49 protein-coding genes and 2 pseudogenes (1 of these 51 running past the window's edge) are annotated in these 57,671 nt (G+C 44.9%); 28 read left to right on the forward strand and 23 right to left on the reverse strand.

The window, feature by feature from the left end; all coding sequences use genetic code 11:
- Window positions 1-511: 511 nt before the first annotated feature.
- The 4 genes from ilvD (at window position 512) to FTU69_RS07400 (ending at window position 4,450) form a co-directional block, all read left to right on the forward strand.
- Complete coding sequence (gene ilvD / locus FTU69_RS07385) at window positions 512-2,197, forward strand: dihydroxy-acid dehydratase (RefSeq protein WP_104487868.1); 1,686 nt, start codon at window positions 512-514, stop codon at window positions 2,195-2,197.
- Window positions 2,198-2,276: 79 nt separating this feature from the next.
- The gene (locus tag FTU69_RS07390; RefSeq protein WP_180090443.1) at window positions 2,277-3,599 is read left to right on the forward strand and encodes a hypothetical protein; all 1,323 of its coding nucleotides are present in this window, start codon (window positions 2,277-2,279) and stop codon (window positions 3,597-3,599) included.
- Window positions 3,580-3,867 (forward strand): chorismate mutase, encoded by a 288-nt coding sequence (locus FTU69_RS07395; protein WP_075167674.1) that lies wholly within the window; start codon window positions 3,580-3,582, stop codon window positions 3,865-3,867. The genes FTU69_RS07390 and FTU69_RS07395 overlap by 20 nt, the downstream gene beginning before the upstream one ends.
- 406 nt (window positions 3,868-4,273) lie before the next feature.
- Complete coding sequence (locus FTU69_RS07400; protein ID WP_180090445.1) at window positions 4,274-4,450, forward strand: hypothetical protein; 177 nt, start codon at window positions 4,274-4,276, stop codon at window positions 4,448-4,450.
- A 242-nt stretch (window positions 4,451-4,692) separates the two neighbouring features.
- On the opposite strand, the gene FTU69_RS07405 is transcribed toward FTU69_RS07400, so the two are convergent.
- From FTU69_RS07405 to FTU69_RS07415, 3 genes are all read right to left on the reverse strand, one after another.
- The gene (locus FTU69_RS07405) at window positions 4,693-6,003 is read right to left on the reverse strand and encodes a solute carrier family 23 protein (RefSeq protein WP_005181189.1); all 1,311 of its coding nucleotides are present in this window, start codon (window positions 6,001-6,003) and stop codon (window positions 4,693-4,695) included.
- A gap of 299 nt (window positions 6,004-6,302) precedes the next feature.
- Window positions 6,303-8,987: a phosphoenolpyruvate carboxylase gene (ppc, locus tag FTU69_RS07410; RefSeq protein ID WP_104490027.1), complete on the reverse strand. Its 2,685-nt coding sequence runs from the start codon at window positions 8,985-8,987 to the stop codon at window positions 6,303-6,305.
- 127 nt (window positions 8,988-9,114) lie between these two features.
- Complete coding sequence (locus FTU69_RS07415) at window positions 9,115-9,738, reverse strand: TetR/AcrR family transcriptional regulator (protein WP_180103655.1); 624 nt, start codon at window positions 9,736-9,738, stop codon at window positions 9,115-9,117.
- Window positions 9,739-9,891: 153 nt separating this feature from the next.
- Here FTU69_RS07415 and FTU69_RS07420 point away from each other — a divergent pair, with 153 nt between their 5' ends.
- The 4 genes from FTU69_RS07420 to dnaJ all read left to right on the forward strand — a co-directional run bounded on the left by FTU69_RS07420 (window position 9,892) and on the right by dnaJ (window position 15,866).
- Window positions 9,892-10,992, forward strand: a complete 1,101-nt coding sequence (locus tag FTU69_RS07420; protein ID WP_180103656.1) for an efflux RND transporter periplasmic adaptor subunit — start codon at window positions 9,892-9,894, stop codon at window positions 10,990-10,992.
- 2 nt (window positions 10,993-10,994) lie between these two features.
- Window positions 10,995-14,141, forward strand: a complete 3,147-nt coding sequence (locus FTU69_RS07425; RefSeq protein ID WP_180103657.1) for an efflux RND transporter permease subunit — start codon at window positions 10,995-10,997, stop codon at window positions 14,139-14,141.
- A gap of 131 nt (window positions 14,142-14,272) precedes the next feature.
- Window positions 14,273-14,650 (forward strand): hypothetical protein, encoded by a 378-nt coding sequence (locus FTU69_RS07430; protein ID WP_005181203.1) that lies wholly within the window; start codon window positions 14,273-14,275, stop codon window positions 14,648-14,650.
- A gap of 106 nt (window positions 14,651-14,756) precedes the next feature.
- Window positions 14,757-15,866: a molecular chaperone DnaJ gene (gene dnaJ, locus FTU69_RS07435; protein ID WP_104472330.1), complete on the forward strand. Its 1,110-nt coding sequence runs from the start codon at window positions 14,757-14,759 to the stop codon at window positions 15,864-15,866.
- Window positions 15,867-15,938: 72 nt separating this feature from the next.
- Here the strand turns inward: dnaJ and FTU69_RS07440 are convergent, their stop codons facing one another.
- Window positions 15,939-16,211: a hypothetical protein gene (locus tag FTU69_RS07440; RefSeq protein WP_180103658.1), complete on the reverse strand. Its 273-nt coding sequence runs from the start codon at window positions 16,209-16,211 to the stop codon at window positions 15,939-15,941.
- A gap of 248 nt (window positions 16,212-16,459) precedes the next feature.
- Between FTU69_RS07440 and dapB the strand changes: the two genes are divergently transcribed.
- Window positions 16,460-17,281: a 4-hydroxy-tetrahydrodipicolinate reductase gene (gene dapB, locus FTU69_RS07445; protein ID WP_016658892.1), complete on the forward strand. Its 822-nt coding sequence runs from the start codon at window positions 16,460-16,462 to the stop codon at window positions 17,279-17,281.
- Between the two features lie 56 nt (window positions 17,282-17,337).
- Entirely contained in the window at window positions 17,338-17,982 is a 645-nt protein-coding gene (locus FTU69_RS07450; protein ID WP_005181209.1) for an START domain-containing protein, read from the forward strand.
- A 99-nt stretch (window positions 17,983-18,081) separates the two neighbouring features.
- Here FTU69_RS07450 and FTU69_RS07455 read toward each other — a convergent pair whose 3' ends face one another.
- The 4 genes from FTU69_RS07455 to FTU69_RS07470 all read right to left on the reverse strand — a co-directional run bounded on the left by FTU69_RS07455 (window position 18,082) and on the right by FTU69_RS07470 (window position 23,417).
- Complete coding sequence (locus FTU69_RS07455; RefSeq protein ID WP_180103659.1) at window positions 18,082-19,536, reverse strand: capsule assembly Wzi family protein; 1,455 nt, start codon at window positions 19,534-19,536, stop codon at window positions 18,082-18,084.
- 145 nt (window positions 19,537-19,681) lie between these two features.
- Complete coding sequence (locus FTU69_RS07460) at window positions 19,682-21,868, reverse strand: polysaccharide biosynthesis tyrosine autokinase (RefSeq protein ID WP_180103660.1); 2,187 nt, start codon at window positions 21,866-21,868, stop codon at window positions 19,682-19,684.
- A 17-nt stretch (window positions 21,869-21,885) separates the two neighbouring features.
- Window positions 21,886-22,314 (reverse strand): low molecular weight protein-tyrosine-phosphatase, encoded by a 429-nt coding sequence (locus FTU69_RS07465; protein WP_005181218.1) that lies wholly within the window; start codon window positions 22,312-22,314, stop codon window positions 21,886-21,888.
- The gene (locus FTU69_RS07470; RefSeq protein WP_168415523.1) at window positions 22,314-23,417 is read right to left on the reverse strand and encodes a polysaccharide biosynthesis/export family protein; all 1,104 of its coding nucleotides are present in this window, start codon (window positions 23,415-23,417) and stop codon (window positions 22,314-22,316) included. The genes FTU69_RS07465 and FTU69_RS07470 overlap by 1 nt, the downstream gene beginning before the upstream one ends.
- A 317-nt stretch (window positions 23,418-23,734) precedes the next feature.
- Here FTU69_RS07470 and tviB point away from each other — a divergent pair, with 317 nt between their 5' ends.
- From tviB to pgi, 17 genes are all read left to right on the forward strand, one after another.
- The gene (gene tviB / locus FTU69_RS07475) at window positions 23,735-25,033 is read left to right on the forward strand and encodes a Vi polysaccharide biosynthesis UDP-N-acetylglucosamine C-6 dehydrogenase TviB (RefSeq protein ID WP_180103661.1); all 1,299 of its coding nucleotides are present in this window, start codon (window positions 23,735-23,737) and stop codon (window positions 25,031-25,033) included.
- A gap of 28 nt (window positions 25,034-25,061) precedes the next feature.
- Window positions 25,062-26,006, forward strand: coding sequence for a Gfo/Idh/MocA family protein (locus tag FTU69_RS07480; protein WP_104490019.1), 945 nt, complete (start codon window positions 25,062-25,064; stop codon window positions 26,004-26,006).
- Window positions 26,007-26,020: 14 nt separating this feature from the next.
- Window positions 26,021-26,608, forward strand: a complete 588-nt coding sequence (gene wbpD / locus FTU69_RS07485; RefSeq protein ID WP_180103662.1) for a UDP-2-acetamido-3-amino-2,3-dideoxy-D-glucuronate N-acetyltransferase — start codon at window positions 26,021-26,023, stop codon at window positions 26,606-26,608.
- Window positions 26,605-27,690, forward strand: a complete 1,086-nt coding sequence (locus FTU69_RS07490; RefSeq protein WP_180103663.1) for a DegT/DnrJ/EryC1/StrS aminotransferase family protein — start codon at window positions 26,605-26,607, stop codon at window positions 27,688-27,690. The genes wbpD and FTU69_RS07490 overlap by 4 nt, the downstream gene beginning before the upstream one ends.
- Before the next feature lie 3 nt (window positions 27,691-27,693).
- Window positions 27,694-28,971, forward strand: coding sequence for an oligosaccharide flippase family protein (locus tag FTU69_RS07495; protein WP_180103664.1), 1,278 nt, complete (start codon window positions 27,694-27,696; stop codon window positions 28,969-28,971).
- Between the two features lie 120 nt (window positions 28,972-29,091).
- Window positions 29,092-30,273: an O-antigen ligase gene (locus tag FTU69_RS07500; protein WP_180103665.1), complete on the forward strand. Its 1,182-nt coding sequence runs from the start codon at window positions 29,092-29,094 to the stop codon at window positions 30,271-30,273.
- Window positions 30,270-31,349 (forward strand): hypothetical protein, encoded by a 1,080-nt coding sequence (locus FTU69_RS07505; RefSeq protein WP_180103666.1) that lies wholly within the window; start codon window positions 30,270-30,272, stop codon window positions 31,347-31,349. The genes FTU69_RS07500 and FTU69_RS07505 overlap by 4 nt, the downstream gene beginning before the upstream one ends.
- 9 nt (window positions 31,350-31,358) lie before the next feature.
- Complete coding sequence (locus FTU69_RS07510; RefSeq protein ID WP_180103667.1) at window positions 31,359-32,462, forward strand: glycosyltransferase; 1,104 nt, start codon at window positions 31,359-31,361, stop codon at window positions 32,460-32,462.
- Window positions 32,463-32,467: 5 nt separating this feature from the next.
- Window positions 32,468-33,538 (forward strand): non-hydrolyzing UDP-N-acetylglucosamine 2-epimerase, encoded by a 1,071-nt coding sequence (wecB, locus tag FTU69_RS07515; protein WP_218946415.1) that lies wholly within the window; start codon window positions 32,468-32,470, stop codon window positions 33,536-33,538.
- A gap of 6 nt (window positions 33,539-33,544) precedes the next feature.
- The gene (locus FTU69_RS07520) at window positions 33,545-34,780 is read left to right on the forward strand and encodes a glycosyltransferase family 4 protein (protein ID WP_180103668.1); all 1,236 of its coding nucleotides are present in this window, start codon (window positions 33,545-33,547) and stop codon (window positions 34,778-34,780) included.
- Window positions 34,781-34,809: 29 nt separating this feature from the next.
- Window positions 34,810-35,754: an NAD-dependent epimerase/dehydratase family protein gene (locus tag FTU69_RS07525; protein ID WP_180103669.1), complete on the forward strand. Its 945-nt coding sequence runs from the start codon at window positions 34,810-34,812 to the stop codon at window positions 35,752-35,754.
- A 7-nt stretch (window positions 35,755-35,761) separates the two neighbouring features.
- On the forward strand, window positions 35,762-36,775 hold the full coding sequence (locus FTU69_RS07530) for a glycosyltransferase family 4 protein (protein ID WP_180103670.1): 1,014 nt from the start codon (window positions 35,762-35,764) through the stop codon (window positions 36,773-36,775).
- On the forward strand, window positions 36,768-37,298 hold the full coding sequence (locus FTU69_RS07535; RefSeq protein WP_156188687.1) for an acetyltransferase: 531 nt from the start codon (window positions 36,768-36,770) through the stop codon (window positions 37,296-37,298). Before FTU69_RS07530 ends, FTU69_RS07535 begins: the two co-directional genes overlap by 8 nt.
- A 43-nt stretch (window positions 37,299-37,341) precedes the next feature.
- Complete coding sequence (locus tag FTU69_RS07540) at window positions 37,342-39,216, forward strand: nucleoside-diphosphate sugar epimerase/dehydratase (RefSeq protein WP_180103671.1); 1,875 nt, start codon at window positions 37,342-37,344, stop codon at window positions 39,214-39,216.
- Between the two features lie 24 nt (window positions 39,217-39,240).
- On the forward strand, window positions 39,241-40,116 hold the full coding sequence (gene galU / locus FTU69_RS07545; RefSeq protein ID WP_180103672.1) for a UTP--glucose-1-phosphate uridylyltransferase GalU: 876 nt from the start codon (window positions 39,241-39,243) through the stop codon (window positions 40,114-40,116).
- Between the two features lie 18 nt (window positions 40,117-40,134).
- A complete protein-coding gene (locus tag FTU69_RS07550) occupies window positions 40,135-41,391 on the forward strand; it encodes a nucleotide sugar dehydrogenase (RefSeq protein WP_104487822.1) in 1,257 nt (418 codons plus the stop codon).
- Window positions 41,391-43,067 carry a glucose-6-phosphate isomerase gene (gene pgi, locus FTU69_RS07555; RefSeq protein ID WP_180103673.1) on the forward strand — a complete coding sequence of 559 codons (1,677 nt, stop codon included), beginning with the start codon at window positions 41,391-41,393 and terminating at the stop codon, window positions 43,065-43,067. Before FTU69_RS07550 ends, pgi begins: the two co-directional genes overlap by 1 nt.
- Before the next feature lie 49 nt (window positions 43,068-43,116).
- Here the strand turns inward: pgi and FTU69_RS07560 are convergent, their stop codons facing one another.
- From FTU69_RS07560 to FTU69_RS07610, 11 genes and pseudogenes are all read right to left on the reverse strand, one after another.
- The gene (locus FTU69_RS07560) at window positions 43,117-44,487 is read right to left on the reverse strand and encodes a phosphomannomutase CpsG (protein WP_180103674.1); all 1,371 of its coding nucleotides are present in this window, start codon (window positions 44,485-44,487) and stop codon (window positions 43,117-43,119) included.
- Window positions 44,488-44,544: 57 nt separating this feature from the next.
- Complete coding sequence (gene glmS, locus FTU69_RS07565; protein WP_168407438.1) at window positions 44,545-46,383, reverse strand: glutamine--fructose-6-phosphate transaminase (isomerizing); 1,839 nt, start codon at window positions 46,381-46,383, stop codon at window positions 44,545-44,547.
- Between the two features lie 12 nt (window positions 46,384-46,395).
- Window positions 46,396-47,760: a bifunctional UDP-N-acetylglucosamine diphosphorylase/glucosamine-1-phosphate N-acetyltransferase GlmU gene (gene glmU / locus FTU69_RS07570; RefSeq protein ID WP_045795572.1), complete on the reverse strand. Its 1,365-nt coding sequence runs from the start codon at window positions 47,758-47,760 to the stop codon at window positions 46,396-46,398.
- A gap of 18 nt (window positions 47,761-47,778) precedes the next feature.
- Complete coding sequence (locus tag FTU69_RS07575) at window positions 47,779-48,255, reverse strand: phosphatidylglycerophosphatase A (protein ID WP_162182857.1); 477 nt, start codon at window positions 48,253-48,255, stop codon at window positions 47,779-47,781.
- 22 nt (window positions 48,256-48,277) lie between these two features.
- A complete protein-coding gene (gene thiL / locus FTU69_RS07580; protein WP_104472365.1) occupies window positions 48,278-49,195 on the reverse strand; it encodes a thiamine-phosphate kinase in 918 nt (305 codons plus the stop codon).
- Window positions 49,196-49,211: 16 nt separating this feature from the next.
- The gene (gene nusB / locus FTU69_RS07585; RefSeq protein WP_005181335.1) at window positions 49,212-49,661 is read right to left on the reverse strand and encodes a transcription antitermination factor NusB; all 450 of its coding nucleotides are present in this window, start codon (window positions 49,659-49,661) and stop codon (window positions 49,212-49,214) included.
- Between the two features lie 4 nt (window positions 49,662-49,665).
- Window positions 49,666-50,136, reverse strand: a complete 471-nt coding sequence (ribE, locus tag FTU69_RS07590) for a 6,7-dimethyl-8-ribityllumazine synthase (RefSeq protein ID WP_005181338.1) — start codon at window positions 50,134-50,136, stop codon at window positions 49,666-49,668.
- A 19-nt stretch (window positions 50,137-50,155) separates the two neighbouring features.
- A complete protein-coding gene (ribBA, locus tag FTU69_RS07595) occupies window positions 50,156-51,271 on the reverse strand; it encodes a bifunctional 3,4-dihydroxy-2-butanone-4-phosphate synthase/GTP cyclohydrolase II (protein WP_104505832.1) in 1,116 nt (371 codons plus the stop codon).
- Window positions 51,272-51,936: 665 nt separating this feature from the next.
- Window positions 51,937-52,173 carry a VF530 family DNA-binding protein gene (locus tag FTU69_RS07600; RefSeq protein ID WP_002058193.1) on the reverse strand — a complete coding sequence of 79 codons (237 nt, stop codon included), beginning with the start codon at window positions 52,171-52,173 and terminating at the stop codon, window positions 51,937-51,939.
- 115 nt (window positions 52,174-52,288) lie between these two features.
- Window positions 52,289-52,537, reverse strand: a pseudogene (locus FTU69_RS07605) (type II toxin-antitoxin system HipA family toxin); the annotation flags it as partial.
- Window positions 52,538-52,541: 4 nt separating this feature from the next.
- Window positions 52,542-52,844 (reverse strand): helix-turn-helix transcriptional regulator, encoded by a 303-nt coding sequence (locus FTU69_RS07610; RefSeq protein ID WP_180103675.1) that lies wholly within the window; start codon window positions 52,842-52,844, stop codon window positions 52,542-52,544.
- 189 nt (window positions 52,845-53,033) lie between these two features.
- Between FTU69_RS07610 and FTU69_RS07615 the strand changes: the two genes are divergently transcribed.
- Window positions 53,034-54,125: a hypothetical protein gene (locus tag FTU69_RS07615; protein ID WP_180103676.1), complete on the forward strand. Its 1,092-nt coding sequence runs from the start codon at window positions 53,034-53,036 to the stop codon at window positions 54,123-54,125.
- Window positions 54,126-54,189: 64 nt separating this feature from the next.
- Here FTU69_RS07615 and FTU69_RS07620 read toward each other — a convergent pair.
- The 4 genes and pseudogenes from FTU69_RS07620 to FTU69_RS07635 all read right to left on the reverse strand — a co-directional run.
- Window positions 54,190-54,645, reverse strand: a pseudogene (locus FTU69_RS07620) (IS3 family transposase); the annotation flags it as partial.
- Window positions 54,646-54,776: 131 nt separating this feature from the next.
- Window positions 54,777-56,273 (reverse strand): succinate CoA transferase, encoded by a 1,497-nt coding sequence (locus FTU69_RS07625; RefSeq protein ID WP_180103677.1) that lies wholly within the window; start codon window positions 56,271-56,273, stop codon window positions 54,777-54,779.
- Window positions 56,274-56,390: 117 nt separating this feature from the next.
- A complete protein-coding gene (locus FTU69_RS07630; protein ID WP_171062587.1) occupies window positions 56,391-57,566 on the reverse strand; it encodes a thiolase family protein in 1,176 nt (391 codons plus the stop codon).
- Window positions 57,567-57,645: 79 nt separating this feature from the next.
- Window positions 57,646-57,671, reverse strand: the final stretch of a protein-coding gene (locus tag FTU69_RS07635; protein ID WP_180046500.1) for an acyl-CoA dehydrogenase C-terminal domain-containing protein. 1,756 nt of this gene lie beyond the right edge of the window; only the last 26 of its 1,782 coding nucleotides appear in the window; its start codon lies off the right edge, out of view; its stop codon occupies window positions 57,646-57,648.

Here is a 57,671-nt window from a genome sequence, read left to right on the forward strand (position 1 = left end):
TGATGGGAGAGCATGTTCAAGAGTGGATTCTAAATGTTCAGATAAAGACATAAAAAAATGAGCGTATTTACATACACTCATTTTTACTACATTTTTCTAATATTTGCTTAACTGACTGGCATTACTCCTGATGGGGTGCTTTTTTATGTGAGAAGCTAAGTTTGAAATGGATCGCTTCCGCACGACACCGTCTTAAAGAGAAGGATTTGATAATGGTTGATTAGCTTTGGTTCGACCGACCTTGCGAAATATATTGCTCATTGGGCAAAAGGAGGCAAAACCATTTTCATCTGCAAAACTCGTTCAGTACCCGCAGGTTTCACTGATATCGCAAAACCATTGAATATGAATTGTAGTCCTGTCTCGGACTGTTGCAGATGACTTGGGTATAGATCAAATGTTCGAGAAACCGCTGAAAGCTATATTGTACGGATTTAATTCTATACAATAATCGTAGAATAAATTGCCAAACACTGTGACTTCATTACAGTAATCGCCAAGGAAGAAACCAATGAGTAAAGATAATATCCGCGAACATTCCGCCCCGGTCTATGAGGGCATTGAAAATGCACCGGCACGTTCCATGATGCGCGCCACCGGCTTTCAGGATGAGGATTTTACGCGTCCTTTTATCGGGATTGCCTCAACCTGGGCCAATGTCACGCCGTGTAATATGCATATTGATGGGCTGGCGCGTGAAGCCGAAGCCGGGGTCAATGCCGCTGGCGGTAAGGGGATTATCTTTAACACCATCACTATTTCTGACGGGATTTCAAACGGCACCGAGGGCATGAAATATTCGCTGCTGACCCGCGAAATTATTGCCGATTCGATTGAAGCCGTGGTCGGCTGTCAGGCCTATGATGGGGTGATTGCCATTGGCGGCTGCGATAAAAACATGCCAGGCTGTATTATGGGGCTGGCGCGTCTCAACCGTCCGGGGTTGTTTGTCTATGGTGGCACCATCAAGCCGGGCGCCGGCCATACTGACATGATTTCGGTATTTGAGGCCGTGGGGCAGCATGCCAAGGGTGAAATTAACGAAATTCAGGTCAAACAGATTGAAGAAGTGGCCTTGCCGGGACCAGGTTCCTGTGGTGGCATGTACACCGCCAACTCGATGGCCTCGGCGATTGAAGCCTTGGGCATGAGTTTACCGGGTTCATCGGCGCAGGAAGCGGTGTCTGAAGACAAAAAAATTGACTGTCAGCGTGCCGGTGAAGCGGTAATGAACCTGCTGCGTCTGGACATTAAACCGCGCGACATTATGACCAAAGCCGCGTTTGAAAATGCCATTAAAGTGCTGATTGCCCTGGGCGGTTCGACCAATGGCGTGCTGCATTTACTGGCGATGGCGCATACGGCCGGGGTCGAGCTGAGCCTGGATGATTTTGTCCGCATTGGTCAGGATATTCCGGTGGTGGCTGATGTACGTCCATCCGGTCAATACCTGATGTCTGAACTGATCGCAATTGGCGGGATTCAGCCGCTGATGAAACGGATGCTGGATGCCGGCATGCTCGATGGTTCCTGCCTGACCGTGACCGGTAAAACACTGGCCGAAAACCTGGCGGATGTTGAAGACTATCCGGAAGGCCAGCAGATTATCCTGCCATTTGATGCACCGGTGAAAAAAGATTCGCATCTGGTGATTTTAAAAGGCAACCTGTCGCCAACCGGTGCGGTGGCAAAAATTACCGGTAAAGAAGGGCTGTATTTTGAAGGCCCGGCACGGGTGTTTGAAGGTGAAATTAGTGCCATGCGCGGTATTCTTGACGGTCAGGTGCAGCCGGGTGAAGTGGTGGTGATTCGCGGTGTTGGTCCAAAAGGCGGACCGGGCATGCCTGAAATGCTAAAACCGACCTCAGCGATTATTGGTAAAGGCCTGGGCGATGCTGTGGCCCTGATTACCGATGGCCGTTTCTCCGGCGGCAGTCATGGCTTTGTGATTGGCCATGTGACCCCGGAAGCCTATGAAGGTGGGCCAATTGGTTTGGTGAAAAATGGCGATAAAATCTCCATCAATGCCGAAACCCGTGAAATGACCTGGCATGTGTCTGAACAGGAAATTGCCGCGCGTCAGGCGGCCTGGGTCAAGCCAAAACCAAATTATACGCATGGTGCACTGGCCAAATTTGCCCGACTGACCTCAGGGGCAGAGACCGGCGCTGTGACCGATTTAAATTTGGATGTGTAATTGATCATTTAAGATCAAATTGTTATAAACCGGTGTAGTATCTTTTATTCCGCCGTTTAATCCTTTAGAGGCTCAGCTCATGTCACTGTTACGCCGTTGGTTTGATCCAATCCGATCGAGTTGGTTTTATCAAAAACCGTCTCGTCAAGCGGTGTTACCGATTGAGCAGGGCCTCAGTATTCATCTGCGTTTAGATGATGTGTATAGCTATCTGGCAGTGCAGGAACTGCCACAGCTTGAAGAAATTCTCTCCGATGCCTTAAAGCCGTTAAAGGTAATTATTTCCAGTGGCAGTGCAGAGCCGCCGAACCAGATGTCGGCGCTGGAATGGCAGAACTATTGCCTGAATGATGCACAGATCCTGTCCAAGCAGCATCGTTTCAGTTTTCATGACACCCCGGAACAGCCGACCCCGGAAGCCTTGGCGCAAGCTGAAACCATCTTGCGGCATACGCCTTTGCGTGGTCAGGATTTTCTGTATTTGCTGGAAGATGTATTCCATATGCTCTGGCAAAAGCAGTATGGCAAATTGCGCACCCTGTATGCCATGGCCAGTCGCCATCATCAGGAACAGCATTTTCCGGAACGGATTTTTAATCAGGACGCCATCCTTGCCAGCTATTTTGAGTTTGGTGGCCGCCAGTATCATGCGGTAGATGACTTGTTGCGCCTGACCCGGCGCCTAAAACAGCAGAAGCTGCTGACCGGTAATCCAATTTTCCTGATCAATCATATTGAATGGCGTGAGCATTTAATTAATGATGCCGAAGCCTTAAATGAAATTCAGCGTATGGACCCGGAGCTGGATTTATATATCGCGCTGGAAGATCCGATTTCCTGGCTGCTACTGGCCTATATTCAGGAAGAGCTGGCCAATTATTATAATATTCATTTGAATGTCTATCCGCTCAGTTATCAGGGCCGTGACCTGTTTGACTGGAGTCTGGCCACCCGTTTATCCAAACGCACCGAAGTCGCCTTTACCCCTTTTTGCCGGCCGACCCAGGATGCCACCTATCAGATGGCGCGACTGTTTTGTAGCGTGCCGGAAGAACAGCGTATGCAGGCCATTCACCGAATTTTGCAGGCGGTGTGGACTCAGGGCAAAGACCTGTCTTTTAAAGCCCATTTCGAGCAGTTACGCCGTGAGCTGAACATTGTTGAACTGAGCAGTGCCGATATTGAACAGTATCTGAAAGACAATGACATGCTCTGTGAAATGAAGTCTCAGCCGAATTTACCGGTGCTGGAGCTGCGGATTGACGGGCAAAGTTATGTGTTTAATAGCCTTTATCGCGTCTGGATGATTGAAAGTATTTTCAGTAATGTGTTAGAAGAAAAGTACAAAAGTGAAAACGAAGCTGAAAATGACATCTTACAACATGAAAAAAGAGAAAGTTGAGTCGCTGGAACAGGCTCGCGCACAGATTGATGTGATTGATAGTGCTTTGGTGGAGCTGATTGCAGCGCGTCAATATTATGTTGATCAGACCACCCGTTTTAAAAAATCAGAAACCGATATGCAGACCCCGGAACGCCAGGCCCAGATTCTGGAGCGTTTGCGTAGCCAGGCCACCAGCTTGGGGCTCGATGCTCAGCTAATTGAACAGCTGTACCAGACCATGTTCCAGCACTTTATTCAGCGTGAACTGAAACAGTTTAGACCTTAAAACCGATAACAATTAAAAACGCGCTGGCACTCTGTTTTTATCACAGTAGGCCGGAATGATCTTCCTGGTGTGGCCAGCGCTTTATTTACTTGTCTTTAATCGTCAGCCAGAACCATAGAAATCCGCACTCAGCAGGTGAGATGAATCTGGGAGGTTATTTCGCTTCAAGATCAAGGTTGGTTGAAAAACAAGCGAATCATCTAACTTTAATTTAAAAATAAACCGATGGCGGCGTTCTGCGCAAAGCTAGAGCCCGGCAGGCTTTGCGCGCGTCTATAGTTTTTTGGTAAACTAAATCTATTGATTTTATTACATATTTTAACACGATAGATTTGACTTAATTGAAAATGTATATATATTGTATATACATCTTTTTGTTAAAGCGTCTTTATTTTGGAGTGAAGCAATGAGCGAGCAAATCAAAAAAATAAAGACAGGCAAAAAAGATGGACAACTTTTAATTCGTATTAATAGTGCTGAACGCGATGAATTTATTCATTTGTGTGAAGAACTGGATACTAGTGCTGCTCGTGAATTAAGAAAATTTATTCGTGGCTTTGTGAAACAGCACAAGCGCGAATAGCCTTACTAGGGAGTAATACCATGGCGAAGCAAGTTAAATCGTTAAAGCAAAAAATCAAAGCACGTTTGAAAAAGATTTCAAAACATCAGGGCAAATTGAAACAGCTGCAAAAAGCCCTGAAAAAGCAAAAATAATTTAATTTTGCCTTGAAACCTGACTGCTAGCGTTTAGGTTTCAGATAAAAAACCGAAGCCGGTACTGATCATACCGGCTTCGGTTTTTTTGTATATTAGTCAGGGCAGTTATACTTTTTCTGATTTTTCGCCCAGGCTAAAGAACAGGTTCAGTAACAGCGCAGCAAAGGTCGCCGTACCAATGCCCCCCAGGTTAAAGCTGCCGAACTGCAGGGCAAAGTCACCGGTACCTAAAATAATGGTCACTGCCGCCACCATCAGGTTTTTGTTTTTCGAGAAGTCGACTTTGTTTTCAATCCAGATTTTCGCTCCAGCAATGGTAATCAGACCAAACACCACAATTGAAGCACCGGTTAAAATCGCGCTTGGAATGGTATGAATAATGGCACCAAACTTAGGCGATAAACCAAGGAAAATGGCAAATACACCCGCAACTGCAAAAATAATGGTCGAGTAGACACGTGTCACTGCCATCACGCCAATATTTTCACCATAGGTGGTCATGCCTGGCGCACCGACACCACCGGCTAAAGTGGTGGCCACACCATCGGCAACAAAGGCTTTACCAATGTGCGGGTCCAGGTTTTCACCGGTCATGGCACTCACCGCTTTAATATGACCGAGGTTTTCTGCCACCAGAATCAGCGCTACCGGGGCAATGATCAGCATGGCATTGACTTCAAATTCCGGGCCATGGAAGGTTGGCAGGCCAAACCACGCCGCCTGCTGGATTGGGGCAAAGTTAATTGGCGTGCCATAACCCATGACATTACTGACAATAAAGTAAACCAGATAGGCCAGCAGCAGACCAACCAGGAGCAACAGACGCTGTAACAGTCCTTTGGTAAATACCGCAATCGAACCCATACACAGCACTGTAACCAGCGCCATCCACATATTAAATGGATTACCGGCTACACCTTTGACGGTGACTGGTGCCAGGTTCAGACCAATGATCATCACCACTGCACCCGTGACCACAGGTGGCATTAGTTTTTCAATCCAGCGCGTGCCGGTGGCCATGACCAGAAAGCCGAGCAGGGCATATAAAATACCGCAGGCAATAATCCCGCCGGCTGCCACCGCAATATTCGGGTTGGGTCCGCCCGTGCCGGATGCGGCATAACCGGTCGCAGCAATTACCACCCCAATAAAGGCAAAGCTGGAACCTAAATAACTAGGAACGCGACCACCGGTCATAATAAAGAACAGGATGGTACAGATCCCGGACATCAGAATGGCCAGGTTTGGGTCAAAGCCCATCAGGAAAGGTGCAAGTACCGTCGCACCAAACATAGCAAACGCGTGCTGAACCCCCAGGACCACGGTTTGCGCAGGTGGAAGATACTCATTGGTACCTACAGGACGTGCATCGATACTGCCTTGATACGGGCGCCATTTGGGAAACCAATTGGACATATTTTGAGCACTCTAAAGACAAATTGTGCCAATCATACTCCTGTTTTTTAAAAGATTTAATCGGAGATACAAAATTTTTGTTCAAATTAATTCTATGACTTTGCTTTGTTTTTTACCGCAGGGTAAAAATTTTTAAATATAAAAATAGTATGAAATCAGTAGATTAATTCATCGACTTTGGCTGGAAGGAATGTATAAATAATAATTATTTTATTCATAAAAAAAGAAATGACAGCTTTATGACTGCTTAAAAATACAGCACATGCAAAACATGTGCTGTATGTTTTTGCCAATTTGACTTAGCCGGTGTTGCGTAATCCGGCGGCAATACCGGCAATGGTGACCATTAAGGCATGATCTACCGGACTATGTTCGGCCTGCTGGCTGTTGAGATACTGGCGGCGGCGTTTCATCAGTTCGGCCTGCAGCAGATGTAGCGGCAGCAAATATGGTTTACGCACTTTCATCGACTGATCCAGCACATCATTGCTGCTGAGTAGCTGTGACTCACCTTTCAGTGTCAGCAAGGTCTGGACTGCATCTTTCAGGCGTTGACGCAGCTCGGCCCCTAGGGCTTTCAGTTCTTCATCTTCGGTCAGATGTGCCTCATAGTAGAGTGCAATATGCCCATCGGCCTTGGACAGAACCATCTCCAGCATATCCACCAAGGTCTGGAAATAGGGCCATTCGCGCAGCATTTCTTCCAGCAGCGCCTGCTGGTCTTGGGCAATCACCTGGTTAATAGCCGCACCGGTGCCCAGCCAGGCCGGTAGCATCAGACGGATCTGGGTCCAGGCAAACACCCAGGGAATGGCACGTAGCGATTCAATGCCGCCGCTGACTTTACGTTTGGCCGGACGTGAACCAAGCGGCAGCATTTGCAGCTCCAGTTCCGGGGTCACGGTACGCAGGTATTTCACAAAATGCGGATTTTCCCGCACAGTCTGGCGATAGACCTGCACCGACAGGTCAGTCATGCTGTGCATTAACTGGCGCCATTCCTGTTTTGGTACCGGCGGTGGCAGCAAGGTCGCTTCCAGCGTCGCGGCGGTATAGATTTCCAGATTCTGTAAGGCAATTTCTTCCAGACCAAACTTGAAGCGGATCATTTCGCCCTGTTCGGTGACGCGAATCGCCCCGGAAATTGAACCTGGTGGTTGTGAGAACAGGGCTTGCTGGGTCGGTGCGCCGCCACGGCTGATAGAACCGCCACGGCCATGGAACAGGGTCAGCTGAACCCCGTGCTGCTGCGCCACAGCAGTCAGTTCTTCCTGGGCACGATACTGGGCCCAGTTGGCCGACATAAAGCCAGCATCTTTGGCCGAGTCGGAATAGCCAATCATCACTTCATGTTTGCCCTGAATATGCTGCTTGTACCAGTGCATGCCAAACAGGGTGTGCATGGTGTCGGCTGCGCCGTCCAGATCTTTCAGGGTTTCAAACAGCGGCACCACGCGTAGCGGCGTTTGAATACCGGCTTCTTTTTGCAGCAATAACACCGCTAACACATCACTTGGATATTCGGCCATGGAAATAATATAGGCACCCAGTGATTCCGATGGCTGTTCGGCCAGAGTCCGCATGGTGGCAAATACTTCCTGCACATCCGGATGTTCAATCAGGCTCTGTTTTGGTTCCTGCAGGTATTTGGGTAATAGCGGACGTTTGCTTTGCAGTTCCTGCAGCAGGAAATTCTGCCGCGCCTGTTCGGTCCAGGTTTCAAAATTGCCCAGCCCAAGATATTCGGTAATTGCCGAAATGGCCTGACGATGACGACCAGATTCCTGACGGATATCCAGTTTGAGCAGTTCAATTCCGAAACAGTTGACCCGGCGAATGAAATCCAGCAGCTTGCCATTGGCAATTTCTGGCATGTTGCAGGCCATTAACGAGCGGTGACACAGCAATAACGGGGTCAGCAGTTCCTGTTTGCTTTTAATCACCTGGCTGTCATCGGCATCCAGTCCTTGCAGCTTTTGCGCCAGCCAGTCACGGGTGGCCGTTAAACGCTGGCGGGTTTCGCGTAAATATTCACGATACGGTTCAGGATGCGGCGTACCAATGGCAGCCAGCAGCTCCGGACTGCATTGCTGGATCGACAGTTCCCAGCGCAAATCTTCAATATCGCGCAGGTACAAATCGGCAGCTTTCCAGCGCGAGAGCCACAGCACTTCCTGAGTCACCTGATGGGTCACATTCGGGTTGCCATCGCGGTCACCGCCCATCCAGGAGGCAAAGCGCAGCGGTGCAATTTCCAGCGGCAGCTGCTGGCCACACTGGGCCTGCACCATGCTGTCCAGTTCCCGGATAAATTTAGGCACTGCATTCCACAGTGTCTGTTCAATGGTGGTAAAGCCCCATTTGGCTTCATCAATCGGGGTCGGGCGATGCTGACGAATTTCATCAGTCTGCCAGGCCGAGCTGATCAGCTGTTTCAGTTCTTCCAGTACGGCCTGACGTTCACGCGGGGTCAGTTTCTGCTGGTCAAAAGCCGACAGGCAGGCATTGATGCCATCATATTTCTGAATGAGGGTGCGGCGGCTGACTTCGGTCGGATGCGCGGTTAAGACCAGTTCAATATTCAGCTCGCAAATCTGCTGGAACAAGGTCTCGGCAGAAATATCGTGCTGCTGGAATTTCTGAAACAGATGATCGAGTGGATTCGGGGAGGGCGCGCTATCATCAAATTCGCTCTGGCGGCGGCTACGCACCACATGATACTGCTCGGCAATATTGGCAAAATTTAAAAAGTGGGTAAAGGCACGGGTCAGCGGCAGAATTTCTTCATCTTCCAGACTGGACAGCAGTTGTTCGAGTTGTTTTTCTGCTTCAATCTGGCCATCACGGGCGCCTTTGGCCAGCGCACGAATCTGTTCGACCTGATTAAACAAATCTTGTCCGGCGTGCTGTTTCAGGGTATCGCCCAGTAAATTTCCCAGCAGACGCACATCTTCGCGTAATGGAGCAGCAATTTGTTGAATCATTTTTTTCCCTCTCCAGAGTTCCTGTTTCGACTATACCCGGAATTCATGATAATCCAAGCCAACACCAGGCGAAAGTCGGATAATTTTTATCCAGAAGCGCTGCAAAAAAGCCGGTTTTGTTCAAGGCTTAGGCAGCCGGCCACTCGGAGATGGCTTGCAGGAACAGCTGGATACTAGACTGGATTAGCTGCTGCTGTTCCTCGGCGGCCGGAATCGGGCGGATTCCGAGCAGAATTTCATGGTGGCGCTGACCGAGCAACAGTGACAGCATCAACTGAATCAATTGTTCTAGCGGCCTGTTGGGGATGAAATCTAACGCGATGGCCTGCTGGAAAAAGTGCTGCCAGACCTGGTTCAGCTTCTGATGCGAAGCCTGATAAAACTGCTGTAACAGCGGACTTTGCTGTGAGGCCAAATCGAGCAGCAGATATTCCAGCTTGATGGCTTCCGGTAAATAGACAATTTCCAGAGACAGCGCACATAGCTGCGCCAGCGCCTGCTGGAAATTGCTGTCGGCACTGAGCTGCGGCGGACGCGCCATGATCAGGGCTTCACAGGTATCTTCAATGGCACAGGTAAACAAGGTGGCCTTGTCCTGAAAATGATTATAGACCGTCAGTTTGGTCACGCCGGCATCGCGGGCAATTTCATTCATGCTCGAACCATGATAGCCCTGCTTTAAAAACAAGGATTTAGCCGATTCCAGAATGCGCTGGCGTTTTTCGAGATCTTTGGGACGTCCGACGTTCATTTGCTGAAAATATCCTAAATAAAATAAAAACAGTCATTGTGTTTTGCTGTTTCTTGCAATTAATGTACTCATCGGTATATTAATTAAAAATTGATCATTTTTAATATATTGCTATTTTGCCTGAAAAACATCTGACAAATAAGAGTCAACCGCATGAGCACGATTAACACGGTAGTTCTCAGCCTGATCCTGGTGTGTAGCACCTTGGTCGGTTGCAGCAAGGACAGCGCCAGCACTGAACAGAATATTCCCTATGTGATGGTGGCCCAGCCCACCTCCAGTCATCAGGCACAAAAAAGCTATGCCGGTGAGGTGCAGGCGCGTCAGCAGACCGCGTTGGCCTTTCGGCTGGGTGGTCAGGTGGTGGAACGCTATGTTGATGTGGGCGATCAGGTCAAGGTCGGGCAGGTGCTGGCACGTTTAGATGTAAAAGATGCTCAGTTACAGCTAAATGCAGCGCGCGCCCAGCTCGACAGTGCCCAGTCGGCCGCCAAAATTGCCCAAGATGAACTGCAACGTTTTCAGCAGTTGTTGCCAATGAACGCGGTTAGCCGCTCGCAATACGATGCCATCGACAATCAGTACAAATCTGCCGTGGCGGCGCTGAAACAGGCGCAGTCCAATTATGCGGTGGCGCAGAACCAGACCGTCTATAACCGGCTGGTGGCCAATAAAAACGGGGTGATTACCGCACGCAATATTGAAGTGGGGCAAGTGGTTGCGGCCGGTCAGGCGGCGTATCAGCTGGCAATTTCTGGTGAGCGTGAAGTGGTGATTGGCATACCGGAGCAGGTCATGAGCCAGATTAAAGTCGGCCAGCCGGCCACAGTCACCTTATGGTCACAGCCGGATCAGCGCTTTGAGGCTTATGTCCGGGAGATTTCACCGGCAGCTGACCAGTCACGTACTTTTAGTGTCAAGGTGGCGCTACGTGCTGCCAATCCGGCCATCCAGCTGGGACAAAGTGCGCGGGTGTTTTTAAATGGTAATGCACAGCAGCAGCTGACTGTGCCGCTGTCCAGCGTCTCGGCCAATGGTCAGCAGGCCTATGTCCTGGTGGTGGACGCCAATCATCAGCTGCGTAAGGTAGATGTGCAGCTGGGCGCCTATGGCCGTGACAGCGTACCGGTGTTGAGTGGTCTAAAGCCAACAGACTATGTGGTGGTGGGTGGGGTGCATCTGCTACGCGATCAGCAAAAAATCCACCCAATTGACGGGGAAAACCGTGCCGTCAAGATTCAGGCAGGGGGTTAAGCATGAGCGCACCGCTAAACTTTAACCTGTCGGAATGGGCCTTAAAAAACAAGGGTCTGATTCTGTATTTCATGCTGCTGCTCGGCATTATCGGCATGTATTCCTATTCCAAGCTATCGCAGAGTGAAGACCCGCCGTTTACCTTTAAGGTGATGGTGGTGCAGACCTACTGGCCGGGTGCCACCGCCAAGGAAGTCTCCTTGCAGGTCACCGACCGGATTGAAAAAGAGCTGATGACCACCGGGCAGTACGAGCGGATTCTGGCCTATTCGCGTCCGGGGGAATCAATGGTGACCTTTATTGCCAAAGATTCGCTGCGTTCCGGGCAAATTCCGGATATCTGGTATACGGTGCGCAAGAAAATCAATGATATCCGGCATGAGCTGCCCCAAGGCGTGCAGGGGCCGTTTTTTAACGATGAATTTGGCGATACCTTCGGCAATATTTATGTGCTGACCGGCGAAGATTTTGACTATGCCACCTTAAAAGAATATGCCGACCGCCTGCAGCTGCAATTGCAACGGGTCAAGGATGTCAGCAAGGTCGAACTGATTGGCCTGCAAGACCAGAAAATCTGGATTGAATTGTCCAATACCAAAGCGGCCCAGCTCGGTATTCCGGTTACTGCCATTCAGCAGGTGTTGCAGCAGCAGAACAGTATGGCCAGTGCCGGTTTTTTTGAAACCGAAACTGACCGGATTCAGGTTCGGGTCAGCGGTCAGCTGAACAGTGTTGAAGCCTTGCAGCAGATGCCGCTGCTGGTCAATGGCACCACCATTCAACTGGGTGATGTCGCCGAAATTTACCGCGGTTTTAGCGATCCGGCCCAGCCACGGATGCGTTTTATGGGCGAAAACGGGATTGGGATTGCCGTATCCATGCGTAAAGGCGGTGACATTCTGGCGCTGGGTGAAAATCTGGCCACTGAATTCCAGCGGCTACAGCAGACCTTGCCGCTGGGCATGCAGCTGCAAAAAGTCTCCGATCAGCCGGTGGCAGTCAAGCACAGTGTCAATGAGTTTATGAAGGTACTGGCCGAGGCGGTGATTATTGTGCTGCTGGTCAGCTTTTTCTCGCTCGGGTTTCGTACCGGTCTGGTGGTGGCTTTTTCGATTCCGCTGGTGCTGGCGATGACTTTTGCCGGCATGAACTTATTTGATGTCGGCCTGCACAAGATTTCCCTCGGTGCCCTGATTCTGGCGCTGGGCTTGCTGGTGGATGATGCCATTATTGCGGTAGAGATGATGGCCATTAAAATGGAGCAGGGCTATAGCCGGCTTCAGGCGGCCGGTTTTACCTGGAAAACCACCGCTTTCCCAATGCTGACCGGTACGCTGATTACCGCGGCCGGCTTTTTACCGATTGCCACGGCCGCGTCCAGTACCGGCGAATATACCCGCTCCATCTTCCAGGTGGTGACCATTGCCTTGGTGGTGTCCTGGTTTGCCGCGGTGCTGTTTGTGCCGTACCTGGGCGATAAACTGCTGCCCGATTTTAATCAGCAGCCACAACAGACCAGCTGGTATCAGCGGCTTTGGGCACGCCTGCGCAAGCAGCCCGCTCCAGCGCCTGTGGTGCATCATGTCGGTGAGCAGCATGATCCGTATCAGACCCGTTTTTATCAGGGCTTTCGCCGCTGGGTCAATACTTGTGTGACTTACCGCAAAACCGTGATTGCCGCTACGGTAGGCATTTTTGTGCTGTCGATTTTGATGTTCAAGCTGGTACCGCAGCAGTTTTTCCCACCCTCAAACCGGGCCGAAATTCTGGTCGATCTGAAACTTGAAGAAGGCGCTTCGTTAACAGCCACCGAAGCCGCAGTACAAAAGGTCGAGCAGTTCCTGGCCAAGCAGGAGGGGATTGATAACTATGTGGCCTATGTCGGCACTGGCTCGCCGCGTTTTTATTTACCGCTGGATCAGCAGTTACCGCAAACCAGTTTTGCCCAGTTTGTGGTGCTGGCCTCATCGCTAGAAGACCGGGATGAAATTCGCCGTTCGCTGGATGAGCAGATTCGTAAATTATTACCGGAAGCGCGTACCCGGGTGTCGCTGCTGGAAAATGGTCCGCCGGTTGGCTATCCACTGCAGTTCAGAGTTTCTGGTGAAGATCTGGCTCAGGTGCGGCAATGGGCGCAGCAGGTCGCAGCTCAGCTCGATGACAATCCAAACACCACCAATGTGCATCTGGACTGGGGTGAGCCAAGCAAGGTGATTCATCTACAGATTGATCAGGACCGGGCGCGACAAATGGGCGTCAGCAGTGTTGATCTGGCTAATTTCCTCAACAGTTCCATTCTCGGCAGCGCAATTGACCAGTACCGGGAAAAACGTGAGCTGATTGAAATCCGCCTGCGCGGTGATGCAGCCGAGCGGGTTGATGTCGGTTCGCTCAGCAGCCTGGCAGTGCCGACTGCACAGGGCAGTAGTGTGCCATTGGCCCAGATTGCCCAGATTGAATACCGCTTTGAAGAAGGCCTGATCTGGCACCGTAACCGTTTACCGACCATTACCGTACGGGCTGACATCAGCAGCGGTTTACAGCCAGCCACGGTGGTGGGGGAGCTAAGCGAACCCTTACAGCAGATTCGCAGCCAGTTGCCAAACGGCTACCTGCTGGAAGTCGGCGGGACGGTGGAAGAATCGGCGCGTGGACAAAGCTCGGTCAATGCCGGTATGCCACTGTTTTTGGCGGTAGTGTTTACCCTGTTAATGCTACAGCTAAAAAGCATATCACGGGCCTGTATCGTGTTTTTAACCGCACCGCTTGGCATTATTGGGGTGGTGCTGTTCCTGCTACTGTTCAATAAACCTTTTGGTTTTGTGGCCATGCTCGGCACCATTGCGCTGTCCGGGATGATCATGCGTAACTCGCTGATTCTGATTGACCAGATCGAGCAGGATATTCAGGCCGGTGAAGCGCCGTGGGATGCGATTATCAATGCCACGGTGCGCCGCTGCCGTCCAATTGTGCTGACGGCACTGGCCGCCGTGCTGGCCATGATTCCACTGTCGCGCAGTATTTTCTTTGGTCCGATGGCGGTGGCCATCATGGGCGGATTGATTATTGCGACGCTGCTCACTTTATTCTTTTTGCCGGCCCTGTATGCGCAGTGGTTTAAAGTGAAAAAAAATCAGAATATGGCCTGATTTTGTGTCAATATAAGGTGCGAAAGCTTGAAAATTTCAATATAGTAGCACCTTCATTTTTACAATTTTCAATAGGTAAATTTACTGCATATTATAAAACCAAACATGCAGTAAATGGGGTTGAAGCACACATGCAGCAAGATAGCTTAGCCAAGTTACGTCGTTCGATTGCTCTTTCTTACGTCTTCATGTTTTTCGCCCTGTTTACCTTAATTAGCGCCATTTTTGCCTACTGGCTGGCCCGTAAAGTGGTGATGGTCGATCAGACCGAAGTCTGGTTACAGGCCCAGGCACTCTGGGTCATGCGCAATGTCATGATCTACTCCATTTTGGCGGTATTTGCTGCCCTATGGTTTATTCCGCTATTTTTCTATGCCTGGAATGATGCCACCTGGGTCACTGCGACCACCATTGCCGGTGTGGTGTTTAGCGCCATTGCCTTCTTATATTTACTCAATGCCTGGATCAAAGGCTTAAGTAAATTCATGAAAAACAAGGCGGTGTTTTAAGCAGCCTAAATTTTTTTCGCTGCCTGCCCTTGTAAATCTGGGATAAACCCCAATTTCAGACCTCAGTTGAGTCTTAAATAAAATTCCGTGAGGAGCATCGCCAGACATGGCTAAACGTGATTATTATGAGGTTTTGGGTGTTGCTAAAACCGCTAGTGATGATGAAATTAAAAAAGCCTACCGTAAGTTGGCGATGAAATATCATCCGGACCGTAACCCAGATAACCCGGAAGCTGAAGAAAAATTTAAAGAAGCTTCAGAAGCTTATGAAGTACTGTCGGACAGCGAAAAACGCAGCATGTACGACCGTATGGGCCATCAGGCCTTTGAAGGCGGCATGGGCGGTGGTGGCTTCGGCGGCGGCTTTAGTGCTGAAGATATCTTTAGCCAGTTCGGCGATATTTTTGGGGGTGCCTTTGGGGGCGGTGGCCGTCAGCAACGTGCGCGCCGTGGTTCGGACCTGCGCTATGTGATGGAACTGACCCTGGAAGAAGCGGTTAAAGGGGTGAAAAAAACCATCAGCTTTACCGCACCTGCACCGTGTGATGCCTGTGATGGTAAAGGTTCGCAAAATCCGAATGATGTCGAAACCTGTAAAACCTGTCATGGTGCCGGTCAGGTACGTATGCAGCAAGGTTTCTTCTCGGTGCAGCAGACCTGTAGCACTTGTCGTGGCCAGGGTAAAATCATCAAGAACCCATGTAACAAATGTCATGGTTCAGGGGTATCTGACCGTCAGCAGACTTTGGAAGTTACCATTCCAGCCGGTGTCGACAATGGCGACCGGGTACGTTTAACCGGTAAAGGTGAAGCGATCCGTGATGGTCAGGCCGGTGACCTGTACGTAGAAGTGGTGGTGCGTGAGCATGAAATCTTCCAGCGTGATGGTGCCGATCTGTATATGGATGTGCCGGTTTCGATTGCTGATGCTGCCCTCGGTAAAGAAATTGAAATTCCGACGCTGGATGGCCGGGTGAGCCTGAAAATTCCGGAAGGTACCCAAACCGGTAAACTGTTCCGCCTGCGCGGTAAAGGCGTGAAACCGGTACGTACCAGCATGGTCGGTGATCTGCTGTGCCGTATTGTGGTGGAAACCCCGGTGAACCTGACCTCTCGTCAGCGTGAATTACTGAAAGAACTGCAAGCGACGCTGGATGGCGATAACAACAATTCGTCACCAAAGAAAAAATCATTCTTTGACCGTCTGTTTGACTAAGCCAGTTTAAACAGCGCGCTCAAACACAAAGGGAGATGAACATGATCTCCCTTTTTTATGGCGAATAAAAAATTAAACCCCTTCTACCGGGTCAATTTCTGCCACCAGCGCATCTTCCTGAGATACAGCCATCTCTGTGGTCTGTTCGCTTTGCTGTTCTTCAATTGCATCAATTAACGCCACTTGTGCTGCTTCTTCTGCCGATACTGCTGGCTGTAAAGTGGTGGTAATGCGGACTTGAGACAGGCTTTCCAAGGTATCACCCGGTTGTAATGGTGGTTCTGCCCAAGCCGAGCTCATCAGTAGCCCCATACACACTGCCATCCCCAGTTGTTTCGAATGCATGCTTGATCTCCTTATAATCTCTATTCTATTCATTCGTGACGGCTAGTCTGCTGTAGCAATTTTGCACTTTTGTGAAAAAACGCGAGAAATCAGAACTTTCTTTTCAATTTCTATTTTTAAATTACCGGGTGCGCGGGTTACGGTTGAGCCATCTTAGTTTTTTTCGGCTTTTTTAGACTGCCGGCTTAGTCTGGGCAGGGAGTTTTGATATAGTAAGGACAATTTCGAATCAACATCAGGAATATGTTATGTCAGCAACTCCACGCATTGGTGTATTAGGTGCCGGTGGCCGTATGGGACGCATCCTTATTCAAGCCGTTGAGCAGGCCGGTTATCAACTTGCAGCTGCGGTGGAACGTCCGGAAAGTAGCTTAATCGGTGCAGATGCAGGCGAGCTTGCGGGCATTGGTAGCCTGGGTGTAAAAGTGGTTGGCAGTCTGGAAGAGGTGGTAAAGCAGTGTGACGTGGTCATCGACTTTACTGCACCGGCAGCTACTGTGAACCATCTGAAAATTTGTCGTGAAGCAGGCGTGGCGATTGTGATTGGCACTACCGGCATGAATGATGAACAGAAAGCCTATCTGGATGAATCGGCAACGCAAACTCCGGTGGTCTATGCAGCCAACTATTCAGTGGGTGTGAATGTTTCAATTAAGCTTTTAGAACTTGCTTCTAAAGTATTTGGCGATACGGTAGATATTGAAGTGATTGAAGCGCACCATCGTCATAAAGTCGATGCGCCATCAGGTACTGCTTTAATGATGGGTGAAGCAATTGCAGAAACCCTGGGCCGTGACCTGAAAAAAGATGCGGTCTATCATCGTGAAGGACATACCGGTCCGCGTGAGCGTCAAAGTATTGGTTTCCAGACCATTCGTGGCGGCGATATTGTCGGTGAACACACCGCCATGTTTATTGGTGAAGGCGAGCGCGTAGAAATTACCCACAAAGCCACCAACCGGATGAACTTTGCTGCCGGTGCCGTGCGTGCTGCTGCCTGGGTCGTCGGTCGTGATGCGCGTAAATATGACATGAAAGATGTCTTGGGTTTTAACGATATTCAAGTTTAAAACCGCTGTAAAATCCGTTATAACAACACTAAAACTAAAATAAGATGAACAATGGAATGAAAAAATGGATTGTATTGGCCGGTGCACTCGCCATGGCGGCGAGTGTACCCGCTCAGAATTTGCAGAATGCCAAACTCAATATTCATAAAAATAATATTAAGGTCTGGACCTATCAGCATCCGCAAAACCCGGTATTTTTGTACAAGGCAGAAACCACTTTTCCGGTCTCGATTGAAAAAGCCGCCGGCCTGATTCTAGATGTGGAACATGCCATCAGCTGGGTGCCATATATGGGCAGCGTTAAGGTACTGTCGCGTGATGACCAGAAAGGTGAGTTCCTGCTGTATATGGTGCTGGATTTTCCTTTTCCGCTAAAAGACCGCGATCTGGTGGTCAAAGGCAGAATGTTTAAAGATGCCCAAGGCGTGATTCATATTCAGAACAAGGCGGTCAGTCAGGGTTATCCCTTAAACCCGAGCTATGTGCGTTTAACCCATTATGAAGGCGACTGGACCTTTCAAAAACTGGGGGCCAACCGGGTTAAGGTGTCTACCTATGGCTATGCCGATCCGGCCGGTTCGATTCCAACCAGTTTTGTGAATATGTTTGTGCAGCAGCAGCCTTATCAGATGCTGCAAAAAATGAAACTTGAGCTGAGTTTGCTGGGCCGCGAGCGACCCTTACCGGCGATTTTAAGATAAAAAATACCCGTCTGGTGCTAGACGGGTCAGGCATTAGCAGACTCAGACAGCGTATTGAAATACCGCTGATCTGAGTCTTTAAAACGAGATTTAACTGCCTTAGTAGCTAAACAGTCCTTTTTCCAGCGGGAATTCAATCCCGATTGAGGCACCGCCATCTTTACCGTGCAGGTCTGAATCCCCCAGCCAGCCATTCAGTTTAAGTGGAATATCCGGACGTAGATAATGTGTCCAGGTGATATCTAAAGCTGTTAGCTCATCTTGCTCAGGAAAAGCATAGTTTGTTTGACGGCTACCTGGTCGATTGGCTGCTTGATCAAATTTAGCAAACAGCACCCGGCCATGCAGACGGTTTAAAGGATCAAAACGGATATCACCGCCGACAGCAATCATCTGGCCATCGCCGCCCATTGCATGGGCCAATGAATAACCATGCTGATAGAAACCATCGGTATAAACACTATGATTATAGGAAATCCCTTGTGCCTTGCCATTGGTACGCGTGTCAGCCCATTCGCTATACAGCTGGTAGGGCATATTCTGGTAGCTAGATGAATAATCCACCCCGGCCAGATACATTTTTTTCGCGGGCAGGCCACCGGCTTCATCTTCACCGACATACTGGGCATAGACCCCTAGCGGCATCTGCACTAAAGGTTGCAGGTTTAAACGCGCATCAAAACCAGCAATCTGGTTGGATGGATTGACTGTATCCCCATAGACATTATCTTTACCAATGATTGCATCCCATAAAGAATCAAAGTTCTCCGGACGTCCTTCACCACCCCACTGAATGGCGCGTGAAGCCCCCAGTTCCAGATAGGGAAGCGGTTGAGCAGTAACACGCAGCCCAATCAGTTTGGCATCCGGGACCGCATCATAATGGTCCAGTTGACCGGCAAAGGCCTGATATTGCCATGGCCCAATCCAGGACAGCCATTTGCTGCTAAAAGCAGTCTGTTCTGCCCGCTGTGCAGTAATACCATAGACTGGGCGGCTGGCATCGCCACGAATCAGACTCCCCTCATGACCTGGTCCCCAATAGGTCGGAATCTGGCCGGCAATCAGCCACTGATTCCAGAGTTTCCCGGCAATATAAGAGCCTTCAACATTCACATCCTGATCATGATCAATCTGAGGGTCTTTTTCAGCATTGACCCGTAACCGGGCATCCCATTGGCTACCGCCAGCATTCAGTTCCAGACCAGCCTGATATTGTGATTTTTCCTGATCACCAAAGGCTTGAGGCAGATACTTATGATCAGTTTCTGCAAATAGCGCAGCTTTCAAGAGCTGATTATCGGCATTTAAATGGGTGAGGACAGCATCCACCACTTTTTGCTGGACAGAATTACTGATTTTCGCCTGAGACAGGGCGCGCTGAATTTCATCGCCACTCATGGGCCAAGTGGAGGTACTGATCTGAATCACCCCTTGCTGATTCAGCCAATTCAGGTCGGTACGCAGGTTCTGGTCATTCAGCACAATCCCTTGAGCAAAGGTCAGGGATGAGCTGAGGGCAAGGGTCGCAAGCAATATTTTTGATAGACGCATTTTTGATTCTCAGGAGTTTTTTGCTCTCCACACCATAGGCGGACGAGTTTATTTTTTCAATGCAAACTGTTGAGTAGAGTTGTAATCTGGGAAGATTAAAAATCCCGCCGTAGCGAGATTTTTAAAGCAATCGGTCACTGCAAAATTAGTCATTATCCTTGTTGGCTTTATAGGCATAGGAATAGTTATAGCCATAACCATAGCCTGCACTCGAGCGCTGAATATCATTCAGGATAATACCATTGACTTTCACGCCCGCCTGTTCAAAACGGTTGATGGTCAATTCCAGCTCTTTCATTTGTGTCTTGGCATAGCGTGCAATCACCAGATTCACTCCGGCATGCTGGGAAATAATAATCCCGTCTGTGACCGCCAGAATTGGTGGAGTATCAATCAGAATATGATCATACTGTTCTGACAGCTGATTCAGCATCGTCGCAAATTGTGTGGTGCTGAGCAGTTCAGACGGGTTGGCCGGACTCTTGCCACGGGCAATCACATCCAGACCGGATACTTCCGTAGCTTTAATGACCTGGCTTAACTCGGTCTGACCATTTAAGTAGTCTGCCAGACCCGGTTGAGCTTGCTGATTAAAATATTTATGCAAATAACCGCGGCGCAAGTCCGCATCAATAATCAGTACCCGTTTCTGGCTTTGCGCCAGAATGGTGGCCAGGTTGGTTGAAATAAAGGATTTACCGACTTCCGGTGCAGGACCAGAAACCATAATAATATTGTTCTTGGCACTGCTTAAGGCAAAATGAATGGCAGTACGCATGCTGCGTAGGCTTTCAATGGCAATATCATCATTATGCTTGACCGCGAGAATTGGAATATTCTTTTTCTTCTTCAGCAGTTTAATCCGGCTTTCCTGTACAGGCGAACGCGGCACAGTGGCATACACCGGCAAGTCCAGTTCATTTTCAATTTGGGTAGAATCTTTAACACCACTACGCAGCATATTACGTAATAAGGCCAGCAGTGTTCCGAGGAAACCACCGAGGAAAATCGACAGAATCAGGATCTGTAATTTCTTTGGCTTAATCGGTTCAATCGGTTCCACCGCGGTATCGACAATACGCACATTGCCAATTTCACCGGCTTTGGCAATACGTAACTGCTGATAAGAATTAAGCAGGCCGGTATACAGCTGTTGCTTCACTTCCACTTCGCGGAACAGTTGCAGATACTGGCGTTGCAATTCTGGTAAGCGCCTTAAAGTTCCATCTAGCTCATTAATCTTTTTATTAATGGCTGTTAATTGCGCATTCATTTGCTGCATGATTGGGTGTTCGGCCGTATATTTGGCTGAGGCTTCAGCCACTTTCTGCTCTAGCTCGGCTTTTTGGGTTTCCAGGGTCACGCTTTGGGTCAGATACAGCTCTGATTCCTTGGTGACATCGACCGTATTGTACTGCTGGCGGAAACGGTTAAATTCACGTTCAGCGACATCCAGTTGTTGCTTCAGTTCAGGTAGCTGATCTTCCAGGAATTTTAAGGTTTGTGCGGTTTCAGCCGAGCGACGTTCAATATTCTGTTGACTATAGGCCGCTAAAATAGCATTGAGCACCTGGGTAATATGCTGCTTGTCAGTACCCTGGTAGTTGAGGCCCAGTACACCGGTCATTTTGCCTTTTTCGGCCACCGAATAGTCAGCGAGCAAGCTGCGAACCGCGGCAGGCAGGCTTTGCTTTTGGATCAGGTAAGTGCTATCAAAGCTGTCCTGACTATAAATACCGACTTTCCATAGGCCATACTCAGACTGTAACTGGCTGGTCTGGTTCAGTGGTGCGGAAAAGACCACCTGTTCTGTGGCTGAATCAGTTAAACGGTATTGACCTTCGGCAAAACTAAGCAGCAGATTTTTATCGCGGTAGTAATCTGGAATCTCAAAGCTGCGTACATCAAAGCTTTTCTGGTTATCTTTAAACAGCACGGATTTGCCCGAATATTCACTGTCATACTCGTGCTTATTCAGTAAGCGGCTCCAGAAACTGTCTTCTGTACCATGAATGCGAATATTTAAATTCAGGCGATCAATGACGGTACCAAGTACCAGACGCGATTTCAGAATCTCAATTTCGGCCTGAGCCGGTGATTTCTGCTCAATCATATTGGACAAATCGCCCAATAAGGCGGCAGATGCTCCTTTATTTTCTTCGACCTGAACCAGCGCATCAACCTGATAGGTGTCTGGTGTGGTTCTTAAATAAAGTAAGGCACAGACCAAACTTAAAATGACACAGAGAGCAATCAGTTTCCACTGGGCAATTAAGGAGAAAAACAATTCCTTCAGGTCAATGGTATCTTCTGTATTGGTATTTTGGCTCATAGTCTTTTGTTCGAAAGTTAAATATATTTTTTCCAGTCTGCAATGCAGGCCTGAATCAGCTGGCAGGTGTCATCAAATACTGCCTGATCATGCTGATAAGGATCGGCCACATTTTTACTTTGCCAGTGCCCGAGCCTAAAGGTTTTACCTTTGGCAAAGGGCCAGGTCTGTTCCACATGTTTTTGCTGATTCTGACTCATGACTAAAATCAGGTCAGCTTTCTTGACCAGCTCGGCATTTAGCTTTCGGGCCACATGCGGGCTCATATCAATCCCTAAACGCTGCATGCACAGGCTGGCTTTGTCATCGGCTGCATGACCGACCAGCCCGGAAATACCGGCAGATTCAATCTGTAAATGCGGAAATTCCTGTTTTAAAAAGTATTCCGCCATCGGGCTACGGCAAATATTGCCAATACAGACCACCAGAATATTGTTAATTTTCATTAGTTCCCCAAACGGTCTAAATTATATAAAGCATTTGAGAATGGAATAATCTGATTCACGACACGTTGCCAACGCGCAAGGCCCGATGCATCGACATAGACAATATCATTACTGCGCATTTTAAACTGATTGGCCAGACCAAAGTCGGCAATACTGCTTAAGTCCAGATGATAGACTTCGGTTTGTGCACCACTTGGCTGACTACGTAGCACATAAATTTTACTACGGCTGGCCGACAATGGATTTAATCCCAGACTTTCACCAAGTACATCACTCAGACTCATGCCCTGATCTCGAAGCGGTAAAGACTGGTTTTTACCCGATTCCCCCATCACATAGATTTTCTGGTTTTCTCGGCTGTTCACATACAGCGTGTCATTCGGTTGAATCAGCAGATTATGTAAAGAGAAACCGGCTTGTTCCAGCTCAATACTGTTTAAATGATAGGTCTGCCCCTGACGTACCAAGGTAATAGAGGCATTATTGCCTTGCTGGGCATTGACACCACCGGCCAGACCTAAAGCGGTATAGACACTGGTCGGCTGGTCACTTAAATAGAACTGGCCACCTTTCATTACATTACCTTGCACCGAGTAACGCTGCCCTTGATAAGACAGGACCCGTGCTACTACATCAGGCGTTTTTAAATAACGGGATAACTGACTGCGCAGCTCACGGTTTACCTGACTTAAAGATTTGCCCGCAGCTTTATAGCGGCCAATAATCGGGAATTGAATATAGCCACTTTGGTCAATTTGATAACCATTGGCCTGTATAGCCTGTTCATTGCTAATCGTATTGGTAGGTGGGGTAATTTCTGGGTAGGCCCATAAATAGATCGACAGAATGTCGCCTGGACTGAGGCTATAGTTGCGATGTGACTGGGTAAACAGGTGAGCATAATCTTGCTGAATATTTTGTACGGCCGGTTGCAAACCGAGTACAGTATCTTGAGTGAGCCGGACCACATTCACCGAAGTCCCCAAGTCTGTTTGATAGACACCCTCAGAAGGTAAGTCATAGGTCTGTAAGCCGGAGGTGACCGCACACCCGCTTGCTGTCACCAAAAAAGACAGTAGAATTATAGATTTAAATTGTCTCACACGTATTCCCGTTCTCGATTTTTCTAAAATCATAAAAAATAAAAAATAGTTTACCGAAGTTATTTTAAGGGTATATAACAAATTGTAAGTAGATTGCGAAAGTATACGCAAGCATAGCCAGAAAAATGAGGCAAAAAGTATCTAAATTGTGAGACACCGCAAAATTAAATAAAGATCATTTGCAAAAAACTGACATAAAAGGAAGCATTTTAGATTTTTTTGGCTAAAAATCATAACAGAACATTCATGATTTTCTGCTAATATTCCCGCCGAAAGATTTACTCTTCATAAGTATAGTATATAAATAAGGCGTTAAAATGCTAAAGCTCTCTGACCTGAAAATTGCCGTAATTGGTTTAGGCTATGTTGGTTTGCCACTTGCCGTGGAATTTGGAAAAAAGGTTCCGGTAATTGGATTTGATATTCACAAAAAACGGATTGAAGAATTACAAAGTGGCCAAGACCATACTCTAGAAGTATCACCAGAAGAGCTGCAACAGGCGACACAACTTTCTTATTCCGCCAATTTGGATGATTTAAAAAGCTGCAACTTTTTTATTGTGACGGTTCCGACCCCCGTTGATCATGTTAATAGACCTGATTTAACCCCTTTACAAAAGGCTAGCGAAACGATTGGTCAGGTATTAAACCCAGGTGATATTGTGGTGTATGAGTCTACTGTGTACCCGGGTGCGACTGAAGAGGTTTGTATTCCTGTTTTAGAAAAAATATCAGGTTTAAAATTTAACCAGGATTTTTTTGCAGGTTATAGCCCAGAGCGAATTAATCCGGGTGATAAAGTCAACACCCTGACTAAAATTAAAAAAATTACCTCAGGTTCTACCCCAGAAATCGCTGAGCTGGTAGATCAGGTATATAGCAGTATTATTACTGCAGGTACACATAAAGCTTCGAGTATTAAAGTCGCAGAAGCAGCAAAAGTCATTGAAAATACCCAACGTGACTTAAATATTGCCTTGGTGAATGAGTTATCGGTTATTTTTGATCGGCTTGGTATTGATACTTTAGATGTGCTAGAAGCCGCAGGCAGTAAGTGGAACTTTTTGCCATTCCGTCCAGGCTTGGTTGGTGGGCATTGTATTGGCGTCGATCCCTACTATTTAACCCATAAAGCTGAAGAAGTGGGTTACCATCCACAGGTGATTTTGGCCGGGCGTCGTATTAATGACAATATGGCACGTTATGTGGCGCGTAATACAATTAAACATATGCTTAAAAATGGTATTGATGTTCCGCGTGCAAAAATTGGTGTATTAGGGATTACCTTTAAAGAGAATTGTCCAGATATCCGTAATAGCAAGGTTGAAGACCTGATTAAAGAGTTTCAAACCTGGGGTGCACAGGTTGTGGTCTGTGATCCATGGGCAGATGCAGAAGAAGTACGACAAGAGTATGGGGTGGAGCTTTCAATTATTGATGCAGAGCATCCTGTAGACAGCTTGGTTGTTGCTGTCGGACATAATGAGTTCCGCCATCTTAGCCCCGAGCAGCTACGTAGCTATGTAAATAATCCTAAACCTGTGATTGCTGATGTCAAAAGTCTGTTTAACCGTGATGAACTAACAGCACAAGGTTTTACTGTATTCCGTCTTTAACATAAATTAATCAATTGTAGTGAACAACATGAAAAAATTTGCCCTCATTGGTGCTGCAGGATATATCGCACCACGTCACTTAAAAGCAATTAAAGAAACAGGTAATACTTTAGCCGTTGCTATGGATGTGAATGACTCTGTTGGGATTATGGATAGTCATTTCCCTGAAGCCGAGTTTTTTACTGAATTTGAAGAGTTTGAGGCTTATGTAGAAGATCAAAAACTCAAAGGTGAAAAGCTGGATTATGTTGCGATTTGTTCACCAAACTATCTACATGCACCTCATATGAAATATGCCTTAAAAAATGGCATAGATGTGATTTGTGAAAAACCATTGGTACTTAATTCAGAAGATTTAAATCTGTTATCTGAATATGAAAAACAATATGGCGCAAAAGTAAACTCGATTCTTCAATTACGCTTACATCCTTCAATTATTGCATTACGTGATAAAGTCCAAGCTGCGCCAGCAGATAAAATTTTTGATGTAGATTTAACTTATCTTACGTCACGGGGTAAGTGGTATTTAAAATCATGGAAAGGGGTTGATAATAAATCGGGTGGTGTAGCAACCAATATTGGTGTGCACTTTTATGACATGCTGCATTTTATTTTTGGCAAAATTGTGAAAAATGAAGTGCATTATCGTGATGAAAAAACTGCATCAGGCTATTTGGAATATGAACGTGCCCGTGTACGCTGGTTCTTGTCGATTGATGCTAATAATTTACCTGAAAATGCTGTACAGGGCGAGAAACTGACGTATCGTAGTATTACTATTGAAAATGAAGAGCTTGAATTTTCAGGTGGTTTTACAGATTTACATACTCAAAGTTACCAACGTATTTTGGAAGGTAAAGGCTATGGGGTAGAAGAAAACCGTGCTGCGATTGAAACCGTTGAAGTGATTCGAGTTGCGCCAGTTGTCGAAAATCCAACTAATCCGCACCCATTGTTGGCAAAAGTAAAATAAGAAAGGAAGAGACGATGAGTTTTTATCAACACGAAAGCGCCATTGTAGATGCAGGTGCACAAATTGGTGATGGTTCACGAGTCTGGCATTTTGTACATGTATGTGGTGGTGCAAAAATTGGCCGTGGCGTTTCATTGGGGCAGAATGTTTTTGTGGGCAATAAGGTCGTAATTGGCGACTATTGCAAAGTACAAAATAATGTGTCGGTTTATGACAATGTCACCCTTGAAGAAGGGGTGTTTTGTGGGCCGAGCATGGTATTTACCAATGTATATAACCCTCGCTCACTCATTGAACGTAAAGATGAATACCGTAATACGCTTGTGAAAAAGGGTGCAACATTGGGTGCTAATTGCACTATTGTTTGCGGTGTTACGATTGGTGAGTATTCATTTGTAGGTGCGGGTGCTGTAGTAAATAAAGATGTACCTGCTTATGCCCTGATGGTAGGTGTACCTGCAAAACAAATTGGCTGGATGAGTGAATTTGGTGAACAATTGGATTTACCGTTAGAGGGTGAAGCACAAGTTGCATGTGAGCATACTGGGGCAATTTACCGACTAAATGGTAAGGTTGTAACAAAAGAGCAGGCTGCCGCATGATTGAATTTATTGATTTAAAAGCACAGCAATCACGTATTAGAACTGAAATTGATGCCGGTATTCAGCGTGTTTTAGCACATGGTCAGTATATTTTAGGCCCAGAAGTTAAAGAGTTAGAAGAAAAACTTGCTGCTTATGTGGGTGCAAAATATTGTATTACCTGTGCCAATGGTACTGATGCTTTACAAATTGCCCAAATGGCATTTGGTATTGGGCCAGGCGATGAAGTGATTACTCCAGGATTTACCTATATTGCAACGGCTGAAACAGTGGCTATATTGGGGGCAAAACCTGTTTATGTAGATGTAAATCCAAAAACCTATAATCTGGATGTTGAACAATTAGAAGCAGCCATTACACCACGTACTAAAGCTATTATTCCTGTCAGTTTATATGGGCAATGTGCAGATTTTGATGCAATTAATGAAATTGCCGCGAAGTATAATATTCCTGTCATTGAAGATGCTGCGCAAAGCTTTGGGGCAACATATAAAGGTCGTAAAAGTTGTAATTTAAGTACCGTAGCATGCACTAGCTTTTTCCCAAGTAAGCCTTTAGGCTGCTATGGAGATGGTGGAGCGATCTTTACCAATGATGAAGAACTAGCAAAAGTGATTCGCCAAATTGCACGTCATGGGCAAGACCGCCGTTATCATCACATTCGTGTAGGTATGAATAGCCGTTTGGACACATTGCAGGCTGCGATTCTTTTGCCAAAACTTGAAATTTTGGATGATGAAATGCAGGCGCGTCAGCGTGTTGCAGAAACCTATACCAAACTGTTTAATGAAGCGGGTATAGATACGACTCCATGTATTGAAGCACATAACCAAAGTGCTTGGGCGCAATATACCATTCAAGTTGAAAACCGTGATGATGTGCAAGCGAAGCTGAAAGAGCAGGGTATTCCTACAGCGGTACATTACCCAATTCCATTGAATAAGCAGCCAGCAGTTGCTAATGCGAATGTAAGCTTACCTGTGGGTGATGCAATTGCTGAACGTGTAATGAGTTTGCCAATGCATCCTTACTTGACTGTAGAAGCTCAAGAAAAGATTGTTGTGGCACTTTTGAGTAAATAAGTTGTGAAAAGCCTTCTTGATAAAGTTAATGCAAAGTTAAATGCACAAGGGGGCTTTTTAAAAGCGGTATCAGTGTTGGTTGGAGGTACTGCTTTTGCTCAGTTAATTGGTTTTTTGTGTTTACCAATATTAACCCGTTTATATACACCAGAAGACTATTCTGTTTTAGGTGTTTATGTTGCTATTGTTTCTATTTTAGCTGTGGTTTCTTGTTTAAGATTTGATATAGCCATTCCTATTCCAGAAAATGAAAATGATGGAAAGGCTTTATTATTTTTGTCTTTTTTAAGTAATACAATTTTTAGCATAATTCTTTATGTAGTACTTTTTATAAGTTATCCATACATACAACATTATAAAATAATTGATCAGCTATCTTACTGGATTTGGTTAATTCCACTTGGTGTATTTGTATCAGGGTTTTACTCTGCTCTACAGTTTTGGGCAACACGACATAAAAGATTTAAAGATATTGCTAAAACTCGCATGACACAAGCTATATCTGGAAATGCTGTAAGTTTAGCTGGTGGTATGTTTTCTGTTGGGTTTGGTGGGTTGATTGTTGGGCAGCTTTTAAATTTCTCTGGTGGACTTGTTAAGTTAGCCGTGAGTGCTAAAAAGGATTTAGCTGTTGTTAAAAGCAGTCCATTAAAAGCGACATTTGCAAAGTATAGCAATTTTCCCAAGTATTCTACTTTTGAAGCATTGGCTAATGTGAGTGCAATTCAACTACCTTTGATTCTTTTGGCGAGTTATATAATTGGGCCAACAGTTGGGTATTTAATGCTTGCTATGAAGGTTTTAGGTGTGCCAATGGGGTTAATTGGCTCTGCATTCTCACAAGTATATTTAGCAAATGCAAGTAGTCACTTCGAGAGTAATACGTTATATTCATATACAAAAAACGTAATATTTAAAATTTTAAAAATCACAATAATTCCTTTTCTATTGTTAGCTTTGATATCACCATATATTTTTGGGTATATATTTGGTAAAAACTGGAATGATGTTGGCTTATATATTTTAGCTATGTTGCCATGGTATTTTATGCAAATATTATCATCACCAGTTTCAATGTCGCTACATATTATATCTAAACAAAAACTGGCATTATTTCTTCAAATCTTTGGTTTTATTATTAGAGTAATTATTCTTTTCTTGGTGATATTAGCTTGGCGCTATTATTCCTTGGCTTGGTATGTTATTTCAGGTTTTTTGTTTTATTTTTTATATCTTATAGTTATTTTGCTGAATTTGAAGAGGTTGGATTTTAATGATTAATTCAATTAAATGAATGTAAATTATGTTTAAATTTAATTTTTTAGCGAAATTTATAGATATCAAAATATTATTTAGATGTAATTTTTTTAAAACCCAAATATTTTTTGAAAAGATTTTTTTATGAAAGGTATAATTGCACCAAATATAGGTTTAATAAATTTAAGTACGACTTTAATGTTAATGCTTTTTTTATCATTTTTAAAAGTCGTGAATTCTAATTTTTTAAAATTAATGGGAGATTTTTTCTTACTGACTTCATTAATCGTAATATTATTTATATCAATTTTTAATTTTAGAGTTTTTTTAAAAATCAATAAAAATATTTTATTTTCATTATTGCCATTGTTATGTATAGGGCTTGTTTATTTTATAAATACTTTTTTTTCTATTAATCCTATTATTTCATTGCAACGTTCTTTTTTAATTTTTTTAATTTTTTTTGCCATGTCTTATTTTTATAAGGTTGGTTTGATTGATTATGGTAGCACTTTAAGAAATAAGTTATACTATTTACTTTCGATTATTCTAATATTAATTGTAATTTATTATTTTATTAATCCGGGATTTAGTAATTATCAGTCCTTTTTCTTAAATCCAAATGCATTTGGTATGTATACAGCCTTGCTATTCTTAAGCTTAATCTATTTAGGAGGAAAAAAATTTAAGTTTCTAATTTTTTTAATAGGTTTGTTTTTTGTTTATATAAGTTCATCGAGGACTTCATTACTTGCATATATTTCTTCATGTGCTTTTATTTATTTTGGTTATTATTTTTACGCTAGTAAAAAATTATATATATCAATAATTTTTTTACTTATTGTTTTTGCTATAGCTGTTATTTATTTTATGGCCTATTTGGATCTAACAAGCTATAATGAACTGGTTAGGGGATATACTGGTAAAAATTTACTTTCTGGTCGTAATGAAGTTTGGCCTTACGTTTTAAATTTAACTCAACAACATCCATATTTGGGATGGGGTGGAGGGGTAAATTTAAGCGATATCGGTTTTTATACCTTTTCTAGTCATAATTTTTATTTACATACAGCTTTACAAATTGGTTATTTTGGTGTTTTTTTGGTATTTGTTTTTTATGTAAAGTTTTGGAATTTTATACTAAAGGGCAAATATAACAGAAATATTTACTATGCAAATGGCTTATTTATTTATTTGATTTTAATCCAAAACTTTGAAGTTACTTTGTTGCAGAATAATTTAGCAATGAGTGTGCCTGTTTTATGCTTAATATCATATATAATTGGTAATAGTTTATCTGAAAAAAAAGAGATTAATAAATTATGAATATTATTTTTCATTGCCCATTTCCATTAGATTATAATGCAAAATCTGCAAGTGGTATTAGGCCAATTAAAATGCTAAATGCTTTCCAATCTCTAGGATATAATGTTGATTTAGTTGTAGGTTATTCAAATGAAAGAAGTATAGCAATAAAAAAAATAAAAGAGAAAATAAAAAATGGTTTTAGCTATATTTTTGTTTATTCAGAAAGTTCTACTATGCCTACAGCATTAACAGATCAACATCATTTACCATTGAGACCATTTCTTGATTTCGATTTTTTTCAATTCTTGAAAAATAAAAATATTAAAATTGGTCTTTTTTATAGAGATATACATTGGAAGTTTGATCATTATGGTGTAGGGCTTTCTTGGTATAAAAAGCAATTAGCTTTATTTTTCTATTATTTTGATTTAAAAAAATATAATGAATTAGTGGACGTTTTTTATCTGCCTTCAATGCAAATGGGAAAATACATTGATTATATTGATGAAACGAAATTTAAAGCTCTTCCACCTGCACATGATTTAAGTTCTTATCAAAATATTACTCCTCTGGATAATATTTTAAATTTACTATATGTAGGTGGCGTAGGCGAGAATTATAAATTAAATAAATTGTTCGAAGCTATGATTTTAATTCCTAAAGTTAATTTAACGATTTGTACTCGAGAGGCTGATTGGAAAAAAATCAAGGATAAATATACTGTTATCCCAGAAAATATTAAAATAGTACATGAAAGTGGTGAGGAACTTGATGAGTTATATAATGTATCACATATAGCATTGATTTTTGTTGAGCCAAAAGATTACTGGGATTTTGCAGTCCCATTTAAGTTATTTGAATATATTGGTAGAAATAAACCAATAATTTGCTGTAAAAAAACATGGACTGGTGATTTTGTTGAGCAAAATAATATAGGGTGGTCAATTGATTATAATGTTCAAGCATTCATAGATTTAATATCAAATTTAAATCCTTCTATTATTAGAGATAGGACCGAAAAGGTAATTGAGATAAAAAAAAATGAGAGTTGGATAAGTCGAGCTAAACAAGTTATACGCGATTTAAATAGTTGAAGGTAGAATATGAAATTAGTTATTCTTTCAAGTGCAAATAGTATTCATACTATTCAATGGGCGAAATATTTAGCTAATTCAGGGATTGATGTACATGTTGTGTCTCAACATTCAGCTAGTCAAGATTTTCCCCAGCAGATTACTATTCATACTTTGCCATTTAAAGGTTTTATGGGTTATTTTTTTAATGTTTTTGCATTAAAAAAACTGTTAAAAGAAATTAAACCAGATATCTTAAATGTTCACTATGCCAGTGGTTATGGTGCGACTGCGCGTTTAGCCAACTTTCACCCATACGTACTTTCTGTTTGGGGAAGCGATGTCTTCGAGTTTCCTTATCGTTCATTTTTTCATAAAAAATTACTTCAGCAAAATCTCAACAGTGCGGATGTTATAGCATCTACCAGCCTAAGCATGGCTAAACAAACTCAGCAATTTGTAGACGGCCATAAAAAAATTGAGATTACGCCTTTTGGTGTAAATCTAGAAAAATTTAACCCTATTTGTTTTGATAAAAATGCGAATGTTAAAACGATTTGTATTGGTACGATTAAAACGCTTAAACATGTATATGGTATAGATATCTTATTAAATGCTTTATCAATCGTTTATAAAGATATAAAAATTGAATTTCCTCAAATTGCTAACCAATTAAATTTTAGAATCGTTGGTGGTGGGACAGATATGGATGAACTTAAAAAGCTTGCTGTCGAATTGGGAATAGATCATCTAACACATTTTACTGGATCTGTGTCTCATGAAGAAGTTCCAGCAGAATTAAATCGCTTAGATATATATGTTGCACTGAGTCGGCAAGAAAGCTTTGGTGTTGCTGTGGTTGAAGCTCAAGCTATGGGTGTTCCTGTCATTGTATCAAATGTAGGTGGCTTACCTGAAGTTGTGCAAAATGGGAAAACAGGTTTTATTGTAGATAGTGAAAATCCGCAACAAGCGGCAAATGCTATTAAAAACCTGATTTTGAATACTGAACTTAGGCAAGCTATGTCTGTAGAAGCTAAACAATTTGCACACTCAAATTTCTCATGGCAATCGTGTGCAAACAAAATGTTAGATGTTTATCGGAATACATTAAAAAATTTTAAAGTAAGGTAATTAGTATGAAAATTCTTACAGTAATTGGCGCGCGCCCACAATTTATTAAAGCGAGTGTAGTATCAGCTGCGATTGAAAAAACAGCGGGTTTGTCTGAAGAGATTATTCATACCGGTCAGCATTTTGATGCAAACATGTCTAATATTTTCTTTGACCAACTAGGTATTCCAAAGCCTCATTACCAATTAGATATTAATAGCGGTAGCCACGGTTCTATGACTGGTCGTATGCTTGAAGCGATTGAAAAAATTTGCTTAGAGTCAAAACCAGATCGTTTAATGGTTTATGGTGATACCAATTCAACTCTAGCAGGTGCTTTAGCTGCCTCTAAACTACATATTCCTGTTGCGCATATTGAAGCAGGTTTACGTAGTTTTAATATGCGTATGCCAGAGGAAATTAACCGTATTTTAACTGATCAGGTGAGTGATATTTTATTTTGTCCAACTGAAACTGCTGTTAAAAACTTGAAAAATGAAGGTTTTGAGTCTAAACCAGTTCAGGTTTTAAATGTGGGCGATGTGATGCAAGATTCATCAATGTTTTTTGCTGAGCGTGCAGTAAAAGGTGAAGCACTTAAAGCTGTACCTGAAAGTAATTTTATTGTTGCTACATTGCATCGCGCAGAAAATACCGATGATCCTGTACGCTTAAAAGCAATTGTGGATGCGCTGAATTACATTCATAAAAATATTTTACCAGTTGTACTACCTTTACATCCACGTACACAAAAAGTTGTGAAATCTTTAGGTTTAAAGCTTGAGATGTTAGTTTTGGAGCCTGTGGGTTATTTAGAGATGATCTGGTTGTTAAAGCATTGTAATGCTGTAGTTTCTGATAGTGGTGGTGTACAAAAAGAAGCATTTTTCTTCAAAAAACCATGTATTACCATGCGTGACCAAACCGAATGGGTCGAGTTAATTGAAAATGGTGTGAATGTGCTTGCGGGTGCAGATACTCAAAAAATTATTGATTTCACACAAGCTATGTTAAATAAAACCATTGAAGATCCTTCGAATTTATACGGCGGCGGTAAAGCATCGCAAAATATTGCCAATGTATTAGCGAGTATTTAAAGACTTATGAGCCAACAAAAAACAATTTGGATGATTAACCAGTACGCATCAACTCCAGAAACAGGTTTTATTGGAAGACATTATTATCTAGCTGAGGAGTTATCCAAACTGGGTTATCGTGTTTATGTGATTGCTGCATCTTATGCGCATAGTCAAAGCAATCCTGTTTCATTTGATGGAAATTATCGTATTGATACATTTAATGAAAATTTTAAATTTGTTTGGCTCAAAGTTCCAGAGTATGAAAAATCTACAAGTAAACGTCGAGTGCTTAATTGGTTCGAATTTGCCTATAAAATTACAAAGTTAAATAAGATCATTCCTCATAAACCCGATGTCATTCTTTACTCATCATTAAGTCTAGTTGGTTTTTTAGGAGCGGAAAGACTAGCACTTAAAAACAAAGTACCACTATTTTTTGAAGTGCGTGATATTTGGCCATTAAGCTTAATTGAAATTGGTGGAGTATCATCATCACACCCCTTTGTACGTTTTTTACAATGGGTAGAAGATAGAGCGTACAGAAAGTCTGATAAGGTTATCTCTAACTTAAAAAACTCAGTAGTACATATGGTATCCCGAGGTCTTGATCCTAAGAAATTTCATTGGATTCCAAATGGGGTTTCGCCAAGTGAGGGGGTACAGTGTCAAGAACTTGATGTCGAAATAAATGCAAAAATTCCTCAAGATAGATTTGTAGTTGGTTATACGGGTAGTATAGGAATCGCTAATTGTTTACAAAATCTACTCGATGCGGCATATGCTTTAAAGAATGATCCTAATTATCTATTTGTTATTGTTGGAAAAGGGGAATATAAGGCTGTTCTACAACAGCGCATCATTGATGAACATTTAGATAATGTTTTGATACTTGATCCTATTCCGAAGACTCAAATACCAAGTATGCTTAGTCGATTTGATGTTTGCTATATTGGTTTAAAAGACGATCCTTTATTTAAATATGGTGTTTCCCCTAATAAATTATTTGACTATTTTTATGCTGCAAAACCGATTATTTACGCTATTGATTCAGGTGCATACAAGCCAGTTCTAGATGCTAAAGCTGGATATGAGATTAAACCAGAAAACTCTAATGAATTAGTACAGGCAATTCAGCAATTAGCTTCATTGACTGATATAGAGCGTAAACAAATAGGGCTAAATGGCAGAAAGTATGTTGAAGAATGGCATGACTACAGTTCATTGGCTAAAAAATTAGAAAAAGTTATGTTTAATTACTAAGTTAATTAGAGGTCGTGGGCTGAGAGAATATGAGAATTTTAGTAACAGGTGCCTCTGGCTTTGTAGGGCAAACATTAATACAAAAACTACACCAAAATAGAAGCTTGGAGTTAATCGTCTTATCAAGAAAAGCGGTAAAGACACTACATAATGATGTCCGTCAACTAGTTGGGAATGACATTTTCTCAATACAATGGTCTGAAGATATTGATGTTGTTATCCATTTAGCAGGCCGTGCTCATATTTTAAATGATCAAACTATAGACCCATTAGTAGAATTTCGCAAAGTTAATGTAGAGGGCACTTTGCAACTGGCGCGTCAGGCTTTGGACAAAAAAGTAAAACGCTTTATTTTTATGAGCTCTATTGGTGTCAATGGTGCGGTGACCTTACAGCAGCCATTTACAGAAGATGCTGCACCTCAACCCCATGCAGATTATGCTGTTTCCAAGCTAGAAGCAGAACAAGCACTTAAAAAACTATTTGCTGGATCAGACACAGAATTAGTGATTATTCGTCCCCCCTTGGTTTATGCAGCTCATGCGCCAGGTAACTTTGCTCGTTTACTCAAATTAGTCGCAACCAATCTACCTTTACCCTTTGCACGTACACAAAACAAACGTAGTTTTGTCGCACTAGAAAACTTGGTAGACTTTATTCAAACCTGTATCGAACATCCAAATGCAGCCAATCAAACATTTCTAGTCGCAGATCAAACTCCTATTTCTACACGTGAGCTGGTGCAATACTTAAAGCAGGGCATGGGAAAACCCGCACGTTTTATTTATATTCCGCAACCGCTTATGAAACTAGGCGCAGCATGTATTGGCAAATCCAAGCTCTATGAGCAGTTATTTGAGTCACTAGAAGTCGATACCACCAAAGCTCAGAAGTTGTTGGGTTGGACAGCACCATTGAGTACCCAGCAAGCGATGCTGCAAGCGGGTCAAAATTATTTAAAATTGAAAGAGTAATTTACGCATGTCAATTTTTGCACTGAGCATCGTATTTTTTATACTGACATTACTATTCACAGGCTACATGCGTCATTATGCCATCAAGAAAAATATAATAGACAACCCCAATGAACGTAGCTCTCACAGTGTACCTACGCCACGTGGTGGTGGTGTTGCAGTCGTATGTAGCTACTTGTTGGCGCTGGCGGTGTTGATCTATAACCAACAATTGACGCTACATATTGGCTTAACTCTTATGGCAGCGGGTTTTGTTATCGCTTTGCTGGGCTTTTTAGATGACCATGGCCATATCAATTCCATGCTGCGCTTAGCCATACATTTTTTAGTGGCGATTGGCGTGGTGATGAGCTTGGGTGGTTTTGCTGAAGTGACCGTTTTTAATAGTTTAGAGCTGGGCTTTATTGCCAATATTATTGCTGTACTGTTTTTGGTATGGTTGCTGAATCTATATAACTTTATGGATGGCATTAACGGTATTGCCAGTGTTGAGGCCATCACCACCACAGTCAGTATGGCAATTTTATACGCTATACTAAATACCTCAATTAATTCAGATATCCTGTGGTTATTGGCCGCCTGTGTATTTGGTTTTCTATTATGGAACTTTCCCAAAGCTAAAATTTTTATGGGTGATGCCTGTAGCGGATTTCTCGGTCTCACTTTGGGTATTTTGGCGCTCATCGCCCTCAAAGAAAATTTAGCCCTGTTTTGTGCATGGATTATTTGTTTAGGGGTGTTTGTGGTGGATGCTACTTATACCCTTATTAAGCGCGTGCTGAGCGGCTATAAAATGTATGATGCCCATCGTAGCCATAGTTATCAAATCCTGTCTCGCAAATGGGGGAGTCATACACCTGTGACATTGGCGGTAGCCGCGATTAACCTATTGTGGTTATTGCCACTAGCCTATTATACCGTTACCCAGCCATTGGCTTATCCGGAATTTATGGTATTGGTGGCCTATTTACCGCTTATATTAATAGCAATAAAACTAAAAGCAGGACATCCAGATGCCTAAAAAAAATCTGCTAATTCTGGGGGCAGGGGGCTTTGGTCAATCCATTGCTGAAGTAGCAGCGTTATCTGCACAATGGCAGCAAATTTACTTTGTGGATGACCGCTGGCCTGAGCAAAAACAAGTAGGCCAATATTCAATTATCTCAAATATTCAAAACTTGTCTCAGCTTCAGCAAGAAAATGTGGAGGCAATTGTTGCGGTTGGAAATAACCAAATACGACAAAAATGGCAACAATTACTGCTTGATTTATCAATACCACTCGCCACTATCATACATCCACAGGCTGTAATTTCACCTTCTGCTCAAATTGGTCAGGGGGTAAGTATTATGGCAGGGTGTATAATTGGCACGAATACGATTATTCAAGATGGTGTGCTTCTTAATATTGGGACCTTGCTAGATCATGATGTGGTGATCGAACACTTTAGTCATTTAAGTGTTGGTGTAAACATCGCAGGCGGACAGAGAATTCCGTCTGGCTCTTTTTTAGAGGTGGGGACCCGTATTGGACATAAATCTTAATAACAAATTCTTTTAAATTAAGATATGACTTATTGAAAATTATATGAAATCCATCGTTATTCCTCTCGTCGAATCCCCCCGTGCTGCCAAATTGGCTTTTCTGGTCATTCTGGATTTCTGTGTATTTCCAGTCCTAATCTGGCTGTGTTATGCCATTCGTCAGTTTGACCTTGGTGCAGAGGTGGTGCCGAATATTCCGTTTGGTTCACTGTGGGTCAGTGCAATTGCGGTTATCCTGCTGTTTGTGTTCGGGGTGTATCGCTTTATTGTACGTACCTACAATGAAGTGTTTATGGTCAAACTGGGCCTGGCGACTTTCCTGGCAGTGGTGGGACTCTATGCCTTGGCCTATTTAACAGATGCTTTTATTCCAACTTCTATTCCACTGATGTTCGGCTTTATGATGTTCGCCTGGGTGTGGTTTAGCCGTGGGATCATCCGTTTTATTGTCCGTTCTTATGTGCAGGCGGGCGTACCGAAAAAACGCATCGCGATTTATGGGGCAGGCAATGCCGGCCAGCAGGTCGCTGCGACTTTAACCCGTTCCAATGAACATTTACCCATTTTCTTTATTGATGATAATCCGTCCTTAAGCGGACAGAATATTGGTGGCATTGATGTCTATCTGCCGGAAACAGCACTTAAATGTTTTGGCAAATTGCGCATTGATGAAATTTTAATTGCCTTACCCTCTGTAGGGCGTAGCCGCAAAAGTGAAATCGTTAAATTTCTGGAACCGGCACATTTAAAAATTACTGAAATTCCGGGCCTGACCAAACTGGTGGATGGTGAAATCCGCGTCTCCGATATTCAGGAAGTCGATATTATTGACTTGCTGGGCCGTGATCCGGTGCCGCCTGTGGCAGAGCTGCTGGAAAAAAATATTAAAGACAAAGTGGTGATGGTCACGGGTGCTGGTGGTTCAATTGGTTCTGAATTATGCCGCCAGATTATTAAAAACCAGCCACAGAAACTGGTGATTTATGAGCTGACCGAATTTGCCCTGTACAGCATTGATAAAGAACTGCGTCTGGCGTCCAATGTCGAAATTATCCCGATTCTGGGTACGGTTCTTGATCAGGCCAAACTGGAACGGATTATTGAACAGTATGCAGTGCAGACGGTCTATCATGCGGCGGCGTATAAGCATGTACCATTGGTAGAATGTAACCCGATTGCTGGTCTGAAAAATAATGCAATTGGTACCGCTTTTAGTCTGAATGCTGCGGTGAAAAATGGGGTTGAAACCTTTGTGCTGATTTCGACCGACAAAGCGGTACGTCCGACCAATGTCATGGGTGCATCAAAACGTATGGCCGAGCTGTATTGTCAGGCCATGGCGGAAGCGCAGGACCAGACCCAGATCAGTATTGTACGTTTTGGGAACGTGCTTGGTTCATCGGGTTCTGTGGTGCCATTATTTAAACAGCAGATTGCCAAAGGCGGCCCGATTACTGTGACCCATCCGGATGTGACCCGTTTCTTTATGACCATTCCCGAAGCCTCACAGCTGGTGATTCAAGCCGGTGCCTTGGGTCATGGTGGCGATGTGTTCCTGCTGGATATGGGCGAGCCGGTACGGATTCAGGATCTGGCCCGTCAGATGATTGCGCTGAGTGGCCTGAAAGTTCGTGAAGCCGATAGTCAGGACGGCGATATTGAAATCCAGTACTCCGGTTTACGTCCTGGTGAAAAACTTTACGAAGAATTACTGATTGATGCCGATAATACCGAAGTGACGCAACACAGCCGGATTTTACGTTCTTATGAAAAAATGTATCCTCTGGATGAGTTATTGCAGGTGTTTGAACGCTTCAATGATTTAACTGCCGTGCAATCGGATATTGATTGGGCATTAAGCCAGCTGGAGCACTATGTTGATGGCTATCAACGTGGTAAAGAAGTCAAAGTAAATTAAAATATTGAGATTAGGTCAAAGCAGATGATTAAGAAGGCGATTTTACCTGTTGCAGGTTTGGGTACCCGTTTTTTACCGGCCAGTAAATCTATTCCCAAAGAAATGGTGACGGTGGTCGATCGTCCAGCGATTGAATATGTGGTGCGTGAAGCGGTTGCTGCCGGTATTGAACAGATTATTCTGGTCACGCATTCTTCCAAAGCATCAATTGAAAACTACTTTGACCGTAACTTTGAGCTAGAAACCACATTAGAGCAGAAGCAAAAGTGGGATTTGCTAAAAGAAATTACCGAAATTTTACCGCCGCAGGTCAGCGTGGTCAGTGTGCGTCAGCCACAGCCGCTGGGCCTGGGTCATGCAGTACTGTGTGCCAAAGATATTGTCGGTGATGATGCTTTTGCCGTGTTACTGCCAGATGTACTGGTCAAAGATCAGGCAGAAAAAAATGATCTGGCTTTAATGATTGAACGTTTTAATGCCACCCAAGCAGCGCAGATTATGGTCGAAGCTGTGCCGGCGCATCTGGTCGATCAGTATGGCATTGTGGATGTTGCCGCTGCCCCTGCAGAGGGCCAGAGTGCGGAAATGCAGGGCATTGTCGAGAAACCAGCGGTCGGTACTGCACCTTCTAATCTTTCCGTAATCGGGCGTTATGTATTGCCGGCCAAAATTATGCAGCTATTGGCCACCACGCCAAAAGGGGCCGGGAATGAAATTCAGCTGACCGATGCCATTGCCGCATTACAGCAGCTGGAAACCGTCGAAGCCTACCGCATGAAAGGTCAGACCTTTGATTGTGGCAGCAAACTGGGCTATTTAAAGGCCGTCTTGTATTACGGAGTGGACCATCCAAGTTTAGGTGAAGCATTTAAACAGTTGATTCAGGAACTTAAAGACTAATACGGGGCAGAGGTCAGCATGAAGGTTGCAGTTTTTGGTCGAACGCTTTATGCCGGAGTGATGGCGGCGCTGTTGGCAGAATGTGGGCACAAGGTCTATTGGTGTGACATTTTCGAGCAAGATAGCCCGGAAGCACCTGATTTTCAGGATGAGGCGGTCAATCGCCTGCTGCAGCAGCAACATGCGCAAGGTTTCCTGCATTACTGTAGCCTGAAAGAGCTGGGTCTGGAGATGGATGTTTATCTGTTTAGCCTGAATCCGGCAGAAGAGCCGCTGCTGATTGAACTGTTGCAGCAGCTCCAGCAGCGTCCGATCATTCATCCGAAACTGATGATCAATGCTTCAACCCTTGGCTTGCAGGGTACGGCACGACTGAAACAGCTGCTGCCTGAAGATGACTGGGTGTATTTGCCGGATATGAGCCAGGAAGGCAATGCGCTAGCCAGTATTACCCAGGCGGAACAGTTGACTGTGGGCTGTATGAATCCGCAGGTACAGAGTAAAGTGCAGGAGTTTTTACGTCCACTATTTCCACGCAAGCAGCAATACCTGTTTATGCCGGTGCTGGATGCGGAATTTACCAAGCTGAGTATTTCGGGCATGCTGGCGACCCGGATCAGTTATATCAATGACTTGGCTGTGGTGGCAGAAAAACTCGGCATTGATATTGAACATGTGCGTCAGGGCATGGCCGCCGATAGCCGGATTGGCGCGTCCTATATGTATCCGGGCGCCGGTTTTGGCGGAGAAAACTTCTCGCATGATGTTTTAACCCTAGCCAATACGGTTTCAACCACCGGGGTGAAGAGCCAGCTTTTGGCCCAGGTCTGGGAAATTAACGAGCAGCAAAAAGAACTGCTGTTTCGCAAACTGTGGAACTATTATCAGGGCGATTTAAAAGGCAAAACCATTGCCATCTGGGGCGCGGCCTTTAAGGAAAATACTTCACGCGTGCACCATTCACCGATTCACGCCATGCTCAAGGCACTCTGGGCGCAAGGGCTCACGGTTAAATTACACGATCCGCAGGCCTTGCCAGAAATTCAGGCATTGTATGGCGAACGCGATGACCTGATCTTGTGTCAGGACCAGTATGAAGCCGTCAAAGACAGCCATGCGCTGTGCCTGTTAACCGCATGGAAACATTACTGGAGTCCGGACTATAAAACCCTGCTCAACAGTATGCAGCATCCGTTAATTTTAGATGGCCGTAATATCTATGATCCGCAGTTTGTCAAAGCGCAAGGCTTTGCCTATATGGGAGTAGGACGCTAATGAGCAGTTCAGCAGCGCTACATACGCGTGATTCACTGTTATTACAGTTACAGACTTTAAAAAATCAGTTTGAACAGCGCCATTTAACCGATTTATTTGCACAGGATGTGCAGCGTTTCGAGCACTTCTCCGTACGTTTAAAATCGCTGGTTTTCGATTATAGCAAGCAGCGGATCGATGCCGAAGTACTGGCGCAGCTGATTCGCTTTGCTGAGGCACATGACTTATCGGGCTGGATCAACACCCTGTTTTCCACCGATACGATTAACTATACCGAACAGCGTGCAGCCATGCATTGGGCGCTGCGTTTGCCGGAACAGGGCAGTACTCATCCGGAACTGGCTGAGCAGGTGCAGACCCAGCTACAGCGTATGTATCAGCTGGTAGAAAAAATTCATGCCGGGCAGTGCCGCGGTGCCACCGGTGAAGTAATTCAGGATGTGGTCAATATTGGCGTCGGCGGTTCTGATCTGGGACCTTTAATGGCAACTCAGGCGCTGTCCGATTTTAAACATCCAAGTGCCAAGCCACTGAGCGTGCATTTCGTTTCGACCATGGATGGCAGCCAGCTCTCAGATTTACTGCATAAGCTGCGTCCGGAAACCACGCTGTTTATTATTTCCTCTAAATCTTTTGGCACCATTGATACCTTGTCCAATGCACAAACCGTCCGTTTATGGCTGGAAAAAGCCTTGGGCAAACAGGCACGCGTATTACAGCATCATTTTGTTGGGGTATCGACCAAGCCCGATAAAATGACCGCATGGGGCATTGCGCCAGAAAACCAGTTCCTGCTGTGGGATTGGGTGGGTGGCCGTTATTCACTCTGGTCCTGTATCGGCTTGCCGATTGCGCTGATTATCGGGGTGGAAGGTTTTAAAGCCTTTCTGGCCGGGGCCTACGCGGTGGATCAGCATTTCCAGACGGCGCCCTTTGCACAGAATATTCCGGTGTTGATGGGCTTATTGGGTATCTGGAACAATAATTTTCTGGATATTCAGACCCATGCGGTTTTACCTTATGATGGCCGCTTAAAATATTTTGCCTCTTATCTGCAGCAGCTGGAAATGGAATCGAATGGTAAATCGATTCAGCGCAGTGGTGACGCAGTCGAACTGGATACCTGCCCAATTGTCTGGGGTGAAGTAGGACCGAATGCCCAGCATGCGTTTTATCAGCTGCTGCATCAGGGCACACAGGCGGTCAGCTGTGATTTTATTGCCCCAATCAAACGCTACAATGCCAACCAGTTTACCTATGCCGAAAGTGCAGAGGCGCTGGTCGAACAGCACCATCTGGCGCTGTCTAACTGTCTGGCGCAATCGCGCTTACTGGCTTTTGGCAATCAGGCACTGGATCAGGCCGAGCTGGCCAGTCTGCCACCGTATAAGCAATATGCCGGTAATCAGCCGAGTTCAACCTTTTTAATCCAGGAACTGAATCCGTATAGCTTGGGCATGCTGATTGCCTTGTATGAGCATAAGGTCTTTGTCCAGTCGGTGATCTGGAATATTAACCCCTTTGATCAGTGGGGCGTAGAAAAGGGCAAGGAAATTGCCAATCAGCTGTTGCCAATTTTAAATGGCCAGCAGCAGGATGTATCGGCACTGGATGCTTCGACACAGGGTTTAATTCAAATTTTGCTTGACCAGGCGAAAAGTGACAAGGGAATATAATTACAGAGTGAGCAATAAAAAAATGGAGCGTTGAGCTCCATTTTTTATATTAAGCCTGAATCAAGCGGGTCAATTCATCGACATAGTCTTGCATTGGTTTGGGTTGCTGGTCACGGCGGCTTTCAATATTCAAACGCAGCAAAGGTTCGGTATTGGAAGCCCGCACATTAAAACGCCAGGCGCCAAAATCCAGACTGACGCCATCGGTCTGGTCAATGGCCGGATTCTGATCGGCATAGTGCTCAAAGATCTTTTGAATGGTGGTCTGGGTATCTGCTACTTTAAAATTAATTTCGCCTGAGCATGGGAACTTGGCAATCATCTCTTCAACCAGACTCGATAAGGATTGACCGGTTTCAGACAGCACCGCAATCGCCAGTAACCACGGAATCATGCCGCTATCACAATAGGCAAAGTCACGGAAATAGTGGTGGGCACTCATTTCTCCGCCATAAACCGCGTTGTGCTCACGCATCACATCTTTAATAAAGGCATGCCCAGATTTGGACTGGATTGCTTCGCCCTGATACTGTTCCACCACATCAAAGGTGTTCCAGACCAGTCGCGGATCATGCACAATTTTTTCACCGGACTGTTTCAGCAAGAAAGCCTGTGCTAACAGCCCCACGATGTAATAGCCTTCAATAAACTGGCCTTTTTCATCAAACAGGAAGCAGCGGTCAAAGTCGCCATCCCAGGCAATGCCCAGATCTGCACTGTGTGCCAGTACTGCCTCGCGGGTGCTGTCGCGGTTTTCTACCAGAATTGGGTTCGGAATCCCATTCGGGAACGTGCCATCGGCTTCATGGTGAATTTTGACAAACTCCACCGGAACATTCAGGGCCTTGAATTTGTCTTCAATCGCATCAATGACATGACCTGCAGCACCATTGCCGGCATTCACCACCAGCTTCATTGGGCGAATCTTGGCTGGATCAATATAGGTCATCAGATGATCTACAAATTCCGGCAAAATATTGTAGGACTGTGTGGTTCCTTTGGCTGTAACTTCGGTAAATGTACCAGCTTCTGCTAAGGCCTGAATTTCTTTTAAGCCAGTATCGGCACTGATTGGACGGGCATTCTCGCGCACCAGTTTCATGCCGTTATAGTCCATCGGGTTGTGACTGGCAGTGATTTCAATCCCGCCCTGGACATCCAGATGGAAAGCGGCAAAATAGACTTCTTCGGTGCCAGTCATACCCAGATCAAGGACATTTACACCTGCATCATTCAGGCCTTGGATGGTGGCCTGTTTTAAGTCTTCACTGCTTAAACGGATATCGCAGCCAATCGCCACAGTTTTTGGCTGGTAAATCTGGCCATAGGCACGGCCTATTTTATAGGCAATCTCTTCGTTCAGCTCGCTGCCCAGTTTGCCGCGAATATCGTAAGCTTTAAAGCAAGTCAGTTGGGTCATTATTTGTTCTCCATGCAGAAGAAAAAAGGCCGGTGAACCAGCCTTTTTCTGTTTTGCTTATTCTACCGTCACCGATTTGGCCAAGTTACGTGGCTGATCCACATCGGTACCGCGCAGTACCGCGACATGATAGGACAGCAGCTGGACCGGAATACTGTAAACAATCGGCGCCAGCACCGCACTGATTGAGGGAATATGTACCACATGCTGACGCTCTTTGGTTTTAATGCCGCTGTGCTCATCAGCAAATACAAACAGCTCGCCACCACGGGCCTGTACTTCTTCCATATTGGATTTCAGTTTATCCAGCATGTCATCTTTTGGTGCCAGAATCACCACCGGCATTTCATTGTCGACCAGAGCCAAAGGACCATGTTTCAGTTCACCGGCGGCATAACCTTCGGCATGAATATAGGAAATTTCCTTCAGCTTCAGGGCACCTTCAAGCGCAATCGGGAACTGGGTGCCACGGCCGAGGAACAGGCAGTGGTTCTTTTCCACAAACAGCTCGGATAAGTGCAGAATCGCCGGGTTATGTTGCAGGGTATCCAGAATCACTTTTGGTGTATGCCATAATTCCGCGATAATCTCGGTAACCGTCCTGTCTGCAATGCTCTGTTTGACCTGACCAATTTTCAGAATCAGCAGCATCAGCGCAGCCAGCTGTGTAGTAAAAGCTTTGGTTGATGCCACGCCAATTTCCGGTCCCGCCAAAGTTAACAGGCTGTGATGGGTTTCGCGCACCATTGACGAGGTGGCTACGTTACAAATTGCCATGGTGCAAATGTTCAGGCCTTTGGCCGCAGCACGTTTTTGGGTATCGCGCAGTGCAGCCAAGGTATCGGCGGTTTCACCCGATTGGGAAATACAGATGTACAGGGTATTGTTAACAATTACCGGCGTGCGATAGCGGTATTCGCTGGCAATTTCGACCTGACACGGCACATCAATCAGCTGTTCAAACCAGTACTTGGCAATCATGCCGGCATGGTAGCTGGTACCACAGGCAATAATCTGCACCTGCTGGATGTTGGCGAAGTCCTGCTCGGCCTGGGCCAGAAAGTCTTCACGCAGCGCATTGCCATTTAAGGCCTGAGAAATGGTTTGCTGAATCGCTTCTGGCTGCTCATAAATCTCTTTGAGCATATAGTGCTTGTATTCACCTTTAGAGGCATTGCTGACCGTCGCATCCAGCTCTTTCACCGGACGGTTCACCAGCTGACCATCAACAAAAACTTCGATGGTTTCACGGGTTAAACGGGCAATATCGCCTTCTTCCAGATAAATAAAGCGGTTGGTAATTGGCAACAAGGCCAGCTGGTCCGAGCTGATAAAGTTCTCGCCAATCCCGACGCCAATTACCAGTGGTGAACCTTCACGAACGGTAATCAGCTCATCCGGATGATCGGTATGGATAATACCGAGTGCATAGGCCCCTTTGAGCTGCGGCACTACCTGTTTCACCGCTTCCAGTAAACTTGGGGTTGATTTCAGGGCATCATTGACCAGATGCGCAACCACTTCAGTATCGGTTTGCGAGGTAAACACATAGCCAAGCGCTTCCAGGTCATCTTTAAGTTCCTGGAAGTTTTCAATAATCCCGTTATGCACCACTGCCACATTGCCTGAAATATGCGGATGGGCATTATTTTCAGTTGGCTTGCCATGAGTCGCCCAGCGTGTGTGTGCGATCCCCAATGAACCGGTTAATTCGGCTTCAATAACCGCCTGTTCCAGATTGGCCACTTTCCCGACACGACGTTCACGTAATACATGACCGCCATTGATTAGCGCCAGACCGGCAGAATCATAGCCACGGTATTCCAGACGCTTTAAGCCTTCAATCAGGATATTGCTAATATTACGTTCTGCAACGCCACCGACGATACCACACATAATCTTTTCCTCTTATTTTTTCAGTTTTTGGGGACGTTGATAATTATCTTTACTCAACTGTTTTGAGCGTTCAAAGGCCAGGCTATGGTCAGCCACATCACGGGTAATTACCGAGCCGGCACCCACCGTTGCGCCGTTGCCAATGGTTACTGGTGCCACCAGCGAGCTGTTTGAGCCAATGAAAGCCGCATCGCCAATGATGGTTTTGAATTTATTGGCGCCGTCATAGTTACAGGTAATGGTGCCTGCGCCAATATTGGAACCGGCGCCGACTTCTGCATCGCCTAAATAGGTAAAGTGATTGGCTTTGGAGCCAACACCAATCTGGGTGTTTTTGACTTCAACAAAGTTGCCAATATGCACCTCATTGGCCAGTACCGCACCTGGACGCAGGCGGGCAAATGGACCAATCTGTACATCTTCACCGACAATAGCATTTTCAAAGACGCTATACGGCTGAACTTTGGTGCCGGCCGCAATTTTACTGTTTTTAATCACACAGCCTGCGCCAATTTCAACGCGATCGCCGAGCTCAACTTCACCTTCAATAATCACATTGATGTCAATACGTACGTCTTGACCTACTTTGAGTGAACCACGTAAGTCGAAGCGACTTGGATCAATCAGATGCACGCCTTGCTGCATTAACTGTTTGGCCTGGAAGTTCTGGAATTCACGTTCCAAGGCGGCCAGTTGCACCCGGTCATTGACACCTTCGACTTCAAAGGCACGTTCCGGCTGAACCGAAGCCACCTGCATGCCATCGGCAATGGCCATGGCCACAATATCGGTCAGGTAGTATTCGCCCTGTGCGTTGTCATTGGACAGCTTTGGTAACCACTGATGCAGTTTGGCATTGCTGACGCAGTAAATGCCGGTATTGATTTCCTGAATCTGGCGCTGGGCCTCAGAAGCATCTTTATGTTCAACAATGGCCTGAATCTGGCCATTGTCACGTACAATACGGCCGTAACCGGTCGCATCTGGTAGGGTCAGCGTGACCAGACCAATACCGGTAGCCTGACTGGCCTCGACCAGTTGCTCTAAGGTGGCCTGGCTAATGCACGGCACATCACCGGATAGAATAATTGAAACACCATCCTGACCCAGTACCGGCAGCGCCATTTGGACCGCATGTCCGGTCCCGAGCTGCTCGGCCTGTTCCACCCATTGAACCGTTTCATGGGCAAAGGCCTGTTGTACCTGTTCGCCGCCATGGCCATAAATGGTAATAATATTATCTGCTTGTAATTGTTGTGCCGTTTCAATCACGTGACCCAGAAGCGGGCGTCCTGCAAGGGGTTGAAGCACTTTCGGAAGGCTGGAGCGCATACGCGTTCCTTTCCCTGCGGCAAGAATAATCACGGTGGTAGACATGTATAATCCTAGTTATTGCTAAACCAAAATAAAATAAAGATAAATTAAAATACAGATTGCTGCCCAGAGTCCGGCAATCAGATCATCCAGCATAATGCCAAAGCCGCCATCGACCTGACGGTCAATCACCCGGATGGGCCAGGGTTTCCAGACATCAAACAGCCGGAACAGGGCAAAGCCTGCAATGACCCATAGCGTATTCATCTGGCCAAAATAGATCAGCGGTAAAAAGGTAATCGACTGTCCGGCAAATTCATCCCAAACAATACGGCCATCATCATGGACGCCCATCACCCGTGCGGTTTGCCCGCAGATATAAATCCCGACCAGTGACATCAGCAGAATCGCCACAACCGAATAGGCAAAACCAAGCCACAGCCACAGCGGAATAAACAGCAGCGCAAAGGCTGAGCCGAAGGTGCCGGGAGCTTTGGGTAACAGGCCTGATCCAAACCCGACCCCACAGAAGACAACCAGGCGGTCGGGCCAGCTCATCGCTTTAAAATGAATGGCAGGTTTAGGCAAAGTGTTGGTATCCCTGGAATTGGAGCGAATGATCTACGCCATTCTGCACAAAATGAAGTTCGGGTGCTGCATGAATTTGTCCAATCTTGGTAACGCGGACATTCAGCGGTTGTTGTAAAAGTTGTTCAAAATGCTGTGGGCTGATGCTAAAGCACAGTTCATAGTCATCGCCGCCAGCCAGCGCATATTGCCAGCGCTGTGTGTCAGGTAAATGACGCAGAGTATCGCTAAGCGGTAACAGATCCAGATCTAGGGTGGCGCCAACCTTTGAGGCTTTAAGAATATGTCCCAAGTCTTGGGCCAGACCATCTGAAACATCAATCATGCTCGAGGCCAGACCTTTCAGTTGCTGGCCCAGTTCGCAGCGCGGGGTTGGATAATCCAGACGCTGCTGCAGTGCATGACCTGGATGCTTCAGGCCAAAGGCGGCATCACCGACGGTGCCGCTGACACAGATATAATCACCCGGCTGGGCACCGGCGCGGGTAATCGCCTGACCGGTATCTATCCAGCCCAAGGCGGTCACGGATAAGGTTAAATGCGGACTTTGGGTGGTATCTCCACCAATTAAGCGCACCCCAAATTGATCGCAGCAATCATACAGACCCTGGCTAAAGGCTTTCAGCCAGTCGTGATCAATTTGGGATAGGCTCAAGGCCAGTAGAATACTGTGCGGCGTGGCACCCATGGCAGCAATATCGGAGAGATTGACTGCAACAGATTTCCAGCCAATGGCATGTGGATCAGTATCTAATGGGAAGTGTCGTCCAGCAACCAGCGTGTCGGCGCAAATCACCAGCTGTTGCTGTGGGGGAGGAGTCAGCACGGCTGAGTCATCACCAACACCTAAGTCGACAGAACTACCGTGCTGCCGATTGAAATAGGTGTCAATAATGGAAAACTCAGCCATCGCATCAATCTGTCAATTATTTAGATTGCTGTTTTTCTGCTGCACGTAATGAGCTGGCCAAACGGTCAAGAACACCGTTAATGTATTTATGGCTGTCTGCACCGCCAAAATGTTTTGCCAGCTCAATGGCTTCGTCTAAAACCACGCGATATGGAATTTCCAGATGTTCTTTCAATTCATAGGCGCCCAGACGAAGGGTTGCGAGTTCAACGCCGTCAAGGGCATCAATTTCGCGGTCAAGCACAGGGATTAAGAGCGCATCCAATGCTTCATGATTGGCAACCACTTGAGTCAACAATTCATGATAATAGCCGAGATCCACTTTGTGCATGGCATTTTCGACACGCGTGCGTGCTTCAATCTCGTGCACCGGATTGTGGCTCATCTGCCATTCATAAATTCCTTGTACAGCAAAACGACGTGCTTTACGTTTTGCTGCATAAGTTGCTTGAAGTGTTTGCGACATAGCGTTAAATAGCCTTTAACAAGTTAACCATTTCAATTGCAGTTAAAGCAGCTTCGCTACCTTTATTACCTGCTTTTGTACCCGAGCGTTCAATCGCTTGTTCGATACTATCCGTAGTCAATACACCGTTAATGACCGGTAAGCCAGTGTCCAGGCCAACCACGCCTAAACCTTTGGCACATTCGCCTGCAACAAAGTCGAAGTGAGGCGTACTGCCACGAATCACCGCGCCCAGTGCAATAATGGCATCGAAACGATCAGATGCTGCCAGTTTTTTCGCAACAACCGGAAGTTCCCACGCCCCTGGTGCATGAACAACAGTGATATTATCCTCTGATACACCATGACGTTTCAATGTGTCGATGGCACCTTCCAGCAAATGTTCCACCACAAAGCTATTAAAACGACCAACTAAAATCGCGTAACGGCCTTCGCTCGCGAGATGTAACATACCTTCAATACGGCGAACTGCCATAGCAAACCTCGATGATTTCTTAAGTTGTTTGTTGTGCGGTGACGTATTCCACCACTTCCAAGTTAAAGCCGGACAAGGCATTGAAACGTAATGGCGAGCTGAGCAGCTTCATTTTTTCAACACCTAAATCACGTAAAATCTGTGCACCTACCCCAATGGTCTGATACTGCTGAGACAGCGCCGCATTGGATTTACTTTTCTTCGGTGCATTTAAGCTGTCCAGTGCCGGACCTAAATCCTGCAGATGACGCTGGCCAATCCAGACCAGTACACCACGATCGCTGCTGGCGATTTCTTTTAAGGCACGGTCCAGGTTCCAGGCCGGTTCACCATCCTGCTTGTTCAGTTTTAGCAGGTCACGGGTCGGATTAAACCCATGCACACGGACGGTGGTCACGCCGTCTTTTGGCTCACCTTTGACCAGCGCCAGATGAATATCCGGGTTACCCAGTTCACGGTAACGATACAGGTCAAAGCTGCCATATTCGGTATCAATAGTCTGCTGATCCAGACGCTCAACGGTTTGTTCATTGGTCATGCGGTAATGGATCAGGTCGGCGATGGTGCCCATTTTCAGACCGTGTTTTTCTGCAAACACTTCCAGATCGGCACGGCGCGCCATGGTGCCATCTTCTTTAATAATTTCACAAATCACCGAAGCAGGTTCTAGACCGGCCAAACGGGACAGGTCACAGCCGGCTTCAGTATGACCGGCGCGGTGCAGCACACCACCTGGTTGTGCCATCAGCGGGAAAATATGACCCGGCTGGACAATATCGGCCGGTTTGGCATGAGCAGCAACCGCAGTACGAATAGTATGCGCACGTTCAGCCGCGGAAATTCCGGTGGTGATGCCTTCTGCGGCTTCAATCGACAGGGTAAAGTTGGTGCCATGCTGGGCGCCGTTGGCATCGACCATGAGTGGCAGGTTTAACTGCTGGCAACGCTCACGGCTTAGGGTCAGGCAGACCAGACCGCGGGCATGGGTGATCATAAAGTTGATGTCTTCCGGGCGAACATGCGTGGCAGCCATGACTAAATCGCCTTCATTTTCACGATCTTCATCATCCATCAGGATAACCATTTTTCCTGCACGGATATCTGCTACTAGCTCTTCAACTGTATTGAGCGGCATCAACCTTCACCTTCTTTTTGTCTCAACGGACATTTTCATGACATTAATTGTGGCATAGTCTAACGCTTTTTCGTAGGTTTTGCCTATGCTTATCCGTTTCCCGGTCTGCTTCATTGTTATACACAGTGGCTGCTGGCTTGAAAAGGGCCGGCGTCTGGAAAAAACTTGAATTGTGCAGAATATTTAAGCAATTGATCTGTAAAAAAATATAAACAGCAAGCCGCAAAAACCAGGAATTTTTTTAAAAACGCTTTTATACATTTAGACTACGATTTAAATCAGCCAGATAAAACAGGAATGGCGAACAGGCTTGGGGTGAGGTTCAAAAATTTTAGAATAGGCAATAAAAAAGCCCCAATCTTTCGATCAGGGCTTTTTGAATTTGGAGCAGGAAACGAGACTCGAACTCGCGACCCCAACCTTGGCAAGAGTCACCGACATAAAATACACTAAATAACATAATTGGTATTTTAATAAACTCTATATATAACAGTTATATAGAGTTTTTATTTTGTATGGTGTAATTTAAGGTGGGGTGGGGTACTTTGATTTTTGGTCACTAATTTATTGTGATAATCAACAATAATAACCGACATACACATGCTTAATCTAAAGGTGTTTTACTGACTGGTATAATTTTATAATGAGAGGGGTGTTGCCTGGGGCTACGGTTTCTGTTTTGCCTTTTGGCGTAAGACGTACAAATATAAGCTTTCTACTTTTTCACGTGCCCATGGTGTGGTACGCAAGAATCGCAATGATGATTTAACACTTGGATCTATGCAAAAACATCTAATTTCAATTTTACGACTTAAACCTTCAAAGCCACCGTAGTAATCCAATAATTCATCCAAAATGTCAGCAAGTTTTTTGCCGTGTAAAGGGTCATTGGAGGTGTTCATAATAGATCAATCGTATTTTGGGTGGCCATTATTATAACCTGGGCTAGTTGGAAAACTAGAGAGTTGGAATGTAAGTAATGATGGACTGAATAGCCACCAAAATTCTGGAGCACACCCAGCCATCGGTTGATGCATCATATATATGACTTGGTAATCCCATTTGATGTGCAGGAAAGTTCTTTCTGAATGGGTCACCTTTTAACGGAAGTAGGTAAGAGGAAAGTTCTAAACCTTTACTGATCGCTTCTGCACTGTATTCAAAGGCGATTAATGGTCGACCTGTGATTGCGGTTGAGGAGACCAGTGTACCCCAAAGCCAATATTCACCCCATCCATTGTAGTAAACATTAAGTTTTTTGAGCATGGATTTATTTCCTTTTGATACGTTGGCGAGCCGTATTGCTCTCATAGCGGAGAATGTCATCTACACTGTTTAAATCAGGTTTGAAGAGTTCCTCTAATTCTTGTAATCGGCCTAGGACCATGGCAACGCGTACTAAATTTTCAAATGAAACATTTCGACCTGCTTCCAGATTGGATACTGTATTCACACCAATACCAGCACGTGCAGCAACATCTGCCTGAGTCATTTCCAGATAAAGTCGTTCTTTACGAAGCCTCTCACATAATAATCCAACAACTTCTTCAGGTTTTCTGAATTTTAAATCCATAATATTGGGTCTTATGTCCATATATGTCTATTAAACCACAAAATAATGGAGTTATAAAATAAACCAGTTGATCGGTAAGAAGGTGCTTTATTGGCCTGATTAGATCCTATTAGATTAAAGAAATCTAATTAGACATTTACAATCTAATACAATCTATGGTAATAAATAAATCATTGCTGAGTAATTAAAATGATGACCATCTCCAATGACCCTTGGCACTTTCCACGTACCCAACTGGCGAAACAAATTTTAGGCATGTTTGAGACTGGACTAGCTAGTTCTCTGACTTTTTTTGCCCCACGCCGGATGGGAAAAACTGAATTTTTACGAAAAGATATTACGCCCCTAGCAGAACAGCTTGGATGGCGCGTTTTTTATTTCAGTTTTTTAGATGCAGGCCTGCATAGTGAAGGGCAGTTTGTAAAAGCTCTTGATGAGTTTTCAAAACAAAATGGCTTAATGGGGAAAGCCACACATTGGATTAAAAATATTGGTTCTTTAAGTACAGAGATGGCAGGGGTAAAAGCTGAAGTGACACTTCTACAAGGACAAGTGAATTCCAGTATTTTGTCTAGCATTACTAAACTGGCTCAGCAGGGGAAACCTATTTTACTGTTACTTGATGAGATTCAGGCTTTAGCTAGTTCAAAATATAAAACCACGATTGCCAGTTTACGTACCGCTTTAGATATGCATAAAGAAACAATAAAGGTGATTTTTACTGGTTCAAGTCGAGAAGGCCTGAGACAAATGTTTTCTGTGAGTAGTGCTCCATTTTTTCATTATGGACAGAATTTACCTTTTCCAAATCTAACAAAAGCATTTACAGATCATCTGGCAGATGTATTTAATCAGACAACAGGACGTAGTTTGAATAAAGAAATTTTATGGCACGCTTTTTTAGATATGAAGCAAAGTCCTCAACTAGTAAGATCATTAGTGGAGCGTTTAGCCTTAAACCCAATGCTGGCTATAGATTTTGCCAAGGAACAGCTTATAGCCGATACAATGGGGCATCGTGACTTTTCGGGATTATGGGGAGAGTTTAAGTTATTAGAACAGCTAATTTTAAAAGCCATAGCGGAATCACAAGTTGAACTTTATAGTAGTCAATTTAGACAACATCTGGCTGATTCCATTGGTGTAGATAACATTGCGGTATCAAGTATTCAATCGGCCCTACGTTCTTTATCAAAAAAACAAATTATTTTTAAACCAGAAAATGGTACTTATGAAATCGAGGATGCTCTTTTTAAAGAATGGATTATGGATGAAGCATAATTTTGAAAACTCATTTGGATAAAAATGAACCGTACCGGGTTTGTCGGAGACTTTTTTATTTAAGTTAGGCCACCTGACCTAACGGGTTAATCTTATCATAGTACATTGCTTCAAACTCAAAAGGCGATACATAACCCAGTGCACTGTGTACACGCTTTTTATTGAACCAATCTACCCAGTTTAGTGTCGCAAGTTGTACATCTGCTAAACCTTGCCAATCTGCTTTTAAATATTCAATCACCTCTGTTTTGTATAAGCCATTCACTGTTTCAGCCAGAGCATTATCGTATGAATCACCAGTTGTACCGACTGATGCTCGTAAATTTGCAGCTTCTAAACGATTGGTATAGCGAATGGAAAGATATTGAACACCTCTATCGGAATGATGAATCACATTCTTTGGCATGCCTCGATCGTGCAATGCTTGTTCTAATGCATCAAGCACCATATCTGTATTCATCCGTGTAGATACTTTCCATCCAACAATTGCTCGTGAGAACACATCAATAATAAAGGCGGTATTGAGGAGTTATCCAAGGGTTGTAAAAGGAAAACCTCAAAAATACCCAAGAAAAAGCCAGTCAATCTCTTAACTGACTGGCATTACCGTATACAACGGGCTTTATTTAATGATCAACGTGATTAAACGTATTAAGCGGTTTTCATTGAACCGGTTTCTTCAAATTGGGCATGCCAAGACAAAGCTTCATTCAATAAATGTGGTGTCTGACCACCACGCGCGCAGGCACGTTCAAAATAATAATTTAAACTATCACGGTAATCTGGATGAGCACAGATATCGATAATCTTGCGGGCACGTTCACGCGGTGCCAAACCACGCAGATCTGCCAAACCTTGCTCAGTCACCAGAATATCAACGTCATGATCGGTATGGTCGGTATGGCTGACTAGGGGAACGACTGAAGAAATCGCACCACCTTTGGCATAGGATTTGGTCACAAAGATGGCAATATGCGCATGACGGGTAAAATCTCCCGAGCCTCCAATGCCGTTCATCATCTTGGTTCCAGTAACATGGGTTGAATTCACATTTCCGTAAATATCAAACTCAAGTGCTGTATTAATCGCAATAATCCCGAGACGGCGAATCAGTTCAGGATTATTGGAAAGTTCCTGTGGACGCAAGACAATTTTATCTTTGTATCGATCAAAATTGTTCATCACTCGTGCGGCACAGTCATCGGTCAGGGTCATGGAGCAACCTGAAGCAAAGGTCATCTTGCCTGAATCGATAAGCTGGAAAGTGCAATCCTGCAAGACTTCAGAATACATTTCCAGATTATTGAAATTGGAATGTTCGAAGCCGGCAAAGACCGCATTGGCCACGGAGCCCACACCGGATTGCAGCGGCCCCAGATTTTCAGGTAAACGCCCTGCTGCCACTTCCTGTTCAAAGAAATGAATCAGGTGACTGGCAATCGCCAGCGTTTCTTGATCCGGTTCGTCCATGCCAAAGGAAGTGTCTGGAATCTCATTGATGACAATCGCAGAAATTTTTTCAGGTGCAACATGAATCCCGATTGTTCCAATTTTGTCACTGGCTTGAGTCAGAGGAATTGGCTCGCGGTTTGGGCGCGCTTGAGGTACATAGATATCGTGAACACCTTCTAGCACGGGATTAATCGTCATATCAATTTCAATAATGACCCGATCTGCCATTTCGATGAAATTTGCAGAATTTCCGCAAGAGCCTGTCGGAATAATCTGACAGTCTTCAGTAATCGCAGTTGCAGCAATTACAGCCACATTAATCGCTGGCAAGTTTTTATGACGGATATTATCGGCCAGTTCAGAGAGATGCTGATCGACATACATCACTTCACCGGCATTAATCGCTTTACGTAAAGAAGGATCTGCCTGATAAGGATAACGGCGGGTTATGACATGTGCTTCATTGAGTTTTCCATCAATCCGGTTCCCCAGACTTGCACCTGTCGCCAAGGTAATATGAATTGGATACTTCTGTGCATATTCAGCCAAGGCTAAAGGCACAGTTTTCGCTTCACCTGCCCCCCCAAAACCACTTAAACCCACTACATCGCCATCTTGAATCAGTTGTAGTGCTTTTTCGACAGATACGACTTTATCTTGTAATGGGAGCAAACGAATGCGCTCTAAACCGTTCATAAAAAATCTCAAAAATATAAAATAAAGAGGCATCTGCTCCTGATGAACCAAGAGCATTAGCGTCTAAATCAATCAATAATTAATTTTGCTAATTCGAGCATTGAATTTTGGCTGGACTTAAACCAGTTCCACTGCAATCGCAGTTGCTTCACCGCCACCGATACACAGTGCGGCAATACCTTTCTTGCCACCAGTACGTTTTAAGGCATGAATCAAGGTCACAATAATACGGGAACCAGAAGACCCCAGTGGATGACCGAGCGCACATGCGCCACCGTTGATGTTGACTTTTGCAGTATCCAGTTTAAAGCCATCAATGGCTAGCATCGTCACCATGGCAAAAGCCTCATTAATTTCCCAGAGGTCCACATCAGCGGCATCCCAACCGGTTTTTTTCAGGACTTTTTCAATCGCACCGACAGGTGCAATGGTGAATTCCGAAGGATGCTGCGAATGGCTGGCATAGGCCAAAATATTAGCCAGCGGTTTTAAGTTACGCTGTGCAGCAATTTCACTAGAGGTGACCACCAGTGCTGAAGCACCGTCTGAAATTGAACTGGCATTTGCTGCGGTAATGGTTCCGTCTTTTTTGAAGGCTGGACGCAAGCTTGGAATTTTGTCCGCTTTGGCATTTAAAGGCTGTTCATCCTGCTCAACCACCACATCGCCTTTACGGTTACTGACAGTGACTGCTACGATTTCATCTTTAAAGAAGCCTTGCTGAACAGCCGTCACCGCTTTGTTTAATGAGCCAATGGCATAATCGTCCTGCTGTTCGCGTGTATAGCCTTTTTTATCTGCCATTTCCTGTGCCAGAATTCCCATCGACAGACCTGTTTCTGCATCTTCCAGACCTTCCTGGAACATGTGATCCGTGACTTTGCCATGTCCCATACGGAAACCGGCACGTGCCTTGTCCATCAAATATGGCGCATTAGACATAGATTCCATGCCACCTGCGACCACAATTTCAGCCGAACCCGCTTTGATTGCATCTGCTGCCTGCATCACCGCTTTCATGCCTGAGCCACAGATTTTATTGATCGTGGTGGCGCCTGTTGAATCCGGTAAGCCGGCTTGACGCATGGCCTGACGTGCCGGGCCCTGTTTTAAACCCGCCGGCAGTACACAGCCCATAATTACTTCATCAATATCGTTTGCAGTTAAACCTGCACGAGCTACAGCTTCCTTGATCGCCACAGCACCCAAATCAGGCGCCGTACAGCTTGAAAGTGAGCCTTGAAAACCGCCCATTGCGGTACGTACAGCTTCTACAATTACAATCATTCTAATCTCATCCTTTTTCATCATTGTTATTTAACACCGCACAGTAGCAGCTCTGCAGTGTTTGTCCTTCGCAATATTTGCCGGTTTAAGCCTGTGCAGTGAAATAGTCTT

Origin of the sequence: Acinetobacter sp. YH12134 (assembly GCF_013418555.1) — a bacterium.
In the GTDB taxonomy this organism is placed as follows: Bacteria; Pseudomonadota; Gammaproteobacteria; order Pseudomonadales; family Moraxellaceae; genus Acinetobacter; species Acinetobacter indicus.

Coding starts and splice junctions, on each gene's coding strand:
- ilvD (WP_104487868.1), top strand. CDS start 512: ATGAGTAAAGATAATATCCGCGAACATTCCGCCCCGGTCTATGAGGGC.
- FTU69_RS07390 (WP_180090443.1), top strand. CDS start 2,277: ATGTCACTGTTACGCCGTTGGTTTGATCCAATCCGATCGAGTTGGTTT.
- FTU69_RS07395 (WP_075167674.1), top strand. CDS start 3,580: ATGAAAAAAGAGAAAGTTGAGTCGCTGGAACAGGCTCGCGCACAGATT.
- FTU69_RS07400 (WP_180090445.1), top strand. CDS start 4,274: ATGAGCGAGCAAATCAAAAAAATAAAGACAGGCAAAAAAGATGGACAA.
- FTU69_RS07405 (WP_005181189.1), bottom strand. CDS start 6,003: ATGTCCAATTGGTTTCCCAAATGGCGCCCGTATCAAGGCAGTATCGAT.
- ppc (WP_104490027.1), bottom strand. CDS start 8,987: ATGATTCAACAAATTGCTGCTCCATTACGCGAAGATGTGCGTCTGCTG.
- FTU69_RS07415 (WP_180103655.1), bottom strand. CDS start 9,738: ATGAACGTCGGACGTCCCAAAGATCTCGAAAAACGCCAGCGCATTCTG.
- FTU69_RS07420 (WP_180103656.1), top strand. CDS start 9,892: ATGAGCACGATTAACACGGTAGTTCTCAGCCTGATCCTGGTGTGTAGC.
- FTU69_RS07425 (WP_180103657.1), top strand. CDS start 10,995: ATGAGCGCACCGCTAAACTTTAACCTGTCGGAATGGGCCTTAAAAAAC.
- FTU69_RS07430 (WP_005181203.1), top strand. CDS start 14,273: ATGCAGCAAGATAGCTTAGCCAAGTTACGTCGTTCGATTGCTCTTTCT.
- dnaJ (WP_104472330.1), top strand. CDS start 14,757: ATGGCTAAACGTGATTATTATGAGGTTTTGGGTGTTGCTAAAACCGCT.
- FTU69_RS07440 (WP_180103658.1), bottom strand. CDS start 16,211: ATGCATTCGAAACAACTGGGGATGGCAGTGTGTATGGGGCTACTGATG.
- dapB (WP_016658892.1), top strand. CDS start 16,460: ATGTCAGCAACTCCACGCATTGGTGTATTAGGTGCCGGTGGCCGTATG.
- FTU69_RS07450 (WP_005181209.1), top strand. CDS start 17,338: ATGAAAAAATGGATTGTATTGGCCGGTGCACTCGCCATGGCGGCGAGT.
- FTU69_RS07455 (WP_180103659.1), bottom strand. CDS start 19,536: ATGCGTCTATCAAAAATATTGCTTGCGACCCTTGCCCTCAGCTCATCC.
- FTU69_RS07460 (WP_180103660.1), bottom strand. CDS start 21,868: ATGAGCCAAAATACCAATACAGAAGATACCATTGACCTGAAGGAATTG.
- FTU69_RS07465 (WP_005181218.1), bottom strand. CDS start 22,314: ATGAAAATTAACAATATTCTGGTGGTCTGTATTGGCAATATTTGCCGT.
- tviB (WP_180103661.1), top strand. CDS start 23,735: ATGCTAAAGCTCTCTGACCTGAAAATTGCCGTAATTGGTTTAGGCTAT.
- FTU69_RS07480 (WP_104490019.1), top strand. CDS start 25,062: ATGAAAAAATTTGCCCTCATTGGTGCTGCAGGATATATCGCACCACGT.
- wbpD (WP_180103662.1), top strand. CDS start 26,021: ATGAGTTTTTATCAACACGAAAGCGCCATTGTAGATGCAGGTGCACAA.
- FTU69_RS07490 (WP_180103663.1), top strand. CDS start 26,605: ATGATTGAATTTATTGATTTAAAAGCACAGCAATCACGTATTAGAACT.
- FTU69_RS07500 (WP_180103665.1), top strand. CDS start 29,092: ATGAAAGGTATAATTGCACCAAATATAGGTTTAATAAATTTAAGTACG.
- FTU69_RS07505 (WP_180103666.1), top strand. CDS start 30,270: ATGAATATTATTTTTCATTGCCCATTTCCATTAGATTATAATGCAAAA.
- FTU69_RS07510 (WP_180103667.1), top strand. CDS start 31,359: ATGAAATTAGTTATTCTTTCAAGTGCAAATAGTATTCATACTATTCAA.
- wecB (WP_218946415.1), top strand. CDS start 32,468: ATGAAAATTCTTACAGTAATTGGCGCGCGCCCACAATTTATTAAAGCG.
- FTU69_RS07520 (WP_180103668.1), top strand. CDS start 33,545: ATGAGCCAACAAAAAACAATTTGGATGATTAACCAGTACGCATCAACT.
- FTU69_RS07525 (WP_180103669.1), top strand. CDS start 34,810: ATGAGAATTTTAGTAACAGGTGCCTCTGGCTTTGTAGGGCAAACATTA.
- FTU69_RS07530 (WP_180103670.1), top strand. CDS start 35,762: ATGTCAATTTTTGCACTGAGCATCGTATTTTTTATACTGACATTACTA.
- FTU69_RS07535 (WP_156188687.1), top strand. CDS start 36,768: ATGCCTAAAAAAAATCTGCTAATTCTGGGGGCAGGGGGCTTTGGTCAA.
- FTU69_RS07540 (WP_180103671.1), top strand. CDS start 37,342: ATGAAATCCATCGTTATTCCTCTCGTCGAATCCCCCCGTGCTGCCAAA.
- galU (WP_180103672.1), top strand. CDS start 39,241: ATGATTAAGAAGGCGATTTTACCTGTTGCAGGTTTGGGTACCCGTTTT.
- FTU69_RS07550 (WP_104487822.1), top strand. CDS start 40,135: ATGAAGGTTGCAGTTTTTGGTCGAACGCTTTATGCCGGAGTGATGGCG.
- pgi (WP_180103673.1), top strand. CDS start 41,391: ATGAGCAGTTCAGCAGCGCTACATACGCGTGATTCACTGTTATTACAG.
- FTU69_RS07560 (WP_180103674.1), bottom strand. CDS start 44,487: ATGACCCAACTGACTTGCTTTAAAGCTTACGATATTCGCGGCAAACTG.
- glmS (WP_168407438.1), bottom strand. CDS start 46,383: ATGTGTGGTATCGTCGGTGGCGTTGCAGAACGTAATATTAGCAATATC.
- glmU (WP_045795572.1), bottom strand. CDS start 47,760: ATGTCTACCACCGTGATTATTCTTGCCGCAGGGAAAGGAACGCGTATG.
- FTU69_RS07575 (WP_162182857.1), bottom strand. CDS start 48,255: ATGAGCTGGCCCGACCGCCTGGTTGTCTTCTGTGGGGTCGGGTTTGGA.
- thiL (WP_104472365.1), bottom strand. CDS start 49,195: ATGGCTGAGTTTTCCATTATTGACACCTATTTCAATCGGCAGCACGGT.
- nusB (WP_005181335.1), bottom strand. CDS start 49,661: ATGTCGCAAACACTTCAAGCAACTTATGCAGCAAAACGTAAAGCACGT.
- ribE (WP_005181338.1), bottom strand. CDS start 50,136: ATGGCAGTTCGCCGTATTGAAGGTATGTTACATCTCGCGAGCGAAGGC.
- ribBA (WP_104505832.1), bottom strand. CDS start 51,271: ATGCCGCTCAATACAGTTGAAGAGCTAGTAGCAGATATCCGTGCAGGA.
- FTU69_RS07600 (WP_002058193.1), bottom strand. CDS start 52,173: ATGAACACCTCCAATGACCCTTTACACGGCAAAAAACTTGCTGACATT.
- FTU69_RS07610 (WP_180103675.1), bottom strand. CDS start 52,844: ATGGATTTAAAATTCAGAAAACCTGAAGAAGTTGTTGGATTATTATGT.
- FTU69_RS07615 (WP_180103676.1), top strand. CDS start 53,034: ATGATGACCATCTCCAATGACCCTTGGCACTTTCCACGTACCCAACTG.
- FTU69_RS07625 (WP_180103677.1), bottom strand. CDS start 56,273: ATGAACGGTTTAGAGCGCATTCGTTTGCTCCCATTACAAGATAAAGTC.